Annotated in this window: 51 protein-coding genes, 1 tRNA gene and 2 pseudogenes; 30 read left to right on the plus strand and 24 right to left on the minus strand. The window is 68.0% G+C overall.

Annotated elements, in window-relative coordinates; genetic code table 11:
* On the plus strand, positions 1–241 hold a 241-nt coding region (locus ACFVYN_RS21035; RefSeq protein WP_390000729.1), incomplete at its 5' end, for a MoaD/ThiS family protein.
* A gap of 6 nt (positions 242–247) precedes the next feature.
* Entirely contained in the window at positions 248–1,198 is a 951-nt protein-coding gene (locus ACFVYN_RS21040; protein WP_390000731.1) for a PLP-dependent cysteine synthase family protein, read from the plus strand.
* Positions 1,199–1,254: 56 nt separating this feature from the next.
* Here ACFVYN_RS21040 and ACFVYN_RS21045 read toward each other — a convergent pair whose 3' ends face one another.
* Positions 1,255–1,707: a type II toxin-antitoxin system PemK/MazF family toxin gene (locus ACFVYN_RS21045; RefSeq protein ID WP_390000733.1), complete on the minus strand. Its 453-nt coding sequence runs from the start codon at positions 1,705–1,707 to the stop codon at positions 1,255–1,257.
* Between the two features lie 235 nt (positions 1,708–1,942).
* Here ACFVYN_RS21045 and ACFVYN_RS21050 point away from each other — a divergent pair, with 235 nt between their 5' ends.
* Positions 1,943–2,695, plus strand: coding sequence for an MBL fold metallo-hydrolase (locus tag ACFVYN_RS21050; protein WP_390000735.1), 753 nt, complete (start codon positions 1,943–1,945; stop codon positions 2,693–2,695).
* A gap of 84 nt (positions 2,696–2,779) precedes the next feature.
* Here ACFVYN_RS21050 and ACFVYN_RS21055 read toward each other — a convergent pair whose 3' ends face one another.
* Both ACFVYN_RS21055 and ACFVYN_RS21060 read right to left on the minus strand, forming a co-directional pair.
* Positions 2,780–4,027, minus strand: coding sequence for a PTS transporter subunit EIIC (locus ACFVYN_RS21055; RefSeq protein WP_390000737.1), 1,248 nt, complete (start codon positions 4,025–4,027; stop codon positions 2,780–2,782).
* Between the two features lie 103 nt (positions 4,028–4,130).
* Positions 4,131–5,423 (minus strand): PTS transporter subunit EIIC, encoded by a 1,293-nt coding sequence (locus ACFVYN_RS21060; RefSeq protein ID WP_390000739.1) that lies wholly within the window; start codon positions 5,421–5,423, stop codon positions 4,131–4,133.
* A 139-nt stretch (positions 5,424–5,562) separates the two neighbouring features.
* On the opposite strand from ACFVYN_RS21060, the gene ACFVYN_RS21065 reads away from it, so the two are divergent.
* The 4 genes from ACFVYN_RS21065 (at position 5,563) to rdgB (ending at position 7,772) form a co-directional block, all read left to right on the plus strand.
* Positions 5,563–5,796 (plus strand): PTS glucose/sucrose transporter subunit IIB, encoded by a 234-nt coding sequence (locus tag ACFVYN_RS21065; protein ID WP_069765363.1) that lies wholly within the window; start codon positions 5,563–5,565, stop codon positions 5,794–5,796.
* 47 nt (positions 5,797–5,843) lie between these two features.
* Positions 5,844–6,581 (plus strand): ribonuclease PH, encoded by a 738-nt coding sequence (gene rph / locus ACFVYN_RS21070; RefSeq protein WP_390000741.1) that lies wholly within the window; start codon positions 5,844–5,846, stop codon positions 6,579–6,581.
* Between the two features lie 161 nt (positions 6,582–6,742).
* Positions 6,743–7,147 (plus strand): hypothetical protein, encoded by a 405-nt coding sequence (locus ACFVYN_RS21075; RefSeq protein WP_390000844.1) that lies wholly within the window; start codon positions 6,743–6,745, stop codon positions 7,145–7,147.
* 22 nt (positions 7,148–7,169) lie between these two features.
* On the plus strand, positions 7,170–7,772 hold the full coding sequence (gene rdgB, locus ACFVYN_RS21080) for an RdgB/HAM1 family non-canonical purine NTP pyrophosphatase (RefSeq protein ID WP_390000743.1): 603 nt from the start codon (positions 7,170–7,172) through the stop codon (positions 7,770–7,772).
* Between the two features lie 45 nt (positions 7,773–7,817).
* On the opposite strand, the gene ACFVYN_RS21085 is transcribed toward rdgB, so the two are convergent.
* The 3 genes and pseudogenes from ACFVYN_RS21085 to ACFVYN_RS21095 form a co-directional block, all read right to left on the minus strand.
* Positions 7,818–7,900: transfer RNA gene (locus ACFVYN_RS21085), tRNA-Leu, on the minus strand.
* Positions 7,865–8,590 (minus strand): HNH endonuclease, encoded by a 726-nt coding sequence (locus ACFVYN_RS21090; RefSeq protein WP_390000745.1) that lies wholly within the window; start codon positions 8,588–8,590, stop codon positions 7,865–7,867. Before ACFVYN_RS21090 ends, ACFVYN_RS21085 begins: the two co-directional genes overlap by 36 nt.
* Positions 8,587–9,227 (minus strand): annotated as a pseudogene (locus ACFVYN_RS21095) (HNH endonuclease signature motif containing protein). The gene ACFVYN_RS21090 and the pseudogene ACFVYN_RS21095 overlap by 4 nt, the downstream one beginning before the upstream one ends.
* Positions 9,228–9,385: 158 nt before the next feature.
* On the opposite strand from ACFVYN_RS21095, the pseudogene ACFVYN_RS21100 reads away from it, so the two are divergent.
* A pseudogene (locus ACFVYN_RS21100) lies at positions 9,386–9,895 on the plus strand (GNAT family N-acetyltransferase).
* On the opposite strand, the gene bcp reads toward ACFVYN_RS21100, so the two are convergent.
* On the minus strand, positions 9,876–10,343 hold the full coding sequence (gene bcp / locus ACFVYN_RS21105; RefSeq protein ID WP_390000747.1) for a thioredoxin-dependent thiol peroxidase: 468 nt from the start codon (positions 10,341–10,343) through the stop codon (positions 9,876–9,878). The pseudogene ACFVYN_RS21100 and the gene bcp sit on opposite strands and share 20 nt — an antisense overlap.
* A gap of 93 nt (positions 10,344–10,436) precedes the next feature.
* Between bcp and ACFVYN_RS21110 the strand changes: the two genes are divergently transcribed.
* Together ACFVYN_RS21110 and ACFVYN_RS21115 are read left to right on the plus strand one after the other, a co-directional pair.
* A complete protein-coding gene (locus tag ACFVYN_RS21110; protein ID WP_390000749.1) occupies positions 10,437–10,766 on the plus strand; it encodes a DUF3618 domain-containing protein in 330 nt (109 codons plus the stop codon).
* Between the two features lie 92 nt (positions 10,767–10,858).
* The gene (locus ACFVYN_RS21115) at positions 10,859–11,161 is read left to right on the plus strand and encodes a GroES family chaperonin (protein WP_390000846.1); all 303 of its coding nucleotides are present in this window, start codon (positions 10,859–10,861) and stop codon (positions 11,159–11,161) included.
* 102 nt (positions 11,162–11,263) lie between these two features.
* Here the strand turns inward: ACFVYN_RS21115 and ACFVYN_RS21120 are convergent, their stop codons facing one another.
* Positions 11,264–13,678 (minus strand): transglycosylase domain-containing protein, encoded by a 2,415-nt coding sequence (locus ACFVYN_RS21120; protein WP_390000751.1) that lies wholly within the window; start codon positions 13,676–13,678, stop codon positions 11,264–11,266.
* 202 nt (positions 13,679–13,880) lie between these two features.
* Here ACFVYN_RS21120 and ACFVYN_RS21125 point away from each other — a divergent pair, with 202 nt between their 5' ends.
* Genes ACFVYN_RS21125 through ACFVYN_RS21140 form a run of 4 tightly spaced genes read left to right on the plus strand, consistent with a single transcriptional unit; the run spans position 13,881 to position 17,291 of the window.
* Positions 13,881–14,681 (plus strand): ABC transporter permease, encoded by an 801-nt coding sequence (locus tag ACFVYN_RS21125; RefSeq protein WP_390000848.1) that lies wholly within the window; start codon positions 13,881–13,883, stop codon positions 14,679–14,681.
* Positions 14,682–14,688: 7 nt separating this feature from the next.
* Complete coding sequence (locus ACFVYN_RS21130; RefSeq protein ID WP_390000850.1) at positions 14,689–15,501, plus strand: ABC transporter permease; 813 nt, start codon at positions 14,689–14,691, stop codon at positions 15,499–15,501.
* Between the two features lie 2 nt (positions 15,502–15,503).
* Positions 15,504–16,475 (plus strand): ATP-binding cassette domain-containing protein, encoded by a 972-nt coding sequence (locus tag ACFVYN_RS21135; protein ID WP_390000753.1) that lies wholly within the window; start codon positions 15,504–15,506, stop codon positions 16,473–16,475.
* A gap of 33 nt (positions 16,476–16,508) precedes the next feature.
* Entirely contained in the window at positions 16,509–17,291 is a 783-nt protein-coding gene (locus ACFVYN_RS21140) for a DUF1707 domain-containing protein (protein ID WP_390000755.1), read from the plus strand.
* Positions 17,292–17,357: 66 nt separating this feature from the next.
* Here the strand turns inward: ACFVYN_RS21140 and ACFVYN_RS21145 are convergent, their stop codons facing one another.
* The gene (locus ACFVYN_RS21145) at positions 17,358–18,692 is read right to left on the minus strand and encodes an SGNH/GDSL hydrolase family protein (protein WP_390000757.1); all 1,335 of its coding nucleotides are present in this window, start codon (positions 18,690–18,692) and stop codon (positions 17,358–17,360) included.
* Between the two features lie 196 nt (positions 18,693–18,888).
* Here ACFVYN_RS21145 and ACFVYN_RS21150 point away from each other — a divergent pair, with 196 nt between their 5' ends.
* Together ACFVYN_RS21150 and ACFVYN_RS21155 are read left to right on the plus strand one after the other, a co-directional pair.
* Positions 18,889–20,268 (plus strand): DUF445 domain-containing protein, encoded by a 1,380-nt coding sequence (locus ACFVYN_RS21150; RefSeq protein ID WP_390000759.1) that lies wholly within the window; start codon positions 18,889–18,891, stop codon positions 20,266–20,268.
* Positions 20,269–20,346: 78 nt separating this feature from the next.
* Positions 20,347–21,801 carry an MFS transporter gene (locus ACFVYN_RS21155; RefSeq protein ID WP_390000761.1) on the plus strand — a complete coding sequence of 485 codons (1,455 nt, stop codon included), beginning with the start codon at positions 20,347–20,349 and terminating at the stop codon, positions 21,799–21,801.
* Positions 21,802–22,029: 228 nt separating this feature from the next.
* Here ACFVYN_RS21155 and ACFVYN_RS21160 read toward each other — a convergent pair whose 3' ends face one another.
* Entirely contained in the window at positions 22,030–23,445 is a 1,416-nt protein-coding gene (locus tag ACFVYN_RS21160; protein ID WP_390000763.1) for an alginate lyase family protein, read from the minus strand.
* Between the two features lie 143 nt (positions 23,446–23,588).
* Between ACFVYN_RS21160 and ACFVYN_RS21165 the strand changes: the two genes are divergently transcribed.
* Positions 23,589–23,960, plus strand: coding sequence for a VOC family protein (locus tag ACFVYN_RS21165; RefSeq protein ID WP_390000765.1), 372 nt, complete (start codon positions 23,589–23,591; stop codon positions 23,958–23,960).
* A gap of 4 nt (positions 23,961–23,964) precedes the next feature.
* Here ACFVYN_RS21165 and ACFVYN_RS21170 read toward each other — a convergent pair whose 3' ends face one another.
* The gene (locus ACFVYN_RS21170) at positions 23,965–24,267 is read right to left on the minus strand and encodes a hypothetical protein (RefSeq protein ID WP_390000767.1); all 303 of its coding nucleotides are present in this window, start codon (positions 24,265–24,267) and stop codon (positions 23,965–23,967) included.
* Between the two features lie 155 nt (positions 24,268–24,422).
* Between ACFVYN_RS21170 and ACFVYN_RS21175 the strand changes: the two genes are divergently transcribed.
* Positions 24,423–24,848: an Hsp20/alpha crystallin family protein gene (locus ACFVYN_RS21175; protein WP_390000769.1), complete on the plus strand. Its 426-nt coding sequence runs from the start codon at positions 24,423–24,425 to the stop codon at positions 24,846–24,848.
* A gap of 115 nt (positions 24,849–24,963) precedes the next feature.
* Complete coding sequence (locus ACFVYN_RS21180; RefSeq protein ID WP_390000771.1) at positions 24,964–25,401, plus strand: DUF2267 domain-containing protein; 438 nt, start codon at positions 24,964–24,966, stop codon at positions 25,399–25,401.
* Positions 25,402–25,794: 393 nt separating this feature from the next.
* Here ACFVYN_RS21180 and ACFVYN_RS21185 read toward each other — a convergent pair whose 3' ends face one another.
* The gene (locus ACFVYN_RS21185; RefSeq protein WP_390000773.1) at positions 25,795–26,211 is read right to left on the minus strand and encodes an SsgA family sporulation/cell division regulator; all 417 of its coding nucleotides are present in this window, start codon (positions 26,209–26,211) and stop codon (positions 25,795–25,797) included.
* A 321-nt stretch (positions 26,212–26,532) separates the two neighbouring features.
* Between ACFVYN_RS21185 and ACFVYN_RS21190 the strand changes: the two genes are divergently transcribed.
* Positions 26,533–27,330 (plus strand): SAM-dependent methyltransferase, encoded by a 798-nt coding sequence (locus ACFVYN_RS21190; RefSeq protein WP_390000775.1) that lies wholly within the window; start codon positions 26,533–26,535, stop codon positions 27,328–27,330.
* Between the two features lie 30 nt (positions 27,331–27,360).
* On the opposite strand, the gene ACFVYN_RS21195 is transcribed toward ACFVYN_RS21190, so the two are convergent.
* The 5 genes from ACFVYN_RS21195 to ACFVYN_RS21215 form a co-directional block, all read right to left on the minus strand.
* Positions 27,361–27,663 carry a zinc-ribbon domain-containing protein gene (locus ACFVYN_RS21195; protein WP_390000777.1) on the minus strand — a complete coding sequence of 101 codons (303 nt, stop codon included), beginning with the start codon at positions 27,661–27,663 and terminating at the stop codon, positions 27,361–27,363.
* 131 nt (positions 27,664–27,794) lie between these two features.
* Positions 27,795–28,793 (minus strand): BtrH N-terminal domain-containing protein, encoded by a 999-nt coding sequence (locus ACFVYN_RS21200; protein ID WP_390000779.1) that lies wholly within the window; start codon positions 28,791–28,793, stop codon positions 27,795–27,797.
* 37 nt (positions 28,794–28,830) lie between these two features.
* Positions 28,831–29,127 carry a DUF6247 family protein gene (locus tag ACFVYN_RS21205; protein ID WP_390000781.1) on the minus strand — a complete coding sequence of 99 codons (297 nt, stop codon included), beginning with the start codon at positions 29,125–29,127 and terminating at the stop codon, positions 28,831–28,833.
* A 12-nt stretch (positions 29,128–29,139) separates the two neighbouring features.
* Positions 29,140–29,343, minus strand: a complete 204-nt coding sequence (locus ACFVYN_RS21210; protein WP_390000782.1) for a DUF397 domain-containing protein — start codon at positions 29,341–29,343, stop codon at positions 29,140–29,142.
* Positions 29,343–30,188: a helix-turn-helix domain-containing protein gene (locus tag ACFVYN_RS21215; RefSeq protein ID WP_390000784.1), complete on the minus strand. Its 846-nt coding sequence runs from the start codon at positions 30,186–30,188 to the stop codon at positions 29,343–29,345. The genes ACFVYN_RS21210 and ACFVYN_RS21215 overlap by 1 nt, the downstream gene beginning before the upstream one ends.
* Positions 30,189–30,391: 203 nt before the next feature.
* Here ACFVYN_RS21215 and ACFVYN_RS21220 point away from each other — a divergent pair, with 203 nt between their 5' ends.
* Positions 30,392–31,105, plus strand: coding sequence for an ATP-binding protein (locus ACFVYN_RS21220; RefSeq protein ID WP_390000786.1), 714 nt, complete (start codon positions 30,392–30,394; stop codon positions 31,103–31,105).
* Here the strand turns inward: ACFVYN_RS21220 and drmB are convergent.
* The 4 genes from drmB to ACFVYN_RS21240 are packed head-to-tail and all read right to left on the minus strand — an operon-like array spanning position 31,095 to position 42,866.
* On the minus strand, positions 31,095–32,957 hold the full coding sequence (drmB, locus tag ACFVYN_RS21225) for a DrmB family protein (RefSeq protein ID WP_390000788.1): 1,863 nt from the start codon (positions 32,955–32,957) through the stop codon (positions 31,095–31,097). The two genes, ACFVYN_RS21220 and drmB, sit on opposite strands and share 11 nt — an antisense overlap.
* On the minus strand, positions 32,954–36,208 hold the full coding sequence (locus tag ACFVYN_RS21230; protein ID WP_390000790.1) for a helicase-related protein: 3,255 nt from the start codon (positions 36,206–36,208) through the stop codon (positions 32,954–32,956). The genes drmB and ACFVYN_RS21230 overlap by 4 nt, the downstream gene beginning before the upstream one ends.
* Positions 36,205–38,109, minus strand: coding sequence for a UvrD-helicase domain-containing protein (locus ACFVYN_RS21235; RefSeq protein WP_390000792.1), 1,905 nt, complete (start codon positions 38,107–38,109; stop codon positions 36,205–36,207). Before ACFVYN_RS21235 ends, ACFVYN_RS21230 begins: the two co-directional genes overlap by 4 nt.
* A complete protein-coding gene (locus ACFVYN_RS21240; RefSeq protein WP_390000793.1) occupies positions 38,106–42,866 on the minus strand; it encodes a DEAD/DEAH box helicase in 4,761 nt (1,586 codons plus the stop codon). Before ACFVYN_RS21240 ends, ACFVYN_RS21235 begins: the two co-directional genes overlap by 4 nt.
* A 965-nt stretch (positions 42,867–43,831) precedes the next feature.
* Here ACFVYN_RS21240 and ACFVYN_RS21245 point away from each other — a divergent pair.
* From ACFVYN_RS21245 to ACFVYN_RS21255, 3 genes are read left to right on the plus strand one after another with little or no spacing between them, the layout of a single operon-like run.
* Positions 43,832–45,985: a helix-turn-helix transcriptional regulator gene (locus tag ACFVYN_RS21245; RefSeq protein WP_390000795.1), complete on the plus strand. Its 2,154-nt coding sequence runs from the start codon at positions 43,832–43,834 to the stop codon at positions 45,983–45,985.
* Positions 45,982–46,977: a hypothetical protein gene (locus ACFVYN_RS21250; protein WP_390000797.1), complete on the plus strand. Its 996-nt coding sequence runs from the start codon at positions 45,982–45,984 to the stop codon at positions 46,975–46,977. The genes ACFVYN_RS21245 and ACFVYN_RS21250 overlap by 4 nt, the downstream gene beginning before the upstream one ends.
* Complete coding sequence (locus ACFVYN_RS21255; RefSeq protein WP_390000799.1) at positions 46,974–47,852, plus strand: DUF6339 family protein; 879 nt, start codon at positions 46,974–46,976, stop codon at positions 47,850–47,852. The genes ACFVYN_RS21250 and ACFVYN_RS21255 overlap by 4 nt, the downstream gene beginning before the upstream one ends.
* 18 nt (positions 47,853–47,870) lie before the next feature.
* On the opposite strand, the gene ACFVYN_RS21260 is transcribed toward ACFVYN_RS21255, so the two are convergent.
* The 3 genes from ACFVYN_RS21260 to ACFVYN_RS21270 are packed head-to-tail and all read right to left on the minus strand — an operon-like array spanning position 47,871 to position 50,622.
* Complete coding sequence (locus tag ACFVYN_RS21260) at positions 47,871–49,217, minus strand: DNA cytosine methyltransferase (protein WP_390000800.1); 1,347 nt, start codon at positions 49,215–49,217, stop codon at positions 47,871–47,873.
* Positions 49,218–49,228: 11 nt separating this feature from the next.
* Positions 49,229–50,224 (minus strand): DNA cytosine methyltransferase, encoded by a 996-nt coding sequence (locus ACFVYN_RS21265; protein WP_390000802.1) that lies wholly within the window; start codon positions 50,222–50,224, stop codon positions 49,229–49,231.
* Complete coding sequence (locus ACFVYN_RS21270; RefSeq protein ID WP_390000804.1) at positions 50,221–50,622, minus strand: very short patch repair endonuclease; 402 nt, start codon at positions 50,620–50,622, stop codon at positions 50,221–50,223. The genes ACFVYN_RS21265 and ACFVYN_RS21270 overlap by 4 nt, the downstream gene beginning before the upstream one ends.
* Before the next feature lie 560 nt (positions 50,623–51,182).
* Here ACFVYN_RS21270 and ACFVYN_RS21275 point away from each other — a divergent pair.
* The 6 genes from ACFVYN_RS21275 (at position 51,183) to ACFVYN_RS21300 (ending at position 55,002) form a co-directional block, all read left to right on the plus strand.
* Complete coding sequence (locus ACFVYN_RS21275) at positions 51,183–51,515, plus strand: hypothetical protein (protein WP_390000805.1); 333 nt, start codon at positions 51,183–51,185, stop codon at positions 51,513–51,515.
* A complete protein-coding gene (locus ACFVYN_RS21280) occupies positions 51,512–52,459 on the plus strand; it encodes a WXG100 family type VII secretion target (protein WP_390000806.1) in 948 nt (315 codons plus the stop codon). The genes ACFVYN_RS21275 and ACFVYN_RS21280 overlap by 4 nt, the downstream gene beginning before the upstream one ends.
* 28 nt (positions 52,460–52,487) lie before the next feature.
* Positions 52,488–53,105, plus strand: a complete 618-nt coding sequence (locus tag ACFVYN_RS21285; protein WP_390000808.1) for a hypothetical protein — start codon at positions 52,488–52,490, stop codon at positions 53,103–53,105.
* Between the two features lie 421 nt (positions 53,106–53,526).
* Positions 53,527–53,691: a hypothetical protein gene (locus ACFVYN_RS21290; RefSeq protein WP_390000852.1), complete on the plus strand. Its 165-nt coding sequence runs from the start codon at positions 53,527–53,529 to the stop codon at positions 53,689–53,691.
* Positions 53,692–53,812: 121 nt separating this feature from the next.
* Positions 53,813–54,337, plus strand: coding sequence for an RNA polymerase sigma factor (locus ACFVYN_RS21295; protein ID WP_390000810.1), 525 nt, complete (start codon positions 53,813–53,815; stop codon positions 54,335–54,337).
* The gene (locus ACFVYN_RS21300; protein WP_390000812.1) at positions 54,334–55,002 is read left to right on the plus strand and encodes a hypothetical protein; all 669 of its coding nucleotides are present in this window, start codon (positions 54,334–54,336) and stop codon (positions 55,000–55,002) included. The genes ACFVYN_RS21295 and ACFVYN_RS21300 overlap by 4 nt, the downstream gene beginning before the upstream one ends.
* The last annotated feature ends 144 nt before the right edge of the window (positions 55,003–55,146 follow it).

A 55,146-nucleotide genomic window follows, 5' to 3' on the forward strand; every position in this document is an offset into this window, starting at 1 on the left:
CGACACCGACGGCCAGAAGGCGGTGGAGGGCAACGGGAACACCCTCGCCGAGCTCTTCGCCGACCTGGAGACCCGGCACGCGGGCGTCCAGGCCCGCATCGTGGCCGGCGGTGAACTGCGCCGCTTCGTCAACGTCTACCTCAACGACGAGGACGTCCGCTTCCTCGACGGCATCAACACCAAGCTCACCGACGGCGACAACGTCACGATCCTGCCGGCCGTGGCCGGCGGCATGGCCTGATCGTCGATGCGCTACGACTCCCCGCTGGCCGCGGTGGGCAACACCCCCCTGGTGCGCCTGCCGCGGCTCTCGCCGTCCGCCGACGTCCGCATCTGGGCGAAGCTGGAGGACCGCAACCCGACCGGCTCGGTCAAGGACCGCCCCGCCCTGCACATGATCGAGCAGGCGGAGAAGGACGGCCGCCTCACGCCCGGCTGCACCATCCTGGAGCCCACCTCCGGCAACACCGGCATCTCCCTGGCGATGGCCGCCAAGCTCAAGGGCTACCGCATGGTCTGCGTGATGCCCGAGAACACCTCGCAGGAGCGCCGCGAGCTGCTCGCCATGTGGGGCGCCGAGATCATCCCGTCCCCGGCCGCGGGCGGCTCCAACACCGCCGTACGGGTCGCCAAGGAGCTGTCCGCCGAGCACCCCGACTGGGTGATGCTCTACCAGTACGGCAACCCCGACAACGCGGGCGCCCACTACGCGACCACCGGCCCGGAGATCCTCGCCGACCTCCCCTCGGTCACCCACTTCGTCGCGGGCCTCGGCACCACCGGCACCCTGATGGGCGTCGGCCGCTACCTGCGTGAGCACCGACCGGACGTGAAGATCGTGGCCGCCGAGCCGCGCTACGACGACCTGGTCTACGGACTCAGGAACCTCGACGAGGGCTTCGTACCGGAGCTGTACGACGCGTCGGTGCTGACCACCCGCTTCTCCGTCGGCTCGGCGGACGCGGTCACCCGCACCCGCGAGCTTCTCCAGCAGGAGGGCATCTTCGCGGGCGTCTCCACGGGCGCCGCCCTGCACGCGGCGATCGGCGTCGGCAACAAGGCGCTGAAGGCGGGGGAGTCCGCCGACATCGTGTTCGTCGTGGCCGACGGCGGCTGGAAGTACCTCTCCACGGGCGTCTACACGGCGGCGACGACGGAGGAAGCGATCGAGACGCTCCAGGGCCAGCTCTGGGCGTGAGGTTCCGCGTCGCGCTCTGGGCGTGACGATCTACGTCGCGCTCTGGGCGTGACGTCCTACGTCGCCAGGTGACGGACCTGATCCCACAGGACCGGGTCCACCACCCCCGCCCTCCGCCGGAAGTCGCCCACCGGCACCACCCGCAGCTCGTCCGTCTCCAGGAAGCTCGCGCGCCCCTGAGCGTCACCCACCGAGCCCGGCGGCAACGGGATCACCCCGCCCCGCTCGTCGTGGTACTTGCTGGTGATCTTCGCGACGGTGACCCGCCCGCCGCGCACCGCCAGCACGAGACACGGCCGGTCCTTGGCCCCCGGCCCGTCCTCGTACGGCACCTGCGCCCACCAGATCTCGGCGGGCCGCGGCCGCACCCCCGTCGTACGCCCGGACGGCCGAGTCGTACGGTCCGCGCGGCCCCGGGGCCGATGCCCCCGCCCCCAGCCGTCCACCAGGGTGGCGACCAGCGCGAGCAGCACCACCGCCACGAGCGCGAGCCACCAGGACGTGTCCATGAGGACGACGGTACCGGCGCGCGAACTGCCCCGCGCGCCCTCTGCGTAACCCGTGATCCCTCTCTCACTCCCCATGCGCCGCGGGTCCAGCCGAACCGGTGACAGCACAGGTGAGTTCGCCCACAACAGCCCTTGGTGGAGGAGCGACCGGGGGTTTTGCGCCTTACGCTCGACGGACCGCACGACCCCCGTTCTCCATCCCAGAAAAGTTCCCGCCAGCGGAGGTTTCTGTTTTATGAAGCTCACCGTCGTCGGCTGCTCGGGGTCGTTCCCGTCCGCGGAATCGGCCTGCTCGAGCTACCTCGTCGAGGCCGACGGCTACCGGCTGCTTCTCGACATGGGCAACGGTGCCCTTGGCGAGCTGCAGCGCCACTGCGGTCTCTACGACCTCGACGCGATCTTCCTCAGCCATCTGCACGCCGACCACTGCATCGACATGTGCGCGTACTTCGTCGCGCGCTACTACCGCCACGACGGCGGCCGCTGCGACCCCATCCCGGTCTACGGCCCCGAAGGCACCGAGCACCGCCTCACCACGGCCTACGCCGACACCCCCACCGCCTCCTCCATGAGCGAGGTCTTCGACTTCCACACGGTCAAGCCGTCCACCTTCGACATCGGCCCGTTCACGGTCCACACCGAGCGAGTCGCGCACCCGGTGGAGGCGTACGGCATCCGCGTCGAGCACGGCGGGAAGTCCCTCACGTACTCCGGCGACACGGGTGTGAGCCCCGCCCTGACCGATCTCGCCCGCGACACCGACCTGTTCCTGTGCGAGGCCGCCTTCACGCACGGCAAGGAAGACATTCCCGACCTGCACCTCAACGGCCGCGAGGCGGGTGAGACGGCGACCCGGGCAAACGCCCGCCGCCTGGTCCTCACCCACATCCCCCCGTGGACCGACCCCCAGGTCAACCTCGTCGACGCGCGCGCGACGTTCGACGGCCCGGTGTCCCTGGCGACGCCGAGGGTGTCGTACGAGATCTAGCACCCACGGCATCGCCCACGGTACGACGAAGGCCCCCGGAGAGGTTCAGGACTCCGGGGGCCTTCGCCGTACGTCGGTCGGAGGTCAGGCCTTCGTGAGGTCCTCGATCTCCTCCTCGGGCTCGCGGCCCGGGGTGGGGAGGTTCCACTTGACGATGGCGAAGCGGAAGACGGCGTAGTAGATCGCGCCGAAGACCAGGCCTATCGGGATGATCAGCCAGGGCTTCGTGGCCAGGTTCCAGTTCAGCCCGTAGTCGATGGCACCCGCGGAGAAGGTGAAGCCCGCGTGGACGCCGAGCGCCCAGGTGACCGCCATCGACAGGGCGGTGAGAACCGCGTGGATCGCGTACAGCACCGGGGCGATGAACATGAACGAGAACTCGATCGGCTCGGTCACACCGGTCACGAAGGAGGTCAGAGCGAGGGAGACCATCATGCCCATCACGGCCTTGCGGCGCTCGGGGCGGGCCGAGTGGGCGATCGCGATCGCGGCGGCCGGCAGACCGAACATCATGATCGGGAAGAAGCCCGACATGAACTGACCGGCGGTCGGGTCACCGGCGAAGAAGCGGGTCAGGTCGCCGTGGACGACGGTGCCCGAGGCGTTCTTGAAGTCGCCGATCTGGAACCAGGCGACGGAGTTCACGAACTGGTGCATGCCGACCGGGATCAGCGCACGGTTGATCAGACCGAACAGACCGGCACCGAAGGCACCGAGACCGGTGATCCACTCGCCGAAGTTCGAGATGCCCTCACCGATCGGCTCCCAGACCAGGCCGAAGAAGACGCCCAGGAGCGTGCCGACGAAGGCCATGATGATCGGCACCAGCCGACGGCCGTTGAAGAAGCCGAGCCAGTCCACCAGCCTGGTGCGGTGGAAGCGCTGCCACAGCACGGCGGAGAGCAGACCCATGATGATGCCGCCGAGCACACCGGGGTTGTTGTAGGTCGCGGCTATGTCCGCGCCCGCCTGGACCTTCGCCTCGGTGACCGGGAACGCCTTCAGTACGTTGCTGTAGACAAGGAAGCCCACCAGCGCGGCCAGCGCGGTCGAGCCGTCCGACTTCTTGGCGAAGCCGATCGCCACACCGATGCAGAACAGCATCGGAAGGTTGTCGAAGATGGCGCCGCCCGCCGTGGCGAAGACCGCCGTGACCTTGTCGGGCAGGTGCAGCTTGTCGTGGACGTCCTGCTGGCCGAACCGGAGCAGCAGCCCCGCCGCCGGCAACACGGCGATCGGGAGCTGAAGACTGCGGCCGACCTTCTGCAGGCCCTGGAAAAGACCGGAACCCCGCTTCTTCGCAGGGGCCGCCGTCTCGGTGGCGGTGCTCATGACGCTTCCTCCATCGGGTGGTGGTCTACACCACTCAGTGGTGTAGACCTGTTGTACACGATGGGGGCGTTATAAGGAACCCGTCAGTTCTGCAACCGGAGGACTACACCTTGGTGACGTCCTCGACCTCCTCCTCCGGCTCCCGGCCCGGCGTCCCGAGGTCGAACTTCGTGATCGCGAACCGGAAGACCAGGTAATAGAGGGCCGCGAAGCACAGGCCGATCGGGACGATCGCCCAAGGTCTCGTCGCGAGGTTCCAGTTGATGACGTAGTCGATGAGACCGGCCGAGAAGCTGAAACCGTCATGCACTCCCAGCCCCCACGTCACCGCCATCGACATCCCCGTCAGCACCGCGTGCACCACGTACAGCAGCGGCGCGACGAACAGGAACGAGTACTCGATCGGCTCGGTGATCCCCGTCACGAACGAGGTCAGGGCCACGGACAGCATCAGACCGCCGACCTCCTTGCGCCGCCCCGGCCTCGCACAGTGCGTGATCGCCAGCGCCGCCGCCGGCAGCGCGAACATCATGATCGGGAAGAACCCCGAGGTGAACTGCCCCGCGTTCGGATCCCCCGCCAGGAACATGTTGATGTCACCGTGCACCTGGGAGCCGTCCGCCTTGGTGTACGTCCCGAACTGGAACCAGATGGGCACGTTGAGGAACTGGTGCAACCCGATCACCAGCAACGCCCGGTTCGCGACACCGAACAGCCCCGCACCCCACGCCCCCGCGCCCTTCAGCCAGTCGCTGAAGTTCTCCAGCCCGTCACCGATCGGCGGCCACACCCACAGACACAGCGCGGCGAACACGATCGCCACGAACGCCATGACGATCGGCACCAGTCGGCGCCCGTTGAAGAAGCCGAGCCAGTCCACCAGCTTCGTGCGGTGGTACCGCTGCCAGAAGAACGCCGTCAGCAGCCCCATCACGATGCCGCCGAACACCCCAGGGTTCTGGTACGTGAACGCCACGACCGTCTGGTCCACCGTCGCCTGGCACCCGATGCCCTGCACGGCCTTCGCCCCGCTCGGACAGTCCTCCGGAAACTGCCTCAACACCGAGAAGTAGACGAGGAATCCGGCCACCGCCGCCAGCGCCGTCGACCCGTCCGACTTCTTCGCCATCCCGATCGCCACACCCACGCAGAACAGCAGCGGCAGCCCCAGCTGACCGTCGAGCAGCGCCCCGCCCGCACCCGCCATCACCTTGGAGACGTTCGTCCAGCCCAGCCCGTCGTCCCCGAACACGTCCGGCTGGCCGAGCCGGTTGAGGATGCCCGCGGCCGGCAGTACGGCAATGGGCAGCTGAAGACTGCGGCCCATCTTCTGCAGCCCCTGGAACGCGGACTGCCAACGCCGGCGCGCGGGTGAGATCCCGGTCTCTGAACTCATCAGTTGGCGACCGCCTGTCGGGTGGTGTAGACCAGTCACGGACGATTGAGCGGCCGTGACGTCATCTTTGGCGTCATCTTTCGGTACGCACGGCGCAATCGCTCCCGAAGTTGGGCCAACTGTGCATGAGGAGACCGGCATGGCCACCAAGGCAGAGAAGATCGTCGCGGGACTCGGCGGCATCGAGAACATCGAAGAGGTCGAGGGCTGCATCACCCGCCTGCGCACCGAGGTCGTCGACGCGAGCAAGGTCGACGACGCCGCCCTCAAGGCCGCAGGCGCCCACGGCGTCGTCAAGATGGGCACCGCCATCCAGGTTGTCATCGGCACCGACGCCGACCCCATCGCCGCGGAGATCGAGGACATGATGTGAGCTGAGCGCGCCCGGCGCCCACCCGGGAGGCCGCTAGGCTCGACGCCATGTCTCGAATCGACGGCCGCACCCCCGAACAACTCCGCCCGGTCACCATCGAACGCGGCTGGAGCAAGCACGCCGAGGGCTCCGTCCTCGTCTCCTTCGGCGACACCAAGGTCTTCTGCACCGCCTCCGTCACCGAAGGCGTCCCCCGCTGGCGCAAGGGCAGCGGCGAGGGCTGGGTGACCGCCGAGTACTCCATGCTGCCCCGCGCCACCAACACCCGCGGCGACCGCGAGTCCGTCCGCGGCAGGATCGGCGGCCGCACGCACGAGATCAGCCGGCTCATCGGCCGCTCCCTGCGCGCGGTCATCGACTACAAGGCGCTCGGCGAGAACACCATCGTCCTCGACTGCGACGTCCTCCAGGCCGACGGCGGCACCCGCACCGCCGCCATCACCGGCGCCTACGTCGCCCTCGCCGACGCCGTCGCCTGGGCCCAGGGCAAGAAGCTCATCAAGGCCGGCCGTCAGCCGCTGACCGGAACCGTGAGCGCGGTCTCCGTCGGCATCGTGGGAGGCGTCCCCCTCCTCGACCTCCACTACGAGGAGGACGTCAAGGCCGACACCGACATGAACGTCGTCTGCACCGGCGACGGCCGCTTCGTCGAGGTCCAGGGCACCGCCGAGGCCGAGCCCTTCGCCCGCGAGGAGCTCAACTCCCTCCTCGACCTCGCCGTCCTGGGCTGCTCGGAACTCGCCGTCCTGCAGAACAAGGCGCTCGACACGGTGCTCGAAAGGTAAAGGGACCGCCAAGAACGGTGGCCGGTGCGCGCAACCCGACCGACCGTACCGGCGTCTTCGGGAGTACGGGCGCCCGCTGTGCACAACGGGCGCCCGGCCAGTCAACGGGGGCCTCCTGAGGCCTGCCACAGGGAGGAAACAGATCCATGGCCGCGAGATCCATGGCCGCGAGCCGACGCCGCCGCAGTCGCCGTATCACCATCGCCGCCGCGGTGGCCGCCGTGGGACTCACGGTCGGCCTCACCACCGGCTGCGACGCCGTCAGCAAGGCACTGGACTGCGTCCAGACCGCCGAGGCCGTCGCCGACAGCGTCACCGACCTCCAGCAGGCCGTGGAGAACGCGTCCAACGACCCCACCCAGATCGACGAGGCCCTCGCCTCCATCGACCAGAACCTCGACGAGATCGGCGACAAGACCGACAACGCCGACGTCAACAAGGCGGTCGACCACCTCAACACCGCCGTGTCCAACGTCCGTACGGCGGTCAGGAACGGCGACGAGACCCCGGACCTCAGCCCGATCACCGACGCCGCCGGCGAACTGACCAAGGTCTGCACCCCCTGACACCGGCTGGATACTGGTGGGCATGACCCGCCTGATCCTCGCCACCCGCAACGCCGGCAAAATCACCGAGCTCCACGCGATCCTCGCCGACGCAGGTCTGCCCTTCGACCTCGTCGGCGCGGACGCGTACCCCGAGATCCCCGACGTCAGGGAAACCGGCGTCACCTTCGCCGAGAACGCCCTCCTCAAGGCCCACGCCCTCGCCCAAGCAACGGGCCTCCCCGCGGTCGCGGACGACTCGGGCCTGTGCGTGGACGTCCTGAACGGCGCCCCGGGAATCTTCTCGGCCCGCTGGTCGGGGAGCCACGGAGACGACCGCGCGAACCTGGAGTTGCTGCTGGCCCAGCTCTCGGACATCGCCGACGAACACCGCGGAGCCCACTTCGCCTGCGCGGCGGCCCTCGCCCTGCCGGACGGCACGGAAAGGGTGGTCGAGGGCCGCCTGCAGGGCGTGTTGCGCCACACCCCGGTAGGCACGAACGGCTTCGGCTACGACCCGATCCTCCAGCCGGAGGGCGAGACCCGAACCTGCGCGGAGCTCTCACCGGAGGAGAAGAACGCGATCAGCCACCGGGGACAGGCGTTCCGGGCGCTGGTGCCGGTGGTGCGGGAGTTGTTGGGCTGAAGCCACGAATGCCCCGCGCCTTCGATCTGAAGGTGCGGGGCCCTGTGCGGCCGGTGGGATTCGAACCCACACGGGCTCTCGCCCAAGGGTTCCTAAGACCCTCGCGTATGCCGTTCCGCCACGGCCGCGTGCACGGTCATCGTACCGGGCGTCGTTCCCCGTCCTCTGCCTCCCCTGCACCAGGTACTGGTGATGGCGTGGCAGTTGGGGCACAGCAGCCGCAGGTTCTCGCGCCGGTCGTCGCTCCAGTCCCCGTTGATGTGATCGACCTCCAAAGTCATAGGCTTGCCGAGCCATTCGGGGCCCGTTCCGCACTCGGCGCACTCCTCGGGCACGCCCACTTCGGCGAGCGCTCGGCGGAGCAGGTGGGTTCTGGTCCGCCGGCTGCCGTCACGCTGGACCAGGATGTCTTCAGCGCGCCTGAGGGGTGTGGTGCCAGGCCCGCCGCGTTGATGTGCCTGCCCAAGGAAGTGGGACATGTCGAGACCGTCCTCGGCGACCCAGCAGCGGAGTTGAGCACGCGACCTGCTGTTGTAGGGCTCCAGACCCAGAGCCCGGAGCGTATCCGCGATGGAGGCTGCTCCTTCAACCGCCTGACGAAGCTCGTCCGCGGCCGGTCTGTTGGGCGCTTCCCTCGCTCGCCGCTGACGGGGCATATGAGAGACGTCGATCCCGAAATGGTCGAAGCGTCGGAAGAGATGGCCGCGTAGTTGACCGTATGGGCGGGTGCCGAAAAAGGCGATGACCTCATCGATGTCCGAACACCGCGCGGCGGCCTCCGCCAGCTGTTCCTGTGTGTACCGCACGCCGTTGCTCATGAGGTCCTGACCTTGCCCCGTCCTCGGTAACGGTCCGTCGTGGAATGGCAGTTGGGGCACAGGAACCGCAGGTTCTCGATGCGGTTGTCGCGCCAGTTGCCATTGATGTGGTCGACTTCCAGAGGGAGCGGATGTCCTCGCCAGAGCGCCTCTGTGCCGCACAGGGCGCAACGCTCCCGTACGCCTGTCTCCTTCATCGCCCACCGGAGACGATCACTGGGGATGCGTCGTGCCTGCCCGTGCGGCTGCTCGACGAGCAGGTTCTCCGGCGTTCGAGGCCGCCGGGTCTTGCCCCGCTGGGTGGGTGCCTGGAAGTGCGAGACGTCGATGCCGTACGCCTTGATCCGCCGACTGATGTGTGTGTGGTGCCCGCCCACCACCTCGAGTCCTAGTCGGCGCAGCACCTCGCACATGTTCGTCGACGCCGAGACGGCTTCCTTGAGGATCTCCCGCGTCCACTTCACTCCCTCCTGCTCGAAGTGCGAGATGTCCAGGCCCAGCTTCTTCATCCGCTCGACGACGTACCGTCGAGTCGAACTCCGCGGATCCACCCCCAATCTCTGCAACGCCTCAGACAACGTCCGAGCCCCCGAGCCGCCTCCTCCAGCCGCTCCTTGGTGTACGCACTGGCCCCCACCGAACCCCCTCCGTTCCCGACCGCATGTTCGCGACCTCGTACGGAGTAACGAACCGCTGACCGGACAGTCACGCTTGATATGTAAAGGGGCTGATATTCTGTCGGCCACCAACGCGGCCTTCCGGGGGCGGACTCTTGTTCGCTCGGGAGGCTTTTTCATGACCTCAGCAGAGTTGGATATTCGCTCGGCGACCCCCGCCGATCGCCCCGCCGTCGAACGCCTCTGGCTGCTCTTCCGGCATGACCTGTCCGAGTTCGGGGGACAACTGCCCAACCCGGACGGGACGTTCCGCAGTGAGTGGCTGGAGGCTGCGTTCTCCGGAAGACGAGGACTGGGCGCCGTATCTCTTCCGCCTCGGCGGGCATCCCGTCGGGTTCGCGTTCGTGCGGGGGCTCGACACGCCCACCCGGGTGCTCAACAGTTTCTTCGTCGTGCGGGCGGCGCGGAGGAGTGGGGTGGGCTTCGGGGCATACGGGACGTCGTCGCCCGGCATCCAGGGGAGTGGGAGATTCCCTTTCAGGACGTGAACACCGGTGCCGTGCGGTTCTGGCGGCGCGTTGCCACCGAGCTCGCCGGGGACGCGTGGCGCGAGGAAGCCAGGCCGGTGCCCGAGCGGCCCGACCTGGCTCCCGGCTGCTGGATCTCGTTCAGATACCCAGGTCCTTGATGATCTTCGCCACGTGCCCCGTCGCCCGGACGTTGTACAGCGCCCGTTCGACCTTGCCCTCCTCGTCCACGATGATCGTGGAGCGGATGACGCCCATGTACGTCTTGCCGTAGTTCTTCTTCTCGCCGTAGGCGCCGTAGGCCTCGGTCACGGTCTTCTCCGGGTCGGCCAGGAGCGTGACCTTCAGGGATTCCTTGTCGCGGAACTTCGCCAGCTTCTCCGGGGCGTCCGGGGAGATGCCGAGGACGTCGTAGCCCGCGCCGGCCAGCACCTCCAGGTTGTCGGTGAAGTCGCAGGCCTGCTTCGTGCAGCCGGGGGTCAGGGCGGCCGGGTAGAAGTAGACGATGACCTTGCGGCCCTTGTGGTCGGACAGGGACACCTGCCGGCCGTCGGCGTCGGGCAGGGTGAAGGCGGGGGCCACGTCCCCGGGCTGGAGTCGCTCGCTCATTGGGTCAGCGTAACCGGGGGTCCTGACAGTGCGGCGGCGGACGGAACTGACAGACTGTCCAGGACAAGTAGCAGCGACCCCGGAGGCTCTACCGTGGCGGACACGTCGGACACCAGAACCCCGGCGCAGATCGAGGCGGACATCAAGCGCCGCCGCGAGGTGCTGGCAGAGACGCTCGACGAGATCGGGGTGCGGGTGCACCCGAAGACGATCGTCGGCGACGCCAAGGCGAAAGCCGTCTCCACCATCGACCACACGCTCGGGCGGGCGTACGTCTCCGTCAACAAGGCCGTCACGGACGTGAAGGCCCAGTTCGTGGACGAGGAGGGCGCGCCCCGCCTGGAGCGTGTCGTGCCGGTCGCCCTCGTCGCCGTGGGACTCGTGGGGCTGCTGGCCCTGAGCACCCGGCGCCGCAAGGGCTGACCCGGCCGCGTACACGGGCGTCGAGGACAGGTAGGTTCAGTGGCGTGAGCGCCAAGAGAAACGACACCCCGCAGGACAAGCTGCCCATCCGGATGCTGCACGACCGCGTACTCGTGCGGCAGGAGACCGGTGAGGGCGAGCGGCGGTCGGGTGGTGGCATCCTGATTCCCGCCACCGCGGCCGTCGGGCGCCGGCTGGCCTGGGCCGAGGTCGTCGCCGTGGGGCAGAACGTACGGACCGTGGAGCCGGGGGACCGGGTGCTGTACGACCCGGAGGACCGTGCCGAGGTCGAGGTGCGCGGGACCGGTTACGTCCTCATGCGTGAGCGTGATCTGCACGCCGTGGCGGCCGACCGGTTCGAGGGCTCCGAGGACTCGACGGGCCTGTACCTGTAGGCAGCCGGTACTTGCAGGCAGAGGGACTTGTAGGCAGAGGGAGACATCCGAAAGGGGCCGGTGACCATCGTCACCGGCCCCTTTCGCCGTGTCGCGGGACGGTCAGTCCCGTCTGGCCGTGGTCACCAGGCCCCCGCCCTCCGTCGTCGCCCCGCCGCTCGGGTTGTCTCCGGTGGTGCCTCCGGTCGCGTCACCCGTCGTGCCGCCGTCGGTCGTGGTGCCGCCGTTCGTGGGGCCCCCGGTGGTCCCGCCCCCCGTGGTGGTCCCGCCGCCGGTGGTGGTGCCGCCGCCGGTCGTGTTCCCGGTCGTGCCGCCGGTCGTGGTGCCGCCGCCGGTCGTGGTCGTGCCGCCGTTGTCCTGGCCCTGGGTCTGCCCCTGGGACTGGCCCTGGGTGTCCTGGCCGCCGGTGGTGTCGCCCGTGGTGCCGCCGTTGTCCTGGCCGCCCGTGGTCGGGTCGACGGGGGCCTGGCTGCTGGGAGCCACCTCGTCGGCGCCCGCCTGGAGTTCGAGGTCGAAGTCGCTGTCCGAGGTCCCCTTGAGGGCGGCCTTGGTGTACTGCGCCCAGATCTCGGCGGGCGGCCCGCCGCCGTTGACGCGCTGCAGGCCCATCGCGCCGTACAGCGACTTGTGCGCGGCGGTCACCGGGTCCTGGCCCATGACGGAGACGACCGTGACCAGTTCGGGGGTGTAGCCGGCGAACCAGGCCGCGGTGTCCTTCTCGGCGGTGCCGGTCTTGCCCGCGGCGGTGCGGCCCGCGCCCTGGGCGGCGGTGGCGGTGCCGTTCTCCACAACGCTCTGCAGTATCGAGGTGGTGGTGTCGGCGGCCTCGCGGCTGACGGCTTGCTCGGTCTTCTTGTGGGGCAGCTCGACGGTCTGCTCACCGTCCTTGGTGATCTTGTCGATCATCGTGTACGTGCCGTGCCGGCCGTGGTTGGCGAGGGTGGCGTAGGCCTCTGCCATGTCGAGGACGCTCGCGGTGTTCACGCCGAGCGCGATCGACGGGGACGCCGTCAGGTCCGGGGTGTCGGAGGGGATGCCCAGGTCGATCGCGGTCTGCTTGACCTTGTCGGAGCCGACGTCGACGGCCATCTGCGCGTACACCGAGTTGACGGACTTGTCGGTGGCCGCACGGACGGTGATCTCGCCGTAGGAGCCCTGGTCCTCGTTCTCGGGGGCGTAGGTGCCGCCGTTCCACCCGACGACGGGGCGCTTGTTGGTGCCGTCGTAGTAGGTGTTGGGGGTGATGGTCTGGCCGTCCTGGGTCTCGGAGTGGTTCTGGACGGCCGAGGCGAACACGATGGGCTTGAAGATGGAGCCGACCTGGAAGTCGCCGCGGGTCGCGCCGTTCGTGTACTGCTTGACGTAGTCGATGCCGCCGTACATCGCGACGATCTTGCCGGTCTTCGGGTCGACGGAGGCGCCGCCCGCGCGGACGTAGTTGTCGACCTTGTTGTTCTTCTTGTCGAGCTTCTTGATCACCTGGTCGTTCACCGCCTTCACGAAGGCGTTCTGCTTGCCCTTGTCCAGGGTGGTGGTGATGCGGTAGCCGCCCGCTTCCAGCTGCTCCTTGGTGAGGATCTTGTTGTCGAGGATGTAGTCCTCGACCGCGTTCTTGATGTAGCCGCGCTGCCCGGACAGGCCGGTGGAGACGGTCTGTTCCTTCGGCATCGGGAACTTCAGCCCGGTGCGCGCGGACTGGGCCAGCCAGCCCTTCTTGACCATGCCGTCCAGGACGTAGTTCCAGCGGGCCTCGGCCGCCGCCTTGTTCCCGGGGTGCGCGACGACGTCGTACTCGCTCGGCGCGTTGACCAGTGCGGCGAGGTAGGCGGCGTGGGCCGGGTCGAGGTCGACGGCGTCCTGGCCGTAGTAGGCCTGGGCGGCGGCCTGGATGCCGTAGGCGTTGCGGCCGAAGTAGCTGGTGTTGAGGTAGCCCTCGAGGATGTCGTCCTTGGACTTCTCGCGGTCCAGCTTGATCGAGATGAAGAACTCCTTGGCCTTGCGGGTGACGGTCTGTTCCTGGGCCAGGTAGTAGTTCTTCACGTACTGCTGGGTGATCGTCGAGCCGGACTGCTTGCCCTTGCCGGTGGCGGTGTTCCAGCCGGCGCGGAGCATGGCCTTCGGGTCGATCGCGGACTCGGTGTAGAAGTCGCGGTCCTCGGCGGCGAGCAAGGCGTGCTGGGCGTCTTTGGACACCTGTGAGAGGGAGACGTTCTCGCGGTTGACCTCGCCGTCGCGGGCGAGCTGGCTGCCGTCGGCGTAGAGGTAGACGTTGGACTGCTTCATGGCGAGCGCGTTGGCCGGCGGGATGTTGACCATGGAGTAGCCGAGGAAGAACAGGCCGGCCAGGGCGATCAGCCCGAGGACGAAGGTGCCCAGCACCATGCGCCAGGTCGGGATCGCCCGTCGCCAGCCGGTGCGCTTGGGCCGCTTGGCCTTCTTCTTCTCGCCGGGCTCTTCGGCCGCTTGCGGCTCGCTGGGTGCCCAGCCCTTGGTCGGCTGCTGCGGCTGGTCGCTCATCTCGTGCACGGACTCCTGTTTCGCGTCGTACGTTCCCGTACGACCTCGTACGCCTTCTGCGTCCCCTGTTGAAGACTCTCGCACCCTGCGTTCCGTTCCCGGATATGGCGCGTGTCTCGCCGGGAAAATGAGTGGCCCGCCCTGTCACCTGCGCACTAGGCTCCTGCGCTTTGGTGCCGGCGGGCCGAGGAGGGCTGTGGATGTGGGTTCCTGGCGGTTGTACGCGGCCGTCGCGGCAGGGGGATTCAGACGATACGCGACATATCGCGCGGCCACGTTCGCGGGGGTGTTCACCAACACCGTTTTCGGTGTGATCCTCGTCTACACGTATCTCGCGCTGTGGGACGAGAAGCCCCATCTGGGAGGCTACGACCAGGCGCAGGCGGTCACCTATGTATGGCTGGGGCAGTGTCTCTACTCGACGCTGGCGATCCAGGGCGGCGGCGCCGAGAAGGACGTGATCGAGCGGATCCGCACGGGGGAGATCGCGGTCGATCTGTACCGCCCTGCCGACCTCCAACTGTGGTGGCTGGCGAGCGACTTGGGCAGGTCCCTCTTCCAGTTGGTGGGCCGCGGTGTGATCCCCTTCACCTTCGGCGCGCTGTTCTTCCCGATGGCGCTGCCCACGGACGTCATGTCCTGGGCGGCCCTGCTGGTGGCGCTGCTGCTCGCGATGCTGGTCAGTTTCGCGATCCGCTATCTGGCCGCCCTGAGCGTGTTCTGGCTGATGGACGGCATGGGCATCATGCAGGGCGTGATGATCACGGGGGTCTTCTGCTCGGGCATCGTGTTCCCGCTCAACGCCTTCCCCGGGGTGCTGGGCGACGTCGTGCGGGCGCTGCCGTGGGCGGCGCAGTTGCAGATGCCGGCGGACGTGCTGATGGGGGAGACCGACCCGCTCGGGGCGTACGCCTTCCAGGCGACCTGGGCGGTGGTGCTGCTGGGGGCCGGGCGGCTGCTGCAGTCGGCGGCGACCCGGCGGGTGGTGGTGCAGGGTGGCTGAGACCCGAATGTCCCGCCTGGGTGAGGGTGTGCGGGCCTACTGGCTGATCGCGGGCATGTGGGTGCGGTCCGCGATGACCTACCGCACCTCGTTCGTCGTCACGATGTGCGGCAACCTGCTGATGACCTGCCTGGACTTCGTCGGGATCCTGCTGATGTTCTCGCAGGTCGACTCGCTGGGCGGCTGGGGCCTGCCCGAGATCGCCTTCCTCTACGGCCTCTCGGTGACCGCCTTCGGGATCGCCGACCTGGTGCTCGGCTCGATGGACGTGCTGGGCGGCCGGATCCGTGACGGCTCCTTCGACATCCTGCTGGTGCGGCCGGCACCGGTGCTCGCGCAGATCGGGGCGGACCATTTCGCGGTGCGCCGGCTGGGCCGGATCACCCAGGGCACGGTGGTGCTGGTGTGGGCGCTGGCCGCGGTGGACGTCGACTGGAGCGCGGCGAAGGTGCTGCTGGTGCCGGTGATGGTGGCCAGCGGCGCGGTGATCTTCAGCGCGGTGTTCGTGGCGGGCGCGGCCTTCCAGATCTTCGCGCAGGACGCCTCCGAGGTGCAGAACGCGTTCACGTACGGCGGTACGACCCTGCTCCAGTACCCGCCGACGGTGTTCGGGAAGGACTTCGTGCGCGGGGTGACGTTCGTGCTGCCCCTCGCCTTCGTCAACTGGGTGCCGGCCTCCTATGTGCTGGGCAGGCCCTATCCGCTGGATCTGCCGAGGTGGGCGGCCTTCACGCCGCCGTTGGTGGCGCTGGTGTGCTGTGCGCTGGCCGGGCTCGCGTGGCGGGCGGGGCTCGGGTCGTATCGGAGTACCGGGAGTTGACGATGGACGCCTTCATTGAACTGGACCATGTCGAGAAGGTCTTCGACGTGCGCAAGAAGACCGGCTTCCTGAAACGGGAGCGGCGCCAGGTGCGGGCGGTCGACTCGATCTCCTTCACCGTGGCGCGCGGCGAGATGGTCGGGTACATCGGCCCGAACGGCGCCGGCAAGTCGACCACGATCAAGATGCTGACGGGCATCCTGACCCCGAGCGGTGGCCGCCTGCGGGTGGCGGGGATCGACCCGTCCCGGGAGAGGACGAAGCTCGCCCACCGCATCGGCGTGGTCTTCGGCCAGCGCACGACCCTGTGGTGGGACCTCCCGCTGATCGACTCCTACAAGCTGATGCACCGCATGTACCGGATCCCGGACGCCCGTTACCGCGAGAACCTCGACCGCTGTGTCGAACTCCTCGAACTGGCCGACCTGCTGGACGTCCCGGTACGACAGCTGTCCCTGGGCCAGCGGATGCGGGGTGACATCGCGGCCGCCCTGCTGCACGACCCCGAGGTGCTGTACCTGGACGAGCCGACCATCGGACTCGACGTCATCTCCAAGGCCAAGGTGCGGGGATTCCTGCGGGAGTTGAACACCGAGCGCGGCACGACGGTCCTGCTGACCACCCACGACCTCCAGGACATCGAGCAGCTCTGCTCACGCGTGATGGTCATCGACCACGGGCGCCTGATGTACGACGGTCCCCTCGCCGGCCTCCACGAGGTGGGCGAGAGCGAGCGCACCCTTGTGGTGGACCTGGAGCGGGAGTTGCCGCCGATCGAGGCGCCGGGCGCGCGCGTGGTGAAGGTGCAGGGGCCGCGGCAGTGGCTGGCGTTCCCGGCGTCCGAGTCGGCGGCGGCGCTGGTGGCACGGGTCGCGGCGCAGTACCCGCTGGTGGACCTGTCGGTGCGGGAGCCGGACATCGAGGCGGTGATCGCCAAGATGTATGCCGGAGAAGCGGAGAAAGCGGTGTCGTAGCCGTGGGGAGAGCTAACTCGTAGGCTGCGGTACATGACCGAGGAACTGCCAGAGCTGCGTGCCTCCGACGCCGATCGTGAGCGAGTCGCCGAGGTCCTGCGGGACGCCCTCGCGGAGGGGCGGCTCGACATGGAGGAGTTCGAGGAGCGACTGGACGCGACCTACAAGGCGCGGACGTACGGGGAGCTCGCACCGATCACCCGTGACCTGCCGGTCGGCCAGGTGGTCGCTCCCAAGGTCGACATGCTGAAGCGGCCCGAGCCGGACGGGAGTTGGGCGTCCCGGATCGTCGGCGGCGAGGGATCCTCGACGTGGGCCGTGGCCGTGATGTCCGGGTTCCAGCGCAAGGGGCGGTGGACGATGCCCCGGCGGTTCAACTGCTTCGCCTTCTGGGGCGGCGGGGAGATCGATCTGCGGGAGGCGAACTTCGCCGACGGCGAGGTCGAGATCAACTGTGTCGCGATCATGGGCGGGATGCAGGTCGTCGTACCGCCGGGGGTCGAGGTCGTGGTGCGCGGGATCGGGATCATGGGCGGCTTCGACCACCGTGAGGAGGGGGTCCCGGGAGAGCCGGGGGCACCTCGGGTGATTGTGACCGGGTTCGCGTTCTGGGGCGGCGTCGGCGTCGAGCGGAAGGTGACGCGGGCCGAGCGGCACCGGCTCCGGGAGGAGCGGCGGCAGCAGCGGCTGGATCGCCGGGAGGCCGTCCGGGAGCTGAGGGAGTCGGTCCGGGACGATGTGCGCGACGCGCATCGGCGGATGATCGGGGATCACCACGGCCTGATGCGGGAGCGCCGCCGGCGACGCGAGGACTGACGGTCCGGTGGGCCGGTGCGGGTCCGTCTTGGCGACCGGCCCCGACCAGGTCCCACCGGCCCGCACTCACAGCCGTGCCGCCGCCGACCCCTTCAGGTACTCCAGGTCGAACGTGGCCGCCATCCGCTCGTACCCCCTGTCGTTGGGGTGGAGCCGGTCCCCGGAGTCGTACAGCGCGCGGAGCTCACGGGGGTTGTAGGGATCCCTCAGCGCCTTGTCGAAGTCGACCACCGTGTCGTAGACCCTGCCCGCCCGGATCTGCGCGTTGACGGTCTGGCGGACCCCTTCGCGGGCCTCGTTCCAGGTGGTGCGCTTGCCGACCGGCATGAGGGTCGCGCCGACGACCTTGATGCCGCGTGCGTGGGCCTGGCGGACCAGGTCGCGCAGGCCGGTGAGGAGCTTGCCGGAGTCGACGGTGCCCGGGGTGCGGAGGATGTCGTTGATGCCGAGGTCGATGACGACGACCTTGACGTTGGGACGGTCGAGCACGTCCCGCCGGAAGCGGCGGATGCCGGCCTGGTTCTCCAGGGGGCGGCCCCGGGCGTCCGCGAGGACCCGGTTGCCGCCGATCCCCTCGTTGACGACGCTGTAGCGGGGCAGGTCCCGGCCGGCCACGAGCGCGGTGCGCAGGCGCCGGTTCAGGAAGTCCGGCCAGCGGGAGTTCGCGTCGAGGGTGGAGTTCTTGCCGTCGGTCAGCGAGTCGCCGAAGGCGACCACCGTCCCGTCGGCCTCGTCGCCGAGCACGTCCAGCGCGGTGAGGTACCGCCAGTGGTCGACCTGCTCGGTGTACCCCGTCCCGGACTCGTCCTCGGTGAGGTCGCCCGGACCGGCGTACGAGGTCTGCCGGGCCGTCGGGTGGTAGGTGACCGGGCCGGACAGGGCGGGCGAGTAGGTGGTGACGAGGACGTCGCCGCCCGCCGGGACGGCCAGGGCGACGGCGTCGCTGAGCGCCTGTCCGCCCGCCGCGATGACGACCGTGGTGTTGCCGGCGAAGGTGAGCCGCCGCGTGGTCCCCGCCTCGGCCGCCGCGGTCCGCGGGCCGGCGGCGAGGGCGAGGGAGGCGTGCGTGATGGTCAACGGTGTCCGGCCGTAGAGATTGGACAGCGTGATACGGGCACTCGTACCGCCGACGCCGGCGTGGACGACGTTGCGGACGGAACGTCCGGTCATGCCCTCGGCCTCGGTGCCGGGCTCGGCGCCGACCGGGGAGGCGGACCAGCTGCCGACCCAGACGCCGGCGGACGCGGGCGCGGCGGAGGGGCGGGCGGGCCCGGCACCGGACAGCGTGGTCCGGTCCGAGGTACCTGTGTCGGCCGCCACCCCGACGTAGATGGCGGTGGACAGGGCCACGATCAGGGCGACGATCGCGGTCAGCAGGGCGTAACCATGACGCCGAGTCATGCGGTGGTGTTCTCCTAGGCCGATGGGAGCCCGGGGCTCCGATCTGATCAACTCATGATGAGGCATGAACCGGGGGAGAAGTGACGAGACCCCCTGTCGATTCCCTCGTCCGGACTGACGCCGGGAACTCCTGTTCTGTTCCAGGAGTCGGTCAGGAAGGGACAATGTGTGAGGGATCACGGAACGGGTGGAGCGGATGGAACGCACGACATCTGAGGAAGCGGAACCGTCTGACGTGGAGCGGCCGGCCCGAGGAGGCGGCGGGGACGGGACGCCCCTGGGCCGTGCCGTCCCCGCTTCGGCCGTACGTGCGATGAACACCTTCAGTGAGGCGGACCTGGAGAAACAGCGCGGGGTGCGGCAGATGAAGCTCACCGCGACCGGGCTGCTGCTGCTCGTGGCGGTGGTGTACGTCCTCGCCACGTGGGCGCACAACTCCGGGGCGGGTCCCTGGGCCGGCTACGTCGCCGCCGCCGCCGAGGCTGGCATGGTGGGCGCGCTCGCCGACTGGTTCGCGGTCACCGCCCTCTTCCGCCACCCCCTCGGCCTGCCCATCCCGCACACCGCGATCATCCCCACCAAGAAGGACCAGCTGGGGGTGTCACTGGGCGAGTTCGTCGGCGAGAACTTCCTTTCGGAGGACGTCGTACGACAGCGGCTGCGGGCCGTGGGCATCGGCAGCCGGCTGGGCACCTGGCTGGCCGACCCCGAGCACGCCGACCGGGTCACCGCCGAGCTGTCGGCCGCGCTCCGGGGCGCCCTGACCGTCCTGCGGGACTCCGACGTCCAGGCCGTGGTCGGCGAGGCGATCACCCGGCGGGCCGACGCCCAGGAGATCGCGCCCGGCATCGGGAAGATGCTGGACAAGGTCGTCGCCGACGGCGGGCACCGGCGGGTCGTCGACCTGGTGGTGGCCCGGGCCCACGACTGGCTGGTGCTCCACAACGAGCAGGTCATGGACGCGGTGCAGGGGGGCGCGCCCGGCTGGACCCCGCGGTTCGTCGACAAGAAGGTCGGCGAGCGGGTCTACAAGGAGCTGCTGCGGTTCGTCACCGAGATGCGGGACATGCCGTCGCATCCGGCGCGTGGAGCGCTTGACCGGTTCCTGACGGACTTCGCCAACGACCTCCAGTCCGACACGGACACACGCGCGCGTGTCGAGCGGCTCAAGGGCGAGGTGCTGGGGCGCGGCGAGGTCCAGGACCTCATCGCGTCCGCCTGGACCGCCGTACGGTCGATGATCGTCTCCGCCGCCGAGGACGAGCGCAGTGAGCTGCGGCTGCGGGTGCGGGCGTCGCTGCTGTCGCTGGGGGCGCGGATGGCCGTGGACCCGAAGGTGCAGGCGAAGGTCGACGGGTGGGTGGAGGGGGCCGCGGTGTACGTGGTCACCACCTACCGGCGCGAGATCACCTCCCTGATCACGGACACGGTGGCCGGGTGGGACGCCGAGCACACGACGCGGAAGATTGAGGCGAACATCGGCCGTGACCTTCAGTTCATCCGGATCAACGGCACGGTGGTCGGGTCGCTCGCGGGATTGTTGATCTACACGGTGTCGCGGGCGCTGGGGGCGTAGCCGGTCTGGTCGCGGGCACCCGCTTGGCGTTCGTTCGACGATCGCCCGACGATCGCCCAAAGGGGAGGGAGCCCTTCCGTGACCACAGCCCAGGCCGATACCGGCCGCACCTTGACGACCGACATCCCTGCCAGACTCGACCGGCTCCCCTGGTCCCGCTGGCACTGGACGATCGTCATCGGACTTGGCACCGTGTGGATCCTCGACGGCCTCGAGGTCACGGTCGTCGGCAACATCGCCAGCCGGCTCTCGGAGCCGGGGAGCGGGCTGTCCATCTCCTCCGGGCAGGTCACCGGTATCGCGGCGGCGCTGTACGTGGCCGGCGCGTGCGTGGGAGCGCTGTTCTGGGGGCGGCTGACGGACAAGTGGGGCCGCAAGAAGCTGTTCATGATCACGCTGGCGGTGTATCTCGCCGCTACGGCGCTGACGGCGGTGTCCTTCGAGTCCTGGTGGTTCTTCCTGTTCCGGTTCCTGACCGGATTCGGGATCGGCGGGGAGTACGCGGCGATCAACTCCGCGATCGACGAGCTGATCCCGGCGAAGTACCGGGGCCGGGTCGACCTGATGATCAACGGAAGCTTCTGGCTGGGAGCGGTGGGCGGCTCCCTGCTGTCGATCGTCGCGCTGAACACGGACATCTTCGCGAAGGACGTGGGCTGGCGGCTGACGTTCGCGCTGGGGGCGGTGCTGGCCTTCGTGATCCTGCTGGTGCGGCGGCATGTGCCGGAGAGTCCGCGGTGGCTGCTGATCCACGGGCGGGACGAGGAGGCGGAGCGGATCGTCACCTCGATCGAGAAGCGGGTGGAGGCGGAGCGCGGTGGCGAGTCCCTGCCGCGGCCCGAGGGTGAGATCACGATCCATCAGCGGCGGAGCGTGACGTTCGCGGAGATCGCGCGGACGGTGTTCTCGGACTACCGGCGCCGGTCGGTGCTCGGGTTCTCGCTCTTCATCGGCCAGGCGTTCCTCTACAACGCGATCACGTTCGGGTTCGGGGCGATCCTCACGACGTTCTTCGACGTGCCGACGGGGGACACCGGGTACTACTTCGCGGTCATCGCGATCGGTAACTTCTTCGGGCCGCTGCTGCTGGGGAAGCTGTTCGACACGGTGGGGCGACGGGTGATGATCTCGTCGACGTATCTGCTGTCGGGGCTGCTGCTGTTCGGGACGGCGTGGCTGTTCGACCGGGGTTCGTTGAGCGCGGCCACGTTGACGGCGTGCTGGTGTGCGGTGCTGTTCTTCGCGTCGGCGGGGGCGTCCAGTGCCTACCTCACGGTGTCCGAGGTGTTCCCGATGGAGACGCGGGCGATGTCGATCGCGTTCTTCTACGCGCTGGGTACGGCGGCGGGCGGCATCAGCGGACCGCTGCTGTTCGCGGACCTGACGAGCACGGGGAAGGTCGGCGACACGGTGCTGGCCTTCCAGATCGGGGCGGGGCTGATGTGCGCGGCGGGTCTGGTGGCGGCGTTCCTCGCGGTGCGGGCGGAGGGGCGGTCGTTGGAGGACATCGCGAAGCCGCTGACTGCGACGTGAGGTGTATGGGGGGCCGGGTTTCGGGTGCGGGTTCGGTGGGGGCGGGCGTTTTTGCGCAGTTCCCCGCGCCCCTGGGTGCCTGCGGCGGCCCGTTGCGGTCCGGTGGGGGCGGGTGTAGCGCGCGAGGTTGGCGCGGACGGTCCGTCCTGGCGCGGGTGACCGCAGCTTCCCAGGGGCGCGGGGAACTGCGCGACCAGCCACGACGCACCCGACACCCGCCGGACGGCCTCACCCGGTACCCCCACGCCGCCGCAGCAGAAGCAGTCCCCCCGCCACCGCGGTGATCCCCGCGGCGGCGGACCAGCCGACGATGTCGTCGGAACCGGTGGCCGCGAGGTCCTGGTCGGCGGCGGTCACCGTCTGAGCCCGCGCGCCGGAGTTCGGGGGGACAGTAGAAGCCCCCGTCTCCGTCACCCGGCGATCCCGCGTGAACGCCAGAGTCCCGAAGCCCAGTTGGTCGTACCCTCCGCTGTTGGGGCCGTAGTCCCCGCCACCCCCCTCCGGCGCCGACCTCGCCGCGATACGGGTGACGTACGACGCCGAAAGCCCCCGGCGTTTCGTGTAGTGGTTGGCGATCATGGCCCAGACGGGGCGGGTCGTGGCGGGGTCGACGCCGGCCGCCGCGGACGCCGTCTCCCGACCGGACCATCCCCCGATCGCCCCCTTCGCGCGGGTGTTCGCGGTGTAGGAGACGTCCCCTCCCATGCTCCACTTCGCCACGTACTGGGCCCCCTTGAGGAACCGGCTGTCGTCGTAGCCGTACAGGTCGTACCCCTGGTTCCAGGCCATCTCGCAGAACGTGCCCATCAGGCCGACGCCGAGGAGCGCGTGCCCCTGGTCCCGGCCCGCCTCCAGCCACTCGGCGAGGCCGTCGTCGTACACGACGGGGATGGCGTGCTTGAGTGCGCCGAGGCCTTCGCCGTTCTTGAAGTAGTCGATCGCGCGGGCGACTTGGGATCTGTCGTCGCAGAAGATGCCGGTGGCGAGGACGCAGGCCATGGCACACAGGTCCCAGTTGGTCCAGTAGTTGGTGACGACGGCACCGTTGTGCCGGACGAGGAAGTCATCGCTGAGCCGGGCGAAGACCTTGGTGAGCAGCTCCTGGAAGCGGGCGAGGTCGAAGTCCGGGTGGTCGCGGACGAGTTCGGCGGCGTTGGCGAACTGGTAGCCGTAGAGACCGGCGGCGAGGAAGCGGTCCGCGGTGCCTTCGACGGACGTCAGTTTCGCCGACCAGGCGTTGAGGATGGTCACGGCCGTGTCGGCGTGCGCGCTGTCGCCGCTGACGTGGTACCGGAGGGCGTTCTGGTAGGCGGCGTGGATGTCGTTGTAGAGGGTCGCGTAGTTCTGGGGGGAGCCCGAGCCCCGATACACCGTGGTCTGCGGGTTGGGCGTCCAGCCGCTCTGCGCATGGCGGTTGGCGGTCAGCTTGGCGAAACCGGCCGTGTAGGGCGCGGCGCCCGCCTTCACCTTGGCGGCCATACGGGCGAGGTCGGCACCGGTGTGCAGCAGGCCGGGGTGCGCGAAGGCGGAGTCGGCGGCGGCCGCGGTGGCGGGCAGGGCCGTCGCGGCGGTCACCGCGACACCCGCGGCTCCCGTCGCCTTGAGCATGCTGCGGCGGCTGATCTGTGAAGTCACGGACGTCATTCCTCGCGTGCCGGTGGCTGGGACGGTCAGGAGACGCGAGGGTGGGACTGCCGATAACAGAAAGCAGATGGCAGAACGCCGATGACGGAACGCCGATGACAGAGCGCCGATGACAGAAAAGGCCACAGAAGGGAGCCGTGCCCGTGAGCATCCGCAGGATCATGCCCGACATCCACGTCGAGTCCGGAGAGGCACTGACCGCCAACCGTGACTTCTACGGCCTGCTCGGCTTCGAGGAGGTCATGGACATGGGGTGGGTGGTGACACTGGCGTCACCCGCCAACCCGACCGCCCAGATCAGCTTCCTCACCGAGGAACGCACCGCGCCCGTCGTCCCCGACCTGAGCGTGGAGGTCGAGGACATCGACGCCGTGTACGCGCAGGTCGTGGCGTCGGGCGCGGAGGTCGTACGGGAGCTGCGGGACGAGGAGTGGGGCGTACGGCGCTTCTTCGTCCGGGATCCCAACGGCCGGGTGGTCAATGTGCTGACCCACCGGGATGCCGGACACCGCTGACCTCTCAGGAGTCGCGGTCCGCGACCGCCCACGAGGCCAGCGCCACCGCGCCCGCCACGCCGAACACCGCGGGCCACGCGCCCACCTTCTTGGTCAGCGGGTGGGATGCCGCGAAGGCGGCCACGTACGCGGCCGACAGGGCCCCGGCCGCCTTACCGCCGGCCCGCTCCCGCCACTGCCGGGCCGCCGCGGTCCCGGCGACGGCCAGTACCGCCCCGCCCAGCTGCCGCTTCTTCGTCCAGCGGGCCACGCCGTAGCCGCCGACGAGCCCGCCCGCCGCGATCACCGCGCTGGGAACCTCAGCCATGCCTGCCTCCTCGGTCGATGTGTCCCGAGGCTAACTCCGGACCGGCGCCGGGAATCCAACCTGAGTCTGGGCTTGTCAAGTTTCCTGGTTGCGAGCTATATAAGAAGGCGTAGGGCATCGCACCCGCAGAGTCTGTGGAAAGGAGATGGACTGTGATGCTCATGCGTACCGACCCCTTCCGCGAGTTCGACCGGCTCGCGCAGCAGGTTCTCGGTTCCACCGCTCGTCCCGCCGCGATGGCGATGGACGCGTACCGGTCGGGAGACGAGTTCGTCGTCCACTTCGACCTCCCCGGCGTCGACCCCGAGACGATCGACCTGGACGTCGAACGCAACGTCCTGAACGTCCGCGCCGAGCGCCGCGTCCCCGCCCCCGAGGGCGCGGAGATGATCGTCGCCGAACGACCCACGGGCTCGTTCACCCGTCAGCTGTTCCTCGGCGACACCCTCGACACGGAACGCATCGACGCCTCGTACGACGCAGGCGTCCTGACCCTGCGCATCCCGGTGGCCGAGCAGGCCAAGCCGCGCCGGATCCAGATCACGGGCGGCGACAGCGGCCGCAGGGAGATCAGCCGCTGACGCGGCGGCTCGAAGACCACTCGAAGACCACTCGAAGAACAGGCAAGGCAGTCGCGCCCCCGCGGAGCGGCAGGTCCGCCCGCGGGGGCGCAACGACCCCCAGGAGAACCCGTACATGAGCGCACTCAGCGCGGATCGAGCGACCAGAACGGCACGGTGGAGCGACCTCGTCGACGCCGTGCGCGAGGCCGGACAGTACGCGAGCACGGCGGAGGCGGAACGCGTCGTCCGCGTCGTCCTGTCCACCCTCGGCGGCCATGTCACCGGCGACGAACGTGTCGACCTCGCCCGGGCCCTGCCCGAGGAGGCCGCCAGGCTTGTCGCCTCCCGGATTCCGCTCAACAGGCCCCTGACGGCACCGGAGTTCGTGGACGCGGTGGCCGGCCGCATCGAGGGCGCGACCCCGGCGACGGCCCGCTGGGACGTCAGCTCGGTCCTGAGCGTGCTGCCGGAACTGGTGGGCGACGAGCTCGTGGACCGCGTTCTGGACCGACTCCCCTCCGGTTACGCCCTGTTGTTCGGCAGGGCGGAACTGACCCCCGCAGCGGCCTGACGCACCGCCCGCCCGACCGGCCTGGAGGGCTTCGCCCCTGCCGCGACCTGCCGACGGCGGCGCGGGCGAGGGCGAGGCCCACGGCGGCGGGACCGGGGATGTCATGGGGTTGTCCGCGCTGAGGTAGATGTAGCGGATGTACTGCGGAAACACGGACCAGTCCTGGCAGGCGACCTCGGTCACCGGGACGGCTGCCGAGGCGGTGGGGGCGGCGCGGTCAACGGGACGCCGAGTGCGGCGGCAACGGCCGGCAGAACAGCGGATCTTCGCATGGTCGGCCCCGTGGGATTCGTCGATGGCCCACACCTTGGTGGACCACTCATTCTGGGAATGAGTGCCGCTTTCCACACGGCGGAATCGAGCCCCTGCCCGAGCGCCGTCGCATGCCTCGTCTCACACCTCGTCGAGCAGCGCGGCGAGCCCGTGGTCGAGGTCGGGGCCCAGGTTCTCGGTGCCGGGCTCGACGACGTCGTAGGAGCGCAGCAGGAAGCGGCGGAGGGTGGCCGTGCCGAAGCGGATCACGGCGAGGCCCAGCGGTGAGCGGAACTCGATGACGGTCCTGGCCCAGCCGCACGGCCGTATTCGTACGTCCCCCTCCCCGGCCGGTCTCCCGAGCCCCTCCTCCAGCAGCGCCCGCGCGAACATCCACGTCACGCCCTGGCCGTCGGCCGAGACCTGCGCGGGGAAGTCGATGTGTACGGCGAACGGCTCGGCGGAGTTGTAGCGCAGCGTGGGGCGCAACGGGAGTTCCGGGCAATCAGGGGTGATCAGGCGGGCGCGGACGGTCTGTTGCAGGGTGGTGAGGCGCATGGGCGGCGGTCTCCGTCTTGGGGGCGAAGTAGGGCAGTTGTCTTTCGGTTGCCCTGTCGAGTGCCAGAAGTGCGCCTTCAGTACGCGGAGGCGTAGATCCATGCATGTGATCTGAGTCACCCCGGAGCTGAACGAACTGAATGAACTCAATGAGCGGAAGTCACCGACCATTCGCCCACCACCGACGCCCCCCGACCACGCCCCGAGCCCGCTCCCCGGAACTTCCGCCCCACTCAAGGGAGTTGAACCGGCGTACCGACAGCTGACGCGTGCCCCCGCCGGTCCGGCGTCCGCGCCCGCGACCGCCCGAGAGGAGCCCCCGTGAGAGAGCACGGCTTCCGCGCCGAGGAGATCGACACCAGCAAGCCGCACCCCGCACGGATCTACGACTACCTGCTCGGCGGCAAGGACAACTACGAGGTCGACCGCCAGGCCGGCGAACAGCTCATCGCCGCGGCCCCGGAGGCGCGGATCGGCGTACGGGCCAACCGGGCCTTCCTGCGCCGGGCCGTCCGCCACGTCATCGGCACCGGCGTGCGCCAGATCCTGGACATCGGCACCGGCCTGCCCACTTCACCGAACGTCCACGAGACGGCCCTGGAGGTGGCGCCGGACATCCGCGTCGCCTACGTCGACAACGACCCGATCGTGCACAGGCACGCCGGCGCCCTGCTCGGCGCGGGCGGCACGACCGGTATCGCCCTGGCCGACCTGCGCGACCCGCGGGCGATCCTGGACGACCCCGACGTACGCGCCGTCATCGACTTCGACGAGCCGGTGGCCCTGCTCCTGGTCGCCGTCATCCACTTCCTCACGGACGCCGACAAGCCCGAGGAGATCATCGCCACCCTCCGCGACGCCCTCGCCCCCGGCAGCCACCTGATCCTCTCCCACGCCACGGGCGACTTCGCCGACCGCAGCGGGGCGGCGGCCGTCTACGGCAAGGCGACGGCCTCCATGAACCTGCGCACCCGCAGCGAGATCGTGCGCTTCTTCGACGGCTTCGAGCTGATCGATCCGGGCGTGGCCCAGGTCCCGTTCTGGCGCCCGGACACACCCCCGCCGCCCCGCTCGCACGAGATCGGCTTCTACGGCGGGGTGGCCCGCAAGCTCCCCTGAACCCGTACTGCCCGTACTGCCCGTACTGCCTTACTGGTGGTACGGCTGCTGCGGGGCCTGTCCGCCGGACACCTGGCCCCCCTGCCCGCCACCGGCGGTCGCCTGCGCCTGCAGCTGCTCCGCCTCCTGCGAGCTCACCTTGTTCTCCGCACCGCAGAAGGTGCACTGCGTCGCGTACTTGGTGGAGATCGGGAACAGCGGCACGAAGAACAGCGTGAACTTCGTGACGCGCTTGCGCAGGGTGTGCGCGGCCGGGTTCCCGCAGCGCCCGCACACCATCGTGAGTATCGCGAGCTGGTAAAGGTATCCCTTGGTGCCAAAGAGGATGAGCATGGTGTCGTCGCCTTCCGGGTTCGGTGCTTGAGAGGCAGTATCCCCGTAGTCCACGACGCGCCTGGTCGCACGGTCCAAGAAGGGGGAGGCTGGAGCGACCACCCTAGAAGGGGATCCGGATCGATCCGGGGTTAGGTCCCCTCGCCGCCCAGCCGGCTCAGCGCCCCCATGGCCTCGCGCTCGATGCGTGCCAGTTCGAGGAGCACGGTGCCCGCCCGTACGAGGTACTGGTCCTCGCCCGACTCCCCGGCCTCGGTGATCTGCGTCGCGACCTGCGTCCACAGGGCGGCCGCCTCGGCGTACAGCCGGTGACCGGTGTGCAGGTGCTCGCTGTCGAGCAGCTCGGCGCACTCTGCGAGGAAGTCTCGGTACAGGTTGCGGAACAGGGCGCCGCCCGTACCGGCCTTCTCCATCAGGAGGGCGGCCTGCGGCAGGTCCCGCCGCGGGTCGTCGCTCCGCCGCAGCCAGGTGCGGACCAGCTTGGCGCTCTTCTCGATGCCACGGTGACCCAGGTTGGCGATGGGCGGATGAAGAAACGCGTCCGCACACCCGGTGATCGCGGAAACGATCCTCTCCTCAAGAGCGGGCAGATCCTGGCGGGCGGTGAGGGTGAACGACCGGTGCCTGGCGGTCATCGGCCCCCGCGCGGCCCTGGCCCGCGCTAGGCTCTCCAGCCCGGTGGACACCGCTCCGCCCTGCTGCTCGGTGTCCACGAGGTGGGCGAGCCGGTCGTCGTAGCCGTACATCGCGACGACATGCCCGCCGAAGTGGACCTTCGCCCCGAAGTAGTCCAGGTAGTAGCTGTCGAGCTGCAACCCAACGGGCCGGCCCCCATCAATGACCTCCACCACGTCCGCCCACGCCTTCTTGGGCGAGGCGGTCTCCCGAACCACGAGCTCCAGCCCGAGGGTGTCGGCCAGGTTCCGGGCCAGCTCGAACGGCTTGACCCGTCCCCCGAGGAAGGGGAACGCCATGCTCTTGCTGTCCCAGTAGACGAAGGAGAGCCCACGGCCGAGGCCGAAGAGCATGGGCTCGGAGAGATCGATGCCCTGGTGACGGAGGAGGACGCCGAGGGTGGTGGTTTCGCAGTGGTGTGTGGCGCGGGGGGTGATGCCCTTCACGGTGGTCACGCGAGGGTCTCCTGGTGGGGAGGCGCGATGATGCCACTCACCGCTCATTGGTCTCCCGCTTCAGGCGTCCCGCGAGATCAATGCCTTCCTGTACCGCCGCGTCGAAGTCAGGGTCCTGGCAGAGACGGATCCGGCCTCTGTAGTCGACGATCACCGAGGCGACCGCGCTCAGATCCGCTTCCGACGACGCTTCCAACGCACGCTGAAGGTCCGTTTCGAACGACGCCTGGTCGTCGGAGAACCGGTGGCTGGACCTCAGGGCGGCACGGATATCGCCGATGGTCCGCAACGGCGGTGGCGCGGGCACGGATTTCTTCCTGTGCGGTCCGCTCACGGTCGTCTGCTCCTAGAAGTCCTCAGGAGGGTTACGACGCACTCCGGACAGGAAGCTGCGCCAGGCCCCAACTGACATGAGGAGATACGGGCGTTCAGGTGCTTTGGTATCTCGTACGAGAACCCCGGGCTGTACGAAGGCGGCCTCCACGCACTCGGTTCCGCTGCCTCCGCTGTAGGAGGACTTGAACCACTCGTGCGTCGGTGCCTTCGTCATCAAAGCTCCTTGCTTATACGGCGGATGACCGCCGCCGAGGACTCAAGGTCGAGCGCCTGCGCGCTGAGGTACTCGAACGCCAATCTATAACGCTCCAGTTCCCGTTGCTTCTCCATGAAGAGGCCACCGCCGAGCAAGTCCACGTACACCACGTCCAGTTCGGGCGCTGGCCCTCTCAGGACGGCGAAGCTGCCGACGGAAGCCGCATGCGCACCCGAGGAAAAAGGGAGTACCTGGACGGTGACGTGCGGTCGTTCCGTCATGGCGAGTAGGTGTTGGAGCTGGTCCTGCATGACCTCGCGGCCGCCTACCCTGCGCCGCAGTGCCGCCTCATCGATCACGCACCACAGCAGCGGGGGTTCCGCTCGTTCGAGGAGCTCTTGCCGCTTCATGCGGATGTCGACCATGTGCTGAACTTCGCGCTCGGGGCACTGCACTTCCGAGGCACGGTGGACGGCTTCCGCGTAGGCGCGGGTCTGCAGAAGACCAGGGATGTACATGCAGGCGTAGTGGTCTTCGCGTACGACTTCGTCCTCAAGCGTGAGCATGAGGTTCATCGACTCGGGGATGGGGTCGTCGAGGGACCGCCACCAGCCCTGGATCTTGGCGCCCTTCGCCAGTTCTACGAGGGCGAGGCGCTCCTCGTCGGAGGCGCCGTACTCGCGACAGAGGGCGTCAACGGCCGGCCATTTGACGGTCCCTTCCTTGGTTTCGTAGCGGCTCAAGGTCGCCTTGGAGATGCCGACGCGAGTGCCTGCCTCTTCGAGGGTCAACCCCTGTCGCTCGCGGAGACGACGGAGGTCGGCGCCGAGTTGGCGCCTTCGTGTCGTGGGTCCAACTGCCATTCCTACGGCCCTTCGTGTCGATCTAGCGAATCGTCCTGGTTGTCCCAAGGGGACGGCAAGGTGGCGCGCGCTGGGGGCGCTCGCCGTTCGGCCGCACCACCAGAAGCTTGAGATGAGAGTTCCATTTTGAGAGTTGCAATGCAACTCTCTGTATGTGAGTGCTCGCACACCGCAACTCGACTCGAAGGTAGAGGTGTTGATGGATGGACTGCATCGCCGGTGTCCCAAGGAAGCCCTGGAGTCTTCCCTTCACTGCCGAGCCGCAGGAGGTCGCCGCGCTGCGGCGGATCATGCGGCTTCACTTGGGGCTCTGGGGCCTGCACGGTGTCATCGATGCCGCTCAGCTCTGTGTCAGCGAGCTCGCGTCGAACGTCATCACTCACGTGGGGACCGGTACGCCCGCCACCCTCGTCGTATCTATGAGCGGAAGCCGCCTGCGGATCGAGGTTCACGACTCCGACACCCGCGCACTGCCGGTGCTCCTCGACGCCGGACTGGATGCCGAGTCCGGCAGAGGAATGGCACTGATCAGCGCTGTCACCGACCGTTGGGGCGTTCAGCTCCAGGCCGACCAGAAGGTGACGTGGTGTGAGCTGCCGACGGGGCTGGCCTCAGCCCAGGAGCACTCTGGAGGCGCTCGCGTGAATCGGATCGAGGCTCTGCTGAGCGGTTACGGCTGTGAGCAGGCGCGCTCAAGGTCGGCGACGCACAGAGCGGTCTCACTGGTCGAGGAGGCAGCAATCGACGTGGTGGTCGACGTCCTGCACTGGCTGAGGGCTCATGGCCGCGATGTCGACGAGGCTCTCGACCGCGCGCAGACCCACTTCGAAGCCGAGGTCGCGGAGGCAGAGACCTCGACCCTCAGCGGGCCGTACGCGTGCCGATGGGAGGTGGCTCGGTCCGGCGTCAGCGATTGACTGCTTGCGCGAAGAAGCCCACATGAGGATCGTCCGGTGTGCCGACGAGCAGCGCGCGGTCCAACAGGATGTTGTTGTGCTCGCAGCTCGTCTCCGGGAGCATCACGCAGGCGTGGCACGCGGCCAAGTTCGTCCCGCCGGTGCCGGACGCCTCGGATTCGACACACAATGGGTCGGAGGAGCACCACTCGGCACGGTGGACGGCCGAACGGATCGTCCGGTCGAGGAGGTCCGGTTCGCCTTGGGCGACGAGCCCGCCGAGGCTGCCTGCCGAGTCGCTCGTCGCGGTGTAGACAAGCACGCCTGCCATGTCGTCGGCCGCGTACAGACGCTCACGCAGGGCGGCGGCCGGATAGCCGGCTTCCAGGCTCCACTCGTTGATGAGGACATGAGCCAACGTGTGCAGCAACACCATGCGCGGCGTAGCCGGGGAAGGGGGTACCCGGCTCGGATCCCCGGCACGCTGTTCCATCACCCGCTGGTGAGCTGTGCGCATCCGCTCGACCCGAGCGGCGACGGCCGGGGCCTTCTCCCAGGGACCGAGTCGCTCCTCGTCCAGACGGAGGAAGACCCCCTCGCCCCGCACCTCCATCGCGGGGAGCCACTGCAGAGGGGAATCGGAGAGCGGTACTTCATGGGGCTCGGTCGTCGCGTCGGGGTCGGCGAGCCGTGTGAACGCCTTGAGGGCGCGCACCTCGCGAAGCTTCTTCACCAGCATCGGACTTGTGACACCGAGCGGGTGGAGCACGCTCGTGTCGCCCAGCGGGGTCTCGCAAATGAACTGCTCGTCCCGCGAGCGTTCGCGTTCGTCGTTGCCGGCACAGAGTCGGTCGTACTCCTTGTTGCGCAGTGCACGGTAGCGGTGGTCGAAGGTGGGCCCGTCCTCGCCGCTCGGATCCTCTTCTCGTTCCGCATCGAGGAGTGCCATCACCTCGTCGAGCGGGACCGGACTTTCTCCATCGAAGAGAAATTTGAGCGCGCCCGCTACCTCCTCGCGGCTGTCGAGCCCACGAAGCCTGGGCCAGTGCTCGGCGAGCGGATCGGCGCGGCCGTCGCTCCACGGCGGGATGGAGAGCGCCGACTTCAGCACCGGTTGCCACACGGCCGAGGAACCGCGCTGGAGCGTACGCGGCGTCATGCCGCAGGCGTGGGCCGGGACGGACGTACCGAGCCACGGGCGGGTGCCACGGCAACGAAGGCCCAGATCCTTGAGCGCACTCTTGCGGAACGAGCCCTCCATGGAGACCTCGGGCACCCCGCAGGTGCAGGACACGAGGATCGAGCGGAGTGAGGAACTACGGCCGGAGGTACGCATCTTGAGCGTTCCCCCGCACTGCCCGGCGGACTTGGTGCCACCGCCGGCGGCTCGATGGACCCAGTGCCAGTACGGGAAGTCGTCGAGGTGCCCGGCCTCGCAGGCGATCACGAAACGGGAGGGTACGAGGTCGGCTTCACACGTGCCGCAGATGCTCCGGCCAGCCGGCGGGTTGAAGTCTCGGTGGCGGCGCAGGTCGTTGCACCCGGGGCAGGAGTGCATGAGAGGGAAACGGCGCACTCGGATGCCGTCCCTGCTGGTGTCCTCGGACGCGGGAGGCAGCCGGAAGTGCTGGACGTCGAGGAGACGGGCGAGGCGTCGCTCGTGGATCCGAGGAGACTCGTCGCTGCTCCAGTGCTCGTCGGCTCCGTCCAGGCCGGAGACGATGAAGGATTCCTGATCCACGGCTACGAGTGAGCCGACTCCGTAGGTGGTGATCGCCTGAGCACGACGAACGGCACCGCGGCGGGGCAGGTTGCGGGCGGGCGCAGCGCCGTCCGTGCCGGTCCGGCGGCGGCGTGCGGGGGGCGGGGTCATCGGGTTGCCTCCATGAACAGGGCGGACTCGGCGTCGACATCGCGCAGGCTCCACAGGGTGGGCCATGCCTCGGCGTGCTCGGACTCGTCGTCGTAAGACTTCAGGAGCGAGGAGGTGCGACTGCCCCTGACGGGCTCGAAGAGGAGGCCGCCGTGCGTGTCGGCCTCGTCGCACCACCAGTCGACGAACTCGTCGAAGGCACGGCCCACCGCGTCGACTTCTTCACGTGTGACGTCGTGGACACGATTCAGGAGGATGGGCCTGACCTCCTCGCGGAGCAGGTGTTCGTAGGACTCGACCCGGCCCGCGGCATCATTGGCGCGGGCAGCCGGGATGAGGATGCGTGCCAAGGCGACGATCACCGCGTGCAGGCCCCGCTCACGAGCACGTGCGGAGAAGGGAGTGACCGAGGTGGACTCGACCTCGCGGTAGAGAGCGGAGTGGAAGTGCAGGAAGTTCTCGTAGTGCGAGCGGTCGCGGGATCGGGTCGCGTTGAGCATGACGGCGACCAGTCCGGGGTGGGCGCGGCCGACACGGCTGGTGGCCTGAATGTACTCGGCCGTGGTCTGTGGCTGGCCCATGACAGCCATCAGGCCGAGCCGGTCAACGTCGACACCGACCGCGATCATGTTGGTGGCGAGGAGGACGTCCACGGCGTCCTCGTCGGGCAGCTTCTTCTCGATGCCCTTGAGGCGGGTGGGGATCTCGCTGGCATCGATTCGGCTTGTCAGCTCCGAGTAGTTGGTCACCGCGCGGACCGCCGAGCCCTCCCGTGCAGCGAGCACCCCCAGATACGCCACCACGTCGTCGTGGACCTGAAGCTCGGCCGCGGACAGGAGTCGGAGGCTGTTGAAGTAGCCGACGAGGCTCCAGTACGCGTCGCGCACCTCGTCCTCGGTCCGGGCTTGCTTGGCTCGGTGCAGCAAGGTGGCGTACGTACGGATCAACAGGGTCGACTGACTGGTGCCCGGGGCCAGGAGCCCGACGTAGCGGCGGCTTGCCTTCTCCTCGCGAGGGGTCTCCACGGCGAACCAGGAGTCGCGGGAGTCCAGGCCCGCGGGCGGGAACTGTCGGACATCACGGGCGAAGAGGTGGAGGCCCTGGTCCGCGGCACGGCGGATGGTCGCCGTGGAGGCGATCACCTTGGGGCGGTCGGCGAGTGCGTCCACGGCGGTCTCGTACAGGCCGGTGAGCGTCCCCAGGGGGCCCGAGATCAGATGGAGTTCGTCTTGGACGATCAGCTCCGGGGGCGGCGTGCGGTCGCTCGGGTCGTCGCGGTTGAAGAGTGCGGCGGTGGCCGGACGCCACGGCATCGAGGCGAACTTGTCGACGGTGGCGATCACCAGCGTGGGCCGGGCGTCGTACACGGCCTCGTCGATCAGGTGGACGGGCAGGCCGTCGGCGAAGGCGCAGTCGGTACCGGGGCAGCGGACGTGCATCCGCTTGGCGTCCTCGTCGACCTCGTAGGCGCGGGCGTCCAGGCGGGTACCGCACCAGGGACAGGCATGCAGCTGGACCGGGTTCTCGGTGGCGAGACGTTTGCCGAGGTCGCCGCGGAGCTCGGCGAGCCTCCTCTCGGCCTCCGCCAGTGTATTGGGGGTCGCCGAGCGGCCCACCCACATGCCGATGGAGAACTCCTCGTTGCCCAACTCGGGCCTGGCAACCCGCATGTGCTCCATGGCGCAAATCAGGATCGCAGCGCGCTCGAACTGCTGGAGCGTGAGCAGCCGGAGCGTGTAGCGCATGAGCACGGTGACACCCCCACCGTGCTCCTTCTTGCGGATGCGACGCAGAAACGAGGTGAGGGCGATCAGACCGAGGTACGCCTCCGTCTTTCCACCACCAGTGGGGAACCACAACAGGTCGGAGATGCCACGGTCGCGGTGCTCGGGGTCATCGATCCCGGCCAGGCAGAGAAGCAGGAATGCGATCTGGAAGGGACGCCAACGGCCGGCCGCCCGGTCGGGGGAGCCGATTCGGCCGCTCTTCACCCAAGCGCTGCGCGCGCGTTGGTCGGCCATGGCGTGGTTGGCGAGACGGAACGCCTGCATCAAGTCGGGCTTGGACGCTAGGAGTTCGATGCCCTCCCGGACACGACCGAGAGCCTCGCGGCACGCCTGCACCTGGTCTCGCGCCGGCTTCTCGTGCGTGGTGCCGGTCAGTGCCTCGGCCTCGATCTCCTTGCGGGCGATCCAGCGCTCGTAACCTGTGGCGAGTTTCCTCAGAGCGGCGAGGATCTCGGGGTCGTCGCGCTCGGCCAGGCCGAGCATGGACAGAGCTGAGCTGTCGATCTCCGGGTTGGAGTCGGTGAGCAGCACCTCCACGGTCGGAACGAACTCGCTGCGCACTTCTGTGACAGCAGCGAAGACGGTGTCGGTCACGCCGATCGGCGGCGGCGTCCAGTCCCACTCGGCGGCGCAGCCGTGACCGACGGCGAAGGTCGGGGCGTGGCGGTGCAGCAGGCGGCTGGTCCCGACCTCGTCGTCATGGGAGGCAGCCGGGGCGGGCCGATCGACGAAGGCAGTGGAGCCGTTGGCGGCGCGGATCGTCAGACCGCACTGGAAAAGGGAGAACGCGTCCTGGAGTTCCCGCTCACCGACCCGGTGGGTATTCACCAAGGTGACCGTGATCGTGACCGTCTTGGTCGACGGGTCGTAGCGCCTGACGTTGACGCGCAGTGCGGCTCCGCCTCCGAGTTCGACCTTCTGGTCGGGGTCGGGCGTGGTCACATCGACTGTGGTGTCCGGAAGAGCAAGCTCTTTACGTTGCCACCGCTCCCGCTGCTCGGAGACAGTGCGAGCTTCCGCACGGCGAGCGGGGATCGGCTTGCCGTCGGCATCGGTGGGCTGGTAGACGGCGGCACGGGCGGAGATCACGATCGCCTCGCTTATGGCGGGAGCGACCGCGAAGGTGAGTCCCATGGATGACGGGCGTCGAGTCCCCGCAGCGCCCACCTCCTGAGCAGTGCCGGACTCCTCGATGTTGTCACGCGTGCGCTGCGGGGCGATGTCCAGACCGTCTTGCTCGCCGTCGTCCGCGCGGAGCTGTTCCTCCGCGGCCGAGGTCGCCGCGCGCGGGTAGAGAACGCCGGCCAGGTAGCGGTCGATCGGCGCCTCTTCGGTCAAAACCTCGTCCCTGTCTTCCGGCGGGGCTCCCGGGGCGGGGCCAAGGAGTTCGCGGCGGAGTCCTACCAGGAGCTCCTCATCCCGGACCCGATAGTGCTCGGAGTGCCGACCTGCTCCCTGCGTCATGCGCTCTGCTCCTCGTTGTTGTCAGCCCGTCGGTACTTTCCGATGCCGGTGATCCTGGGGATGATCCACACACCGCGATCGCCGAGGCCGGCGTTCGTGCCGGCGGCGGTGCTGCCCGTCACGGTCTCCAAGTCGTCGATCCGCAAGCTGTGGATCTCATCGGGCCACCACGGGTCCCACGTGCGGTTCACCTTCTGCACTCGGAACAGCTCCTCACGGAACCGCTCCGAAGCCTCACCGATCTCCCGGCCGTTGTGCACCAGGGCGTACGGAGGGCTCTGAAACTCGCCCATCGGCAGGTCGTGGCGCTTGCGCAGCAGGACCTCCTGCCCAGGGCCGACCTGCTCCAAGAGATACACCTGAGTCGCCAGAGCGTCGCTCTCGTGTCCCGGCGGGTTGTCCCGGCAGACGTCGCCCGTCTCGGCCACTACGCCGAATCGGTCGTACGCCCGCCATCCACCCACGTATCGACGGCCGCTCTTCCTGCCTCCGGCTCTCCTGATCATCGGAAGCTCGGGAGGGTTCACGTGGTACAGGTCCTGGCGGGCGCGCGTCATGGCCACGTACAAGGCTCGCGCCTCGGCGGAGGGATCGAACTCTTCCTTGTACTGCTTGCGGAGGTCGGCGATGGTGGGCGGGGACAGAACGATCACCCTGTCGAACTCCAGGCCCTTGGCCCGATGCACGGTGGAGACGACGATCCGCGTCGTCTCCGGGTCGGCAGCCTCGTCGGGGAATCTGCCGTCGACCACCGAGCGGCGCAGCCTTTCCAGATCGAGCGCATTGCGCCCGGCCGAGCGTGTGGCCCGACGCAGCACCGTCCACAAGGCGCTCGTATTGGGTTCGTACGGCAGCGGGATTTCCGCGAGCAGAGAGCGGAACCGATCCTCTGTGAGGCCGGTGGCTTCCGTACGACGCAACAACTCGGCCACCCAGTACGGCACCGGCCGCTCTTCGAGAGGGCGCCGCAGCCGGTGTTCGACGCTGTGCTCGTGGAGCAGTTCGGAGATCACCAGAGCCTGTTGGTTGTCGCGTGTGAGGATGGCACAGGTGTCGGAGAGGTTCCGCAATCCATCCAAGGTGAGCGGATCGTCGAGATCGCTCAGCCCGTTGGCCGGGTCCAGGAGCAGGCCCCGCAGCTCTTCGTAGAGTGTGGCCGCCTGCTCCGTGTCGGAGACCTTCTGGAGACGAGGGCCGTATGCCAGCGCGACACGGGCCTCGGGGGTGACTGCGCGGAAATTGTGAGTGAGGTGCAGCTCCACCAGGTCGTCGGGGTACGAGCAGCGGAGCCAGTCGAAGAACCGGCCGGTCTCGTCGGCCCGTTCGTCCGGGTCGGCGATCTGGAACCCGTAGACCGACTGAGCGGCGTCACCGACCACGGTGAACCCACAGCTGTCCTGGTACCGGTCGAGCAGCGCCTCCACCAGTTCCCGACGGCTGCCCAACAGGTCCTGCACCTCGTCGATCACCACATGGGCGGGCGGAACGGCATCCCCGGCCTCCAACGCCCCCCTCTCGATCGCCTGGGCAGCGGCGGTGATCCGCTCGTCGAAGCCGGCCGCGCTCCACTCGCCGTCGGGCTGCGCCTGAAGGAGCACCCCGTACGCCCAGGCGTCGAAGGTCTGGGCGCGCACCCGACGGGCCCGCTCGCCGTGCCGGGCAATCCGCTCACGCAACTCGCGGGCGGCGGCTCGGGAGAAGGTGAGCACCAGGATCTCTGCGGCCTCCAACGACTCGTCGGGATCCTCTTGACCGCACAGCGCATCGAGTCGGCGCACCAGTGTGTGGGTCTTTCCCGCCCCGGCCCCCGCGGTGACCAGCACGCGCGCGTCCCAGGGTTGCTCGACCACGACTCGTTGTTCGTCGGTGAGCGGGGGACTGTCGAGGTAGGCGTCGGTCACGTACGGCTCCAGAGGTGCTCGAACTGGGTGAAGGCGAGCTGGGTGTCGAAGTTCGCGATGTTGTCACTGACGTTGAGGATCAGACAGGTGTCCTTGCCGCCGTTCCTGCGACCGCGCAGGCCACGGCCGATCATCTGCTGATAGACGTTGGTGCTGTAGACCGGTCGCGCCACCACAACGACGCGCGTTGCGGGTGCGTCGAACCCCTGGGTCAGGACACCGTAGTTCGTGAGCACCTGGATGCGTCCGTTGCGGAACTTCTCGATGCGACTGCGACGGTCCTGCGCACTGGTCGTCGAGTCCACGGCGGCCGACCGGACACCCCGGTCGTTGAGCATGGCCGCAAGGTACTTGGCGTGGTCGACGGATGTGGCGAAGAGCAACGTCGGCCAGTCGTCCGGCAGGTCCACCACCGAGTCGACGATGCGCAGACTCCGTGCGTGGTCGTCGGCGAGCCGCTGTTCGGCGGAACGGGAGAGCATCGCCATACGATCGGCGTGCGTCTTCTCGTCCGGGGTGAGTTCGATCCGGCCGCCTTCGAGAGTGCGGTGCTCGACCTGGGCGAGCATGCCCCAGTCCTGGAGGTCACGATACGGATCACCTGAGGGGAAGACTCCCTGGTCGAGTCGCTTGTTGCCGAAGCGGCTGACCAGGCGGCGGGTCTCGTCCTCGTTGGTGTTACGGAACGGCGTGGCGGTCAGCCCGAGCAGGTGCCGACCGGTCTCGTACTGGGTGAGCCCCAACTGGCCGAGGATCTCCGTGTATCGCTTGGAGATGGCGGTGTGCGCCTCGTCCACGATCACCAGCGCGGCCTGTCGTAGCCAGGCGTACTGGTCGGTGCCCAGACACCGCTCCAGCTTTGCGTCGGTGGCGATCACGAGGTGGGGCTGGTCGACGACGTTCCCGACCTCGTTGCTGCTCCACAACCGACTGATGGTGAGCGAGCGTTCCGCGCCGACCTTGCTCCAGACGAACTTCCAACTCTGGACGGCCTGTTCGCACAACTCCTCGGTCTGCGCGATCCACAGCAGTGGGCCCTTGAGATCACCGACCCGCTTGACCCAGCGGATCACGGCCTCGGCGGTGACCCGGGTCTTGCCCGCGCCTGTCGGCAGGGACAGCATTCCGCGCTGAGGGGCCAACCGGTCGAGCAGGGTGGAGATGTTCCTGACCAGGTCCTCCTGGTACTCGTGAAGGCTCGGAAAGTCCCGAGGGCCCTCGACGGTCTCGGAAGGAGGCGGTGACGGAGTCCTCGAACCCGCGAACGCGACAGGCAGCCTCAGCTCCGAGACAAACGCGATGGCGGCCGACGAACCCCCGTACGAGACAGGCGCGTTGGGGAAGCGTGCCTGGATGTCCCGGGCGTGCTGCTGGAGCACCCCGTCGCCGTGCGCGTTGAACGCCATCTGTGCGATCCGGCGTCCGGACGGTTCCTCGCCGTCGGTCATCTGGAGTTCGGCCTCCAGCAGCCCCTCGGGGAGGCCGTTCCGGAGTGCGTCGGCACCGATCAGCAGCTCGATCTTGGCCACCACGTCCTCGGCCTCGCGTACCGCCTTCTGAGCGGCCTTGAGTTCACTGTCCCGGGCCATGCGGTCCTGGTGCTCCAGCACTGAGCGGCAGCCGGCCGCGCCGAGGCCGAGGCCGAGCTCGCGGTCGATCAGGCGCAGCATCCGCTCGGGCTCCAGAGGCACCCGGACCTTGACGGTGTTGTCCTGGCGCACGGCGTCCAGAGGGGAGGCGTGCGTACCGTTGGGTGTGCGGGTGACCTCCTCCAGTTCGGTGCATCGCTGCACCATGCTGCTCCGGTTTGCGCTGTTCAGGCGGTGCCGGAGGGCGGGGAACAGCTCGACCAGCGCCACGGGGTCGCCCTCCGGCACCTCACGAGTCTCCCGGCTGATCACGTTGGCGTAGCGGAGCATGCCCCACTTCTCGGCCATCAGCTCAGCGTCCTCGACGGTCGGCACGAGCAGCGCCGGGAGCTGCTCGGCGCGCAGGGCCCGGTACTCGGCGGTGCCGACGGCGACGGTGATCTCGTCGTCGGGGCGCGTGCCCCAGGCGTCACCGATCCGGCAACGCGTCAGGGAGTCCTCGGGGAAATCGGCGCCGAAACGGGTCAACATCACGTAGGTGGCTCCGACAAAGGTGTCGTCCTCACTGCGGGACACCTCGCCGAGGAGCGCGTCCCAGCGGTCGGAGGGGACTTCGTCGACGGTGGTCGGGAGCCGCAGCTTGCGGGCCTTCTCGGGAGTGATGTCGGCGACCGGCAGAACGTCACGGTAGGCGGCGAGTTGCGGACCGACGGCCTCCTTCAGCGGCTTGATCCCTTGGGAGGTGGCGACCGTGCCGTACTTCGTCAGCATCCACCGGATCGGCGAGGTCACTGTCTTCCGAGTACTGGACTGCGCGCCGATCTGACGGATCCAGTTGTCCACCACGGCGTCGTCGGGCAGCACCTTCAGGAAGGCGGCGCGGGACTCTTCGGAGAGGGCGCGGAAGAGGTGGAGCGGACCACCGATCGCCGGGCCCTCGACCTTCATCCGGTTCAGCGTGGGGCGTGGGGCGCGACTGTCCAACCCACGCAGGTAGGAAGCGTGGACGGCTTGGCGGTACTCCTCGAACCACGCCTCGCCCCCCTGTGGCTGCACCCCGCCGGACGGCCTCTCCCGCAGACCTACCTGGGCGAAGAACGGGGTGTCGTCGGAGTGGAACGCCATGTCGACGGCGATGTTCGGGTCGCGCTTCGCGTCGACGACGACGCCCGGCAGCATGCAGTCCTCGGCCGGCCGGAAGCGCCCGTCGGCGGTCCGCACCCGGAGCGTCGAGCCCGGAGCGGGCACCCGCTCCAAGACCTTGTGGGCCAGCCGACGGACGCCCGCCTGACGGAACAACTCCCAGAAGCGCTCCCAGTCCGAGTCGCTGTAGTGATCGAAGCCCTGGTCGAGGACGCTGACGAACCTGCCCTCGACATCGGCCTCGCGGATGCCCAGGGTGTTGAGGGCATGAGCGAGCGACGGATCCTGGGCAAGCTCGTCGACCACGTACACCAGAGCCTCGCGCAGGCCACCCTGGTCGGCACGGCGGAACACCTTGCCGTGTACGGGGGCGACGAGACCGTGATCCTCGGTGAGCACGATGTGAGCCTTGCGGGCCTCCTCGGCGTAGGGGGAGTTGGCCTCGATCATGTTTGCGAGGATTCGCACGGCCACCGCCGACGCCTCGGGGGTCCCGTTTTCGACCAACGCCTCCAGCCACTTGCGGACGTCGGTCCTCTCGTGGCCGGCCGCGCTGATGATGTGCTCGACCTTTCCGGAGCGGAGGGCGTCCGCCTCGACGCTCGGGTGCAGCCAGTTAGAGGGGCGCCCGGGACACTGGTTCCACATCCGCAGCCAACTGGACAGTTTGTTCGGGTCCCTGTCGAGCCGCGGGTGGATCCGCAGTTCCGTGGGGACGCGCAGGACGCCGTCCTGGTCGGGAAGGGAAGGACGGTCCGCGGCGCGGGCCCAGATCTCCCGGGTCAGGAACTCGTCGGCCCAGCTGATCGATTCCTTGACCCGACCGGGCAGCAGGGGGAGGTAGGCGGCGGGGTCCTCGGCGGGCGCCAGGGCGGGAAGGGAGTCGACGACCAGCTGCGCCGCCACCCGGATCATCTCCTGGTTGAAGGGGGACGAGTCGAGAAGGTTCTGCCTGTCCTCATTGGTCTTCCAGGCTCCATTGAGGATGCCGCTCAACGACACCTCGTACTTGGTCGGGAAGAATGACCAGAACGCACCGCGGCCACGAGTTCGCGAATTGACGTACAAGCCGCTTTCCGGATCCTTCTCCAGGGCCGGAACCCCCCACGAAAGATCGAGTGAGAGCCGGTCGTGGAGTTCGCCGGCATCCGCCCGGGCCGCCGGACCGGGGGTGTGGGTGGTGGTGAACACCCGCCAGCGGATGGTGTTGGCTCGCCCGTTCTTCTCCTCGGTCACGGTGTGCAGGTCCCCGGCCTGTCGAGCCGTCAGAATCCTGCGAGCCGGCGGGAGATGACGCCGGTCCTCAAGGATGACTTTCGCGACATGCGGGGAGAAGAGCTGGAAGCCCACGGGGAACTCGTCGCGCGGCTCACCGTTTTCCTTGGCGCGTCCTCCGTGCATGTCCAGGCCGAGCCGGCGGTCCGCCTTCGGCAGCAAGGGTAGGCGTACGACGGTGGTCGCCCAGGTCAGCAGCTCGTGCAGGACAGCGTCGGTGGCGCGCTCAGCCTGCACGTCGAGAGGACGGGCCATCCGCAACACCGGGGCATCGAAATTCTGACCGTAATGGGCGGCCACTCCGGGCACGTTTTTAATTTGCTCGAACGACCAGGCGCGGTCGAAACCGAAACTTCCGGTGCTGCTGAAGAATTCTGGAGCGTCAGTAACGACGAGAACCGATTTAATTCCTACCCCGAATCTTCCAATCTGTCCTCCACGCTTCTTCGACATGCTCATTCGAAGAATGGTTTCCGCGCCCTCCGGAGTGACGGGGTTGCCTTCGTTCGCGCAGTAAAGGTGCGTTGCTGTGAGGACGACTTGGATTCTTCCTCCGGGCTCGTCCGCGATTTCATCGGAGGCATTCTGGACAAGCTCAAAAAGTTGACGATCACCATACCCGCCCTGAGTGATGCGGCGCTCTCCATTGGCATGTTCGGCTACGAGGCCGGGGTCTACGGCATAAGTTTGCAGGACGCGGGAAGACTGCTCAATGACGGTTTGAATAACCGGAGGGAAAGAGGATGGCATTGTCCAGGACTCCTGAGGTGTCAACTGGTCGGACGAAGGTGTGCGTGACGGGCCGGCTGTCGATTTCGTAACAGCCGGCCCGTGGGTGTGCTAGTGGTGGACCAAGACTTGGAAAAGACGGATTACAAATCTGTTTCTGCTGGTCAAGGCGTATTCAGAGTGGCTCCGAGGAGTTCCCCTAATCCTCGGGTTTGCGCTGCAGCATGGTCAGGATGAGGGCGTGGTTTCGTCGGGAGGTTCCTGAAAGTATTGAGCCATGCATGGAAATCTGTCGACAAATTCATCTGCGCACGGGTGGCCCTTAAGGATGTCCGCCGCCGCCTTCATCTCCACCACCCCAATGGCAATGTCAAGTTCGAGATGGCTTCGGCCGCGGTCCGAATCTAAATCATATCCGTAATACTCATCCATGAAAAATACCCCTGTCGGTGTCGTTGTCGCAGGGGTGCAGTGAAGCGTAAATGCCCCCCCGTGGAAATAGATGTACGAAATCGTTGGACGAAATGTCCTCACTGGCAAATTAGCGTAGCAGGTTGCAAGCCCATGCAGCCAGTGTCTCAATTTTGGTCGAGGGGGGCTTGTTCGAGGTTAGGGTAAACCTGTGGCCTTCGGCTCTCGGTCGATTTTGGACAGGGTTCTGTCCTACCGCCCGATCCCCCTTGGAATTTGCATTCAGGTTCACCAGCGGGGCGAAACTCTTCGCCGTTCCTCATATTATCTGGGGCCGGTTCTGGCGGTCAACCCCTCCTGCTCTCAACTCCCCCTGCCAGACCCAAAGTTGGGAGCTCCCCAGGGCGATATGGACGCAAATACTGTCAAAGTCGGGCAACTCGTTCTATCCGTTCAGCCGACTGGAAGGTCTGGGCTCGATCAACTGTTGGTTGACAGTGTTCAGGTCGTCAAATTAGCCTCCTGGTCTACGACATGCGAGCTGCACGCGGCTCCAGGGGAAGAGCAGGTGGTACGTGGATACGGGTGAGGAGTTCGGACCCTGGCTGGCCCGACAGCTCAAGCTCGCAGGGAAGACACAGGCCGAACTGGCCGACGAGCTCCAGCTGACTCGGGCCGCCGTGTCCGCGTGGATCACGGGCCGGTCGACGCCTCGCCCTACCGTGATGACGGACATCGCAAAGGCGCTCGGCACCGACGTCGGGACGGTGCATACCCGCACGACTGACACCCAGGCCGGCCTCCCGGTGACCTGGTACCACCGCCCGGGTTATCACGACGGTGGTCGTGACATGGGCAATGCCGCGGCCTTCGCCTTCGACGCCGACGTCCAGGTTCTCGCTCGCGAGACCTGCCAGAACAGCCTGGACGAGCGTCTTACGGAGAACGGTCGTCCGGTCCGGGTCCGTTACACCCTGCACGAACTCACCGGTGAGGCCCTGGACTCCTTCCGTGAGGCGATCCTCTGGAACGATCTCTTCCCGCACTACTCCGCCGTCTCGGAGGCCGCCGCTGATCAGAAGGTCGGCCGGGTCGTGGACGCCGGTGTACGCGACATGTACGAGAAGAGCCGCTTGGTCCTGCTGCGTGTGGACGACTACAACGCTTCCGGGCTCATCGGCGACGACTACGCGGACGGCAAGTTCGCCGCGGTGGTGAGGCGCCAACTGGAGAGCCTCAAGTCCGGTCCCAGCGCGGGTGGTTCGTACGGCCTGGGCAAGGCGACGCTGTGGGCCACCAGCGCCCTCGGGCTCGTGCTCATCAACTCCACTCTGTCCGTGCCTCACGAAGGACGTACCGAGCGAAGGGTCATCGGCCGTCTCGAACTGCCGTGGCGAGAAGTGGAGGGGGAGACATACGCGGGCCCGGCCTGGTTCGGACGCCCCGATCCCGATTCGCCCGGTGCGATGGTCGCCCGTTCCTGGTGGGCGGACGAGGAGACCGTGGCACGTCTGTATCTGACCAGGGAGAGCGACGAACCCGGTACCTCCTTCCTCATCGTCGGTGCGCACGACGTGGCCAGCCTCGAGAGCAGGTCCGACGCCGACGATGAGACCGGCAGTGTTGAGGACGGCGACGAGGACACGCGTGACATCCGCAAGATGCACGGTCGTCTGGTAGAAGCGCTGGGACGTGACTTCTGGGCCGCGATGACCGGCGGAGGCAGCAGGCTGCCGCTCCTCGAAGTCTCTGTCCGTGCCTTCCAGAACGGCAAGGAGGTCGTGCCGGAGAAGCAGGTGGATCCGTCTGTCGAACAGCCCGCCCGGACTCGTGCTCTCAGGGCGCACTACGAGGGCACTACGGTGGACCGTCTCACCGAAGCCGGGCAGGTCGCGGCGCGAAACGTCCCGCTGAAGCTGCCGCTGTCCGGCGGCGCCCCAGGGACGCTCGGCACACACCAGGCGGTCCTTCTGGTCACCGAGGCCGAGGGGGACGGGGACGGCGGGAAGAACCAGGTGCACTCGCTGCGCGGCAACCGTATGACCGTCAAGAGGGCCGGGGTTCAGAGACTGCCGCTCGGGACCAATCCCTTCCAGGCCGTTCTACTGGCGGGCGAGGCAGCCGGAGAGACTGCTCCCTTCGCTAAGGAAGCAGAGGAATTCCTGCGTGCGGCGGAACCGCCTGAGCATGACCGTTGGGGACAGACGGAGGAGCTTACTCTGCGCTGGTCCCCGTCTGCGTATCGGCGGATCAGTGCGCTGACGGCTGAGGTCAACAATGCGGTCAGGGAACTAGTTGCGCGTCCGAAGCGCAGCAGTAGCCGCGACGGCAATGAGGCTGTGCGCAAGGCCTTGACCGTGAGAACCAGGCCAAAGGCCAAGGCGCCCGCCGGGCCGGTGGTTCCGGTGCTGGACACGCTCGACGCGACAGTCGGCGACGACGGAGAGTGGCGGATCACCGCCGAAGTGAGCATCCCCCGTGGCGACGAGATCGTCCCGATGGTGCCGGTCGCGCAGCTGGACGTGCGGTCCGGAGGCCGTCCGAAGCTGGAGTGGGCGGAACTCGTGGCTGTAGAGGGTTGCGAGGTGGTGGACGGGACCCTGCGCTTCACTCCTGGCGTACGTCGCGCGAAGTTCCAAGGATTCACCGATGTGAGTAGTCACCCGGTCAGGACCACCCTCACCCGCCTCGTCCTCGAACTCCGTGCCGGGAAGGGGAGTGACGCGTGAAGATCTACCCGTACAAGAGGCTCAATCGGCCGGTCACTCTGCGAGTGACCTCAGTCTCCCTCAAGCTCTCTGACGGCACCCGCGACCAACTGGAGACCGCCGCGTACTCGACCCAGCAGCAGTCGGTCGCGCTCGGCATCGCCGGCCACACCGACTGGGTGAGCGCCACGATCGGCCTCTCGGCGACGCTGCCACCGGGGGCGAACGCGCCGGACGCGGCCTGGTCCGATCTGCGTGTCCTTGCCGTGCTGACTGACGGCGAGACCAACGTCCGCACCTCTGCGGATCTCATGCTCGACGCGGAGGGCGGACGGGACTGGTCCGGATCGCTGGAGGTGCTCCGTGACGACCACTTGGGCCGTGCTTCCCTCGCCGTGTACGCCGTCGGGACGGTGGACGGAGTTCGCGGACGGTCGATCGCCGAGACCGACCGGAGCTGGATCGTCGACACGGTCTCCGACGAGCCGGTCCGGGGGCTCCAACTGGACGTCCAGACAGCGTCGTTCAAGAAAAGCTCCCGGGAGTGGCTCCAGACCTATGCTGACGCGCCCTGGATCGTGGACGCCTCGGCCAGAGTCCCGACGGTGTTCGTGAACACTGACGTCGAGGGTGTGATCGGCCTGCTGGACAGCAACGGCTCGGGAGTGGACAGCAAGGTGCGCGACGTTCTGGTCGCTCAGATGGCCACCGATGTCTGGACCGCGGTGTTCCACGGTGCCATCGGCGATCTCGAGGTGGAACCCGGTGGGGGCCCGGTCTTCCCGACCGACTGGCAGGGCGAGGTGCTGCGGGAGATGCTCCCGGACGTCGTTCCCGGGGTCCACGTAGAGGAGGCCCTACGACAGGTCCACCGCCGGCGCACCGGTGAATCGGGCTGGGTCGAACTGCAGACCCGTATCCACTACGCGGCGGTCCGCCGCGCCGATGCCACCAAGGCGCTCGCCTATGTAATTCGCAGCCTGGAACAGATGAACCGCGAGAGTGAGACGTGATCACCCAACCGAACCACGTACCGGAGCGCCTGGCGCTGCTCGCCACCTCGGCCGTCGATCCGTTCCTCACCGAAGAGCTGCTCCGAGGCGAACAGGTTCACGGCGGCATCGACCTCGCCAAGGTCGTCGAGCCGCTTCCCGAGGACGACGCCAGATGGTGGGTCGAGCCGATCCGCAGCCTGGTGGAAGACGCCATGTTCGAGTTCCGGGAGGACCGTACCCGAGCCGACGCATGGCTCGCGCCACGGCTCCATGCCACGCTGCGCCTGACACGGCGAGAGGCGGCGGACAAGCGTTTGTGGAACCACCTTGCGCTGGCGATTGCTCCTGACTACGTGGTCTGGCGTCACCTTTCGGAAACGACGGCGAAGAAGCCCGAAAGGCGTGTCGCCGCAGAGCGCTTCCGGGGACCTGCCGACCGGCAGTGTTTCTCACGCCTGTGGTGGGCAGCGGAGCTGTTCAGGAACGGGGCGGACTACGAGCCGGTCGAGGCAGCCTGCGGAAACCAGGACCTCATCCACAGCGTTCTGAAGAAGGAGATGATCGACCACCGTCCCACCGCTCAGGCCATGATCCGCCTGTTGAAGAGCGGACTCGTCACCACTGGGCGAGAGGTCGATGGCCTCAGCGTTGCGATCAACGCGGCTGGCGCGACCCTGATCTACGACATCCTCGCGCCGGATCGACCTCGCAACCCCGTCCATCTGCGGGACTGGATCGCGGAAGCGGAGTCGGCGCCACCAGTCGAGCGATACGACCTCCCGAAGGGGCCCGACGAGGACCCTGTCCCGGAGGAGTCCGTGGCCGCGCTCACCAGCTACTTTGCAGAGCTGTTGGAGACTGCGCCGGTCAGGGGCAGGAAGCTCCGGGAATGACCGGGCGCCGGCCTCGGACTACTTGGCCGACGCCTTCTTGCCCTTCCGGGGGCGCACGGAAGAGGGCGGCGGCACCTGGTCCTTGGCCTGCGGGCACCTGTCGGTGCAGTGGTCGGCGGCGCCGCAGCCATTGCTTCGCAGCTTGGCCCGCTGCTCCTCGGTTGCTGACTGCCACGGTTTCATCAGTGCCTCCGGGGCCGGCTTTGGGAGCCCGAGAGCGGCGCTCAGCAAATGCGCACCGAAGAGGGGAGGTACGGCGTTGCCCACCTGCTGAGCCTGAGCAGTACCGGACCAGGGATAGTCCGGCGGGAAGCTCTGCAGCAAGCCCGCTTCGTTCATGCTGAATCGCGGGCCTTCGTAGACGACCTTCTCGTTGAGGTGCTCGAAAACCACGAAGCGGGAGATGCGGCCGGTGACAGTGGTGGCGGGCTGCTGGTCGGTCCGCACTCCACGCCTACCCGGATGACCCGAACTGCCGTAGTTCGAGCGGACCAAGAATGGAGTGACACGCCCGGGATGTGAGCCCACAGAGTCCGAGAGGGCATCACGCATCGACCTCCAGGGAAGTCTGTCCTCGTCGCTCGTCGACGTGGCGCCCTCGTCAAGTGTCGGCTGAATGACCTGGTCAGGTGCGCTCGTCCCGTAGTTCCGGTTCCATTCCTTCGCGTCGTAGGAGCGGTGTGTAGGGGAGGGGAGCGAGGGCTCGCCGAGCCCTTCACGCCGAGCGATCAACACCGCGCGAGATCGCGTCTGCGGTACTCCGTAGGTCTCGGTGGCCAGAACGCCGACGACAACCTTGTATCTGGTCCCGTCCGGGAGCCCGGTCTCGGCCAGCACCTTGGCGTAGTGCTCCCAAAGCGGAGCCACTGCGGGAACCTGCTCCAAGACGATCACATCGTACGGTCGGCTCCCACGGTTGGGGCTTCGCGTTGCCTGAATCGCGTACCGGAGAGGTTCGAGGACCAGGGCGGTGCGTGGATCGGGGAGATCCTTGAGTTCTTCGTCGATCTTCTTGTCGGAGTCACCCGGCATCAGACGATCGATGTACTTCTTGACCCTGTCCAGGGCTTGGCGCCCGGCGCCGTGCCCGGCCACCGAGTACGTCTGGCACGGCGGGCCACCGGCGAGCACGTTGATCTCCGGCGGCAACGACTCGAAGGCATCCCTGCGTACGGCGCTCACGTCGGCGTGAAGGGTGTCCAGCCCGGCGGCGTACCGGGTCAGGCAGGCGCTTCTGTCCCACTCGATTCCGAGACTCGGGATGTCGAGCGAGTGACCGGCGACGTCCAGCCCTCCGGGACCTGCGAAGAGGTCGAGGACGAATGGCTGGTCGAGGACGGACTTGGGCGACGCCGTGCTGGTCATGTGGCCGAAGTCTAGCCGGCAGCGGGGACTGCTGGATCCCGAACCAGCGCTGCGGCGACAGCCCTCCCCAGTGCCTCTCCCGCAGGCGGTGGTGTCGCGTGCCCGACCTGGCGGTATCGGGCGGTCTTGCGACCGGTGATCTCCCACGTCTCGGGAAAGCCCTGTAGCAGCGCGGCCTGCTCGACCGTGATCTTCACCATGTTGTCCCTGCCGAGTTCGGGATCCCAGACGAAGTCCGCGTCGGGTACGACGTCGCCCACAGTGTGACCGTTGACACCCATGGTCGCCCAGGTCCGCTTGGCTCCCGTCGGTCCGAGGTCCGCGCCGCCCCGGTTCTTCGAGCCGCCGACCAGAGTGGGTGCCGGTCGATCGGCCTGGGCGGCCCAGCGGGCGGCGTCCGGCCAACCCCGTGAGGCCATGGACGGTCCCAGAACGGCGCCGACCGTCGTGGGCTGCTCCACGGTCGGTGCCGGTGGCCGGAATGTCGAGCCCCCCTGCCGCTCGATGGCGACGAGGACGCCTTGCTTGCGGTTCTGGGGCACGCCGAAGTCGACTGCGTTCACGACGAACCAACTGAACTCGTATCCCAGGTGGGCCAGTTCGGCTCGTGCGAAATCACGAAACTGCTGATAGGCGTCCGAATGCGCGAGCCCGGGCACGTTCTCGATGAGCACCGCGCGAGGCCTGATCGCATGGACGAGATAGACCGTGGCCGTCAGCAAGCGCTCCTCGGCTCCTGAATCCGTGCGCCCGACAGTCGCACTCGACTTCACCCGCGGCAGGCCGGCCGAGAGGAGGTCCACGTCATGGCTTACGGGATGCTCGGCCGGATCGAAGTCCAACAGGTCGGTGTGAAGTACGTTCCAATGCGGCCGATTGGCCCGCAGAGTGGTGACAGCGTCTTCGTCGTCATCCAGCAGCAGGCGCGGCTCGAATCCCGCCTGTTCCAGTCCGAGGGCAAGTCCACCCGCCCCGGAGCACACATCGACGAAGGTCAATCCACTCATACTTTTTTCCCCCTGGGCTCTTCCATTCGACGCCGTTCAACGGCCGCTGCCACCTGTACGGCCACTTCTCCCGGAGCCTGGTGCTCCCAGAATCGAAGCACCGTCCAACCTTCCGCGATCAGATGCTCGGTCGTCTCCCGGTCACGCGCCGTGTTCCGGTCCAGTTTCGCGCGCCACCACTCCGCGTTGGCCTTCGGCTGCGTTGCATGCTCCGGACATCCGTGCCAGAAGCACCCGTCGATCAGGACAGCCACCTTCACGCTGGTGAACGCCACGTCGATCCGGCGCCGCGCCATGCCCGGCACCGGGTACTCCACGCGATAGCGCAGACCCGCTGCGTGGAGAAGGCGCCGTACCGCCAGCTCGCACCCTGTGTCCTTGCTGACCTGCCGGGACATGCGTTTGGAGACTTCCGGCGAGGAAGGCCTCAAGTAGTTCAATGGTGTCGCGCCTCAGGAACGTATGTCGTCTCGATCGATGACTATTGCATCCTGCCGGCCCGAGTCGATCGCGCGGAACCGGATCCGCGGGCAAGCCGTGACGACGTCACGCCGGCTCACCGTCCCGTCGTTGGTGACTCGAAGCAGGGACTGCACCACCCGGTACAACAGGGCGGGAACGGTGTTCACCTTTTCTCGCTGGCAGCACTGAGCAGCGGACCCCTGCGATGGGGCTGTCGGGCCGGGTGAGCGGCGGTACCCAAGGATGTGAGATCGCGGGTGATCGGCAGAAACCTGCAGGTGTGTGATCACCAACTCGACTTCTGCCCTGCCACAGGAACTCAAGTTGCGCGAGAACTGACTCGTGCGAAGCCCGTTTTTGAAGAACCATGGTCGTTTTTTGGCGCGATCAAGCGGTCCCACCTGGCTTCTGCGGGATGCCCCTGTTGGCTCCGATGCGGCTTCGTGCTAGGAATTTTGAGAATCTTGACCAACACCACACGCTGCACGGGGGATGCATGGCGCCGCAGTATGCAGTCACACAGGACGCACTGACCCGGTTCTCAAGGACCGCACATGACCGCGCTGATCGGCTGCGGCAGATCCGGCAAGCACTGGGCGCGCACTCTCCCGGTGCGAACGCTTTCGGCAAGCTCCCGGAGTCCGAGGAGACCGGTCAGGACTACCGTGAGCGTGTTGACGCCACGCTGGAGAATCTCGACTATGCCGCGGGACAGCAGGAGCAGATCGCCGAGTTCATCGAGCGAACTGGCCGCTCGTACCAGGAAGTGGAGGACCACACGGTGGACCAGGTCCGTAGCATCGCTGCCCAGGCTCGGGGGGCGATGTGAGCGGGCCGGCAGGTGCGGCGGTCGATGCCTACGGCAAGGTCAATGACTGGATGAGCCCGCTCAGCGGGTTGCTCGACGAGCTGATGCGCCCGGTGGTGGAACCGCTGGCCGAGCAGCTCGAATTCGTCACCGGCGACCCCGAAGGACTGCAGGACGCTGCTGATCTGTGGGCCAAGCAGGCTGGTGAGCTCCGTGATCTCCTGGCCGACCAGCGGCGTGACCGCGCAGATCTCGCCCATGAATGGTCCGGCGAGGCAGCGGATGCCTTCTTGAACGAACTCGTTGACCTGGAAGCGGAGTTCGAGGCCGAGGCCGCGGACATGGAGGGAACGGCCGAGCTGCTCCGGGAAGCGGCGGAAGAGTGCCGCGTGATCCAGGAGATGGTCGAGACGGTCATCCGTGAGCTGATCGAGTGGGCGCTGATCACTCTCGCTGCTTCCGCAGCCTTCGCCGCGCTGACCGCAGGCGTTTCGGCTGCTGCCGGAGCTGCTGCGGCTGCCGCCGAAGGCTCCTTGGCCGCCACGCGCATTGCGAGCCTGGTGGCACGGCTCGCCAGCACGCTGAGGAAGATCGCGGATGCCATGAAGGCGCTCAAGGCGCTCGCCAAGACGAACAGGTTCAGCACTGCCAAGCCGTGGACGTGGAAGCACGTCGGTGATCTCAAGACCGCCGACGGCTTGACGGCCTTCGCCGCCCATCGGGCCGTGAAGACGACCGGAAAGGCAGCGCTCGGTGCGGTCGGCCTCACCGGTGATCCTGTCGGGCAGGCAAACCAGGAAGGCCTGCAAGGAGCCCTGGGTATCGGCGCCGACGAAGCCGACGATCGGCTGGCAGGGAACCGCAATCCCAGCACGGCGGCTCGTGAGGACCTCGGCATCGCCAATCCGTCAGATCGCGATCACCAGACGGTGGAACCCCGGTTCCGGGACAATCCGTTCGGCTGACCACTCGTCCAACCGGAGAGACACGGAAATGAACAACGACTGCCGCGACCAGGTCCAGCCACACCTCCAGTCGGGAGAACAGCTGATCGCGGTTTGCGAGGGCGAGATGGCCCCCGGGGTACCGGAGCGGCCGGTGTGGTTGCGGCAGCCGCCCCAGGAGTCGGAGCTGGAACGCCGGATCAAGTCCCGTCTCCCCGGCGCGGTACAGAGATTCCTGCGGCCGAGCGAACCGAAATCCGTCGGGGGTGTGGAGCGAACCATGGAGGGCGCCGAGCTGGCGGTCGACAACACCCTCGCTCAGGCGGCCCATGGCAAAGGCATGTACGGAGGTTGGGAGAGCCAGGCCGGGCAGTTTCTGGTGACTCACTACAGCGTCGCGCGTCTGCCTTCTACCAGGCTGGTGGTCGCGTTCACTGACCGCCGAGTGCTCGTGCTCGCGGACCGCGCGAAACTCTGGCAGACGACACCGGCGTACGAACTGCAGTGGGAAGGACCACGAGCTGCCGTCGTCGGCGTCCGCGCGAGTCCCAAGGGCATGCTCCAGCGAGGCCGCTTTGAGCTGGCGTTCGCGGACGGGTCGTGGATCGCGTTGGTGGCGTCAGTGCCGACGCATGCCGAGCCGTTTGCGGCACGGGTAAGCGGCTGATAGATCGCCGAGTCCGGGCAAGAGGTTGGTAGAAAGGGGTTGCCTACCTGCTACGGCTATGTCTTCCGCCATGACTGATCTCCGAAAGTGATCAGCAGGCCTAACGGCTGGTCGACAACGTAGTAGTGGTCACTGGAGTGGCTCATGGGCAGGGAGGCTGCTGAGGCCGCTGCCTTGGCTCGGGCGGGGCTGTCGCGGTCGGGACCGGTGTCCGGCCGGAGGGTGGCGAGTGCTGTCGGCTGGATGTCAGTCTTGAGGCCGACTGGGCTGTTGGCGCCGAGCTCAGGAGACCCACGGCCGGGTGCATGGGCCGGTCAACAATGCGGCAACCATTCAACGGGATCGGAAGCCTTTCGGGCGCCACGATCAGGGAGACGCCGTCGGGCGGAGTGAGACTGTTGATGACAACGCTCCGCTTGTGGTGTTTCTGCTGAGCGACGCGTCCTCGTTCATCACCGGTGCGGAGATTCCCATGGACGGGGGCTTGCCGCCCACGGTGGGGGCAAGTCCACCTCGGATGCAGTCGAGGCAGGTTGTGGGGCGGGCCCCGCCTACTGCCTGTCGCCATTGGGCCGCTGCTTCATGACAGTCGCGTAGATGCCTTGGTCGATGACGCGCGGGTCGCCGTGAAAGTCGGCTCCTGAGCCGGTGCAAGAAAGGTAGCGGTGGGCCGTAAGGAAGTGCCGGGCTCATGACATCTATGAGGTGTGGAGAACATTCAGACCGCGACCGACCGTGAACGCGCCGCACGGTTCACGGCCCTGTATGTCCGGGACCACCCACGGGTGTCCGCCTTCCTGTATCGCCGGGTCGGCGACCGGAGCGCGGCGGAGGAGCTGACGGCGGAGGTTTTCCGGATCGCGTGGGAGCGCGTGCTCAAGGGTGGGGAGGTCGGCTCCGGCTGGCTGTTCGTCACCGCGCGCAATCTGCTGAGCAACCACCACCGTGCTGCGGCCCGGCTGACCGAGTTGCACCGGTTCATCACCGACGAACTGGACCGTGCGCCGGCGTCGGAAGAGGACTCGAGCGTTCTCGAAGCCCTTGAGCGGCTGCCTGAGCAGCACCGGGACGTCCTGCTCCTGCGCTACTGGGACGGGCTCAGCACGACGGAGACGGCCGAGGTGCTCGGATGCAGCGGTCCGGCGGTGTGGGTCCGGCTGCATCGTGCCCGTGAAGCATTCCGTGATGTCTACGCCTCACCCGCGTCCCTCTCACCCGAGGAGTCGGCATGATCAACAAGTCCCATGTGAAGTCCCTTGTCCAGCAGGCCAATCCGATGCCGGACGCGACGGTGGACGGTTTGTCGGCGCGTGCGCGGGAAGAGCTCGCCGACTTGGTCGGGTCCATCGAGACGCAGCCGCGAGTGCTGGCCAGGCGGTCGTCCCGGCGTGGGTTCCTCGTGGCCGCCGTCGCCTGCGCGGCCGCCGCCGCGGTCACGACAGTCGCCGTGTTCGCTCTGAATGACCCGAAGGAGCCTGGCGGGAGCCATGGTGATCCGATGGCCGACGAGCCGTACTTCGGTACGACTGCCGAGCTGGAGGATGCGTCGGTGCTGATCGTCCGGGCCAGGCTCGGTGCAGGACACGAGGAGACGACCGACGGTCTCACCGAAACCGTCGCCACGGCCCAGGTGCTGGCTACGGCCAAGGGGGCATCCCCCGCGGGCGGCAGGATCGAACTGGCTTATACGACACCCGGATCCGGGCCCGAGACAGCGGACCTCGCCGCTGGGAAGGAGTACGTCCTGCTGCTCGACGAACTGGACGGCAACCGCTTCACCCTGGTGAACACCACGCAGGGTGTGTACGGGGTCGAGGACGGACACGCGGTCCCGGGCGAGGACAACGACGTCGCCCTGAGCGCGGGCGTGCTCAAGGCGCTGCGGCTGACGTCCTGAAGGCATGCGGACGTGGGGCGGGGGGGGGGGGCCAGCGCCACCGCCCGTTGTTTTCGTGGGACTTATCCAACGGAGGCGTTTGGGGCACGTAGTGGTCGGGGGCCAGGTAGTAGAAACCACCCACCGCCACCGGGGGGGACCGGT

It is taken from the genome of Streptomyces sp. NPDC058307, from assembly GCF_042880295.1.
GTDB lineage: Bacteria > Actinomycetota > Actinomycetes > Streptomycetales > Streptomycetaceae > Streptomyces.

Excerpts from the sequence above, each read along its gene's own strand:
- ACFVYN_RS21040 (WP_390000731.1), top strand. The coding sequence starts at position 248 with ATGCGCTACGACTCCCCGCTGGCCGCGGTGGGCAACACCCCCCTGGTG.
- ACFVYN_RS21045 (WP_390000733.1), bottom strand. The coding sequence starts at position 1,707 with ATGGACACGTCCTGGTGGCTCGCGCTCGTGGCGGTGGTGCTGCTCGCG.
- ACFVYN_RS21050 (WP_390000735.1), top strand. The coding sequence starts at position 1,943 with ATGAAGCTCACCGTCGTCGGCTGCTCGGGGTCGTTCCCGTCCGCGGAA.
- ACFVYN_RS21055 (WP_390000737.1), bottom strand. The coding sequence starts at position 4,027 with ATGAGCACCGCCACCGAGACGGCGGCCCCTGCGAAGAAGCGGGGTTCC.
- ACFVYN_RS21060 (WP_390000739.1), bottom strand. The coding sequence starts at position 5,423 with ATGAGTTCAGAGACCGGGATCTCACCCGCGCGCCGGCGTTGGCAGTCC.
- ACFVYN_RS21065 (WP_069765363.1), top strand. The coding sequence starts at position 5,563 with ATGGCCACCAAGGCAGAGAAGATCGTCGCGGGACTCGGCGGCATCGAG.
- rph (WP_390000741.1), top strand. The coding sequence starts at position 5,844 with ATGTCTCGAATCGACGGCCGCACCCCCGAACAACTCCGCCCGGTCACC.
- ACFVYN_RS21075 (WP_390000844.1), top strand. The coding sequence starts at position 6,743 with ATGGCCGCGAGCCGACGCCGCCGCAGTCGCCGTATCACCATCGCCGCC.
- rdgB (WP_390000743.1), top strand. The coding sequence starts at position 7,170 with ATGACCCGCCTGATCCTCGCCACCCGCAACGCCGGCAAAATCACCGAG.
- ACFVYN_RS21090 (WP_390000745.1), bottom strand. The coding sequence starts at position 8,590 with ATGAGCAACGGCGTGCGGTACACACAGGAACAGCTGGCGGAGGCCGCC.
- bcp (WP_390000747.1), bottom strand. The coding sequence starts at position 10,343 with ATGAGCGAGCGACTCCAGCCCGGGGACGTGGCCCCCGCCTTCACCCTG.
- ACFVYN_RS21115 (WP_390000846.1), top strand. The coding sequence starts at position 10,859 with ATGCTGCACGACCGCGTACTCGTGCGGCAGGAGACCGGTGAGGGCGAG.
- ACFVYN_RS21120 (WP_390000751.1), bottom strand. The coding sequence starts at position 13,678 with ATGAGCGACCAGCCGCAGCAGCCGACCAAGGGCTGGGCACCCAGCGAG.
- ACFVYN_RS21130 (WP_390000850.1), top strand. The coding sequence starts at position 14,689 with ATGTCCCGCCTGGGTGAGGGTGTGCGGGCCTACTGGCTGATCGCGGGC.
- ACFVYN_RS21135 (WP_390000753.1), top strand. The coding sequence starts at position 15,504 with ATGGACGCCTTCATTGAACTGGACCATGTCGAGAAGGTCTTCGACGTG.
- ACFVYN_RS21140 (WP_390000755.1), top strand. The coding sequence starts at position 16,509 with ATGACCGAGGAACTGCCAGAGCTGCGTGCCTCCGACGCCGATCGTGAG.
- ACFVYN_RS21145 (WP_390000757.1), bottom strand. The coding sequence starts at position 18,692 with ATGACTCGGCGTCATGGTTACGCCCTGCTGACCGCGATCGTCGCCCTG.
- ACFVYN_RS21150 (WP_390000759.1), top strand. The coding sequence starts at position 18,889 with ATGGAACGCACGACATCTGAGGAAGCGGAACCGTCTGACGTGGAGCGG.
- ACFVYN_RS21160 (WP_390000763.1), bottom strand. The coding sequence starts at position 23,445 with ATGACGTCCGTGACTTCACAGATCAGCCGCCGCAGCATGCTCAAGGCG.
- ACFVYN_RS21170 (WP_390000767.1), bottom strand. The coding sequence starts at position 24,267 with ATGGCTGAGGTTCCCAGCGCGGTGATCGCGGCGGGCGGGCTCGTCGGC.
- ACFVYN_RS21175 (WP_390000769.1), top strand. The coding sequence starts at position 24,423 with ATGCTCATGCGTACCGACCCCTTCCGCGAGTTCGACCGGCTCGCGCAG.
- ACFVYN_RS21180 (WP_390000771.1), top strand. The coding sequence starts at position 24,964 with ATGAGCGCACTCAGCGCGGATCGAGCGACCAGAACGGCACGGTGGAGC.
- ACFVYN_RS21185 (WP_390000773.1), bottom strand. The coding sequence starts at position 26,211 with ATGCGCCTCACCACCCTGCAACAGACCGTCCGCGCCCGCCTGATCACC.
- ACFVYN_RS21195 (WP_390000777.1), bottom strand. The coding sequence starts at position 27,663 with ATGCTCATCCTCTTTGGCACCAAGGGATACCTTTACCAGCTCGCGATA.
- ACFVYN_RS21210 (WP_390000782.1), bottom strand. The coding sequence starts at position 29,343 with ATGACGAAGGCACCGACGCACGAGTGGTTCAAGTCCTCCTACAGCGGA.
- ACFVYN_RS21215 (WP_390000784.1), bottom strand. The coding sequence starts at position 30,188 with ATGGCAGTTGGACCCACGACACGAAGGCGCCAACTCGGCGCCGACCTC.
- ACFVYN_RS21220 (WP_390000786.1), top strand. The coding sequence starts at position 30,392 with ATGGACTGCATCGCCGGTGTCCCAAGGAAGCCCTGGAGTCTTCCCTTC.
- drmB (WP_390000788.1), bottom strand. The coding sequence starts at position 32,957 with ATGACCCCGCCCCCCGCACGCCGCCGCCGGACCGGCACGGACGGCGCT.
- ACFVYN_RS21230 (WP_390000790.1), bottom strand. The coding sequence starts at position 36,208 with ATGACGCAGGGAGCAGGTCGGCACTCCGAGCACTATCGGGTCCGGGAT.
- ACFVYN_RS21240 (WP_390000793.1), bottom strand. The coding sequence starts at position 42,866 with ATGCCATCCTCTTTCCCTCCGGTTATTCAAACCGTCATTGAGCAGTCT.
- ACFVYN_RS21260 (WP_390000800.1), bottom strand. The coding sequence starts at position 49,217 with ATGACCAGCACGGCGTCGCCCAAGTCCGTCCTCGACCAGCCATTCGTC.
- ACFVYN_RS21265 (WP_390000802.1), bottom strand. The coding sequence starts at position 50,224 with ATGAGTGGATTGACCTTCGTCGATGTGTGCTCCGGGGCGGGTGGACTT.
- ACFVYN_RS21270 (WP_390000804.1), bottom strand. The coding sequence starts at position 50,622 with ATGTCCCGGCAGGTCAGCAAGGACACAGGGTGCGAGCTGGCGGTACGG.
- ACFVYN_RS21275 (WP_390000805.1), top strand. The coding sequence starts at position 51,183 with ATGGCGCCGCAGTATGCAGTCACACAGGACGCACTGACCCGGTTCTCA.
- ACFVYN_RS21285 (WP_390000808.1), top strand. The coding sequence starts at position 52,488 with ATGAACAACGACTGCCGCGACCAGGTCCAGCCACACCTCCAGTCGGGA.
- ACFVYN_RS21300 (WP_390000812.1), top strand. The coding sequence starts at position 54,334 with ATGATCAACAAGTCCCATGTGAAGTCCCTTGTCCAGCAGGCCAATCCG.